Annotated in this window: 24 protein-coding genes and 6 pseudogenes; 17 read left to right on the forward strand and 13 right to left on the reverse strand. The window is 63.3% G+C overall.

The features are described 5' to 3' along the window. Positions 1-299, reverse strand: a pseudogene (locus ACVBEQ_RS24960) (hypothetical protein); the annotation flags it as partial. A 261-nt stretch (positions 300-560) separates the two neighbouring features. Here ACVBEQ_RS24960 and ACVBEQ_RS24965 point away from each other — a divergent pair. Further along, positions 561-1,328 carry a helix-turn-helix domain-containing protein gene (locus ACVBEQ_RS24965; protein WP_447156104.1) on the forward strand — a complete coding sequence of 256 codons (768 nt, stop codon included), beginning with the start codon at positions 561-563 and terminating at the stop codon, positions 1,326-1,328. Between the two features lie 164 nt (positions 1,329-1,492). Here ACVBEQ_RS24965 and ACVBEQ_RS24970 read toward each other — a convergent pair whose 3' ends face one another. After that, positions 1,493-1,828, reverse strand: coding sequence for a histone-like nucleoid-structuring protein Lsr2 (locus tag ACVBEQ_RS24970; protein ID WP_447156105.1), 336 nt, complete (start codon positions 1,826-1,828; stop codon positions 1,493-1,495). A 1,157-nt stretch (positions 1,829-2,985) separates the two neighbouring features. Here ACVBEQ_RS24970 and ACVBEQ_RS24975 point away from each other — a divergent pair. From ACVBEQ_RS24975 to ACVBEQ_RS25005, 7 genes are all read left to right on the forward strand, one after another. Further along, positions 2,986-6,204 (forward strand): LysM peptidoglycan-binding domain-containing protein, encoded by a 3,219-nt coding sequence (locus tag ACVBEQ_RS24975; protein ID WP_447156106.1) that lies wholly within the window; start codon positions 2,986-2,988, stop codon positions 6,202-6,204. A gap of 1,930 nt (positions 6,205-8,134) precedes the next feature. Next, the gene (locus ACVBEQ_RS24980; RefSeq protein WP_447156122.1) at positions 8,135-16,030 is read left to right on the forward strand and encodes a SpvB/TcaC N-terminal domain-containing protein; all 7,896 of its coding nucleotides are present in this window, start codon (positions 8,135-8,137) and stop codon (positions 16,028-16,030) included. Further along, positions 16,015-16,260, forward strand: a complete 246-nt coding sequence (locus ACVBEQ_RS24985; protein WP_447156107.1) for a hypothetical protein — start codon at positions 16,015-16,017, stop codon at positions 16,258-16,260. The genes ACVBEQ_RS24980 and ACVBEQ_RS24985 overlap by 16 nt, the downstream gene beginning before the upstream one ends. 14 nt (positions 16,261-16,274) lie before the next feature. Beyond that, positions 16,275-25,985, forward strand: coding sequence for a Tc toxin subunit A-related protein (locus ACVBEQ_RS24990; protein ID WP_447156108.1), 9,711 nt, complete (start codon positions 16,275-16,277; stop codon positions 25,983-25,985). 458 nt (positions 25,986-26,443) lie between these two features. Then, positions 26,444-27,187 carry a hypothetical protein gene (locus tag ACVBEQ_RS24995; RefSeq protein ID WP_447156109.1) on the forward strand — a complete coding sequence of 248 codons (744 nt, stop codon included), beginning with the start codon at positions 26,444-26,446 and terminating at the stop codon, positions 27,185-27,187. A 359-nt stretch (positions 27,188-27,546) separates the two neighbouring features. Continuing rightward, on the forward strand, positions 27,547-29,034 hold the full coding sequence (locus tag ACVBEQ_RS25000) for a S8 family serine peptidase (RefSeq protein WP_447156110.1): 1,488 nt from the start codon (positions 27,547-27,549) through the stop codon (positions 29,032-29,034). 170 nt (positions 29,035-29,204) lie between these two features. Then, on the forward strand, positions 29,205-29,576 hold the full coding sequence (locus tag ACVBEQ_RS25005) for a hypothetical protein (RefSeq protein ID WP_447156111.1): 372 nt from the start codon (positions 29,205-29,207) through the stop codon (positions 29,574-29,576). Positions 29,577-29,604: 28 nt separating this feature from the next. Here the strand turns inward: ACVBEQ_RS25005 and ACVBEQ_RS25010 are convergent, their stop codons facing one another. The 4 genes from ACVBEQ_RS25010 to ACVBEQ_RS25025 form a co-directional block, all read right to left on the reverse strand. Beyond that, a complete protein-coding gene (locus tag ACVBEQ_RS25010) occupies positions 29,605-30,072 on the reverse strand; it encodes a DUF6623 family protein (RefSeq protein ID WP_447156112.1) in 468 nt (155 codons plus the stop codon). Positions 30,073-30,352: 280 nt separating this feature from the next. After that, the gene (locus ACVBEQ_RS25015) at positions 30,353-30,640 is read right to left on the reverse strand and encodes a hypothetical protein (RefSeq protein WP_447156113.1); all 288 of its coding nucleotides are present in this window, start codon (positions 30,638-30,640) and stop codon (positions 30,353-30,355) included. An 8-nt stretch (positions 30,641-30,648) separates the two neighbouring features. After that, positions 30,649-30,966 (reverse strand): hypothetical protein, encoded by a 318-nt coding sequence (locus ACVBEQ_RS25020; RefSeq protein WP_447156114.1) that lies wholly within the window; start codon positions 30,964-30,966, stop codon positions 30,649-30,651. A gap of 137 nt (positions 30,967-31,103) precedes the next feature. Further along, entirely contained in the window at positions 31,104-31,508 is a 405-nt protein-coding gene (locus tag ACVBEQ_RS25025) for a transposase (RefSeq protein ID WP_447156115.1), read from the reverse strand. Positions 31,509-32,606: 1,098 nt separating this feature from the next. Here ACVBEQ_RS25025 and ACVBEQ_RS25030 point away from each other — a divergent pair. Together ACVBEQ_RS25030 and ACVBEQ_RS25035 are read left to right on the forward strand one after the other, a co-directional pair. Further along, positions 32,607-32,918 carry a transposase gene (locus ACVBEQ_RS25030; protein WP_447156116.1) on the forward strand — a complete coding sequence of 104 codons (312 nt, stop codon included), beginning with the start codon at positions 32,607-32,609 and terminating at the stop codon, positions 32,916-32,918. 50 nt (positions 32,919-32,968) lie between these two features. Continuing rightward, the gene (locus tag ACVBEQ_RS25035) at positions 32,969-33,337 is read left to right on the forward strand and encodes an IS3 family transposase (RefSeq protein ID WP_447156117.1); all 369 of its coding nucleotides are present in this window, start codon (positions 32,969-32,971) and stop codon (positions 33,335-33,337) included. Positions 33,338-33,397: 60 nt separating this feature from the next. Here the strand turns inward: ACVBEQ_RS25035 and ACVBEQ_RS25040 are convergent, their stop codons facing one another. Beyond that, positions 33,398-33,631: a hypothetical protein gene (locus ACVBEQ_RS25040; protein ID WP_447152261.1), complete on the reverse strand. Its 234-nt coding sequence runs from the start codon at positions 33,629-33,631 to the stop codon at positions 33,398-33,400. Here ACVBEQ_RS25040 and ACVBEQ_RS25045 point away from each other — a divergent pair. The 3 genes and pseudogenes from ACVBEQ_RS25045 to ACVBEQ_RS25055 form a co-directional block, all read left to right on the forward strand. Further along, positions 33,621-34,844, forward strand: coding sequence for an IS110 family RNA-guided transposase (locus ACVBEQ_RS25045; protein WP_447152262.1), 1,224 nt, complete (start codon positions 33,621-33,623; stop codon positions 34,842-34,844). The two genes, ACVBEQ_RS25040 and ACVBEQ_RS25045, sit on opposite strands and share 11 nt — an antisense overlap. Before the next feature lie 22 nt (positions 34,845-34,866). After that, positions 34,867-35,055: pseudogene (locus ACVBEQ_RS25050) on the forward strand (DDE-type integrase/transposase/recombinase); the annotation flags it as partial. A 66-nt stretch (positions 35,056-35,121) separates the two neighbouring features. Then, a pseudogene (locus ACVBEQ_RS25055) lies at positions 35,122-35,973 on the forward strand (transposase); the annotation flags it as partial. Positions 35,974-35,988: 15 nt separating this feature from the next. On the opposite strand, the gene ACVBEQ_RS25060 reads toward ACVBEQ_RS25055, so the two are convergent. Beyond that, complete coding sequence (locus ACVBEQ_RS25060; protein ID WP_447152368.1) at positions 35,989-37,188, reverse strand: IS110 family RNA-guided transposase; 1,200 nt, start codon at positions 37,186-37,188, stop codon at positions 35,989-35,991. Between the two features lie 259 nt (positions 37,189-37,447). Here ACVBEQ_RS25060 and ACVBEQ_RS25065 point away from each other — a divergent pair. Next, a pseudogene (locus ACVBEQ_RS25065) lies at positions 37,448-37,975 on the forward strand (IS30 family transposase); the annotation flags it as partial. A gap of 79 nt (positions 37,976-38,054) precedes the next feature. Next, a complete protein-coding gene (locus ACVBEQ_RS25070; protein ID WP_447156123.1) occupies positions 38,055-38,273 on the forward strand; it encodes an integrase core domain-containing protein in 219 nt (72 codons plus the stop codon). Here the strand turns inward: ACVBEQ_RS25070 and ACVBEQ_RS25075 are convergent. Continuing rightward, positions 38,218-38,586, reverse strand: a complete 369-nt coding sequence (locus ACVBEQ_RS25075) for a hypothetical protein (RefSeq protein ID WP_447156118.1) — start codon at positions 38,584-38,586, stop codon at positions 38,218-38,220. The genes ACVBEQ_RS25070 and ACVBEQ_RS25075 overlap by 56 nt on opposite strands. 467 nt (positions 38,587-39,053) lie before the next feature. Here ACVBEQ_RS25075 and ACVBEQ_RS25080 point away from each other — a divergent pair, with 467 nt between their 5' ends. Further along, entirely contained in the window at positions 39,054-39,860 is an 807-nt protein-coding gene (locus tag ACVBEQ_RS25080; RefSeq protein WP_447156119.1) for an urease subunit beta, read from the forward strand. Positions 39,861-39,938: 78 nt separating this feature from the next. Continuing rightward, a complete protein-coding gene (locus tag ACVBEQ_RS25085) occupies positions 39,939-41,441 on the forward strand; it encodes a hypothetical protein (protein WP_447156120.1) in 1,503 nt (500 codons plus the stop codon). Between the two features lie 370 nt (positions 41,442-41,811). Here ACVBEQ_RS25085 and ACVBEQ_RS25090 read toward each other — a convergent pair. From ACVBEQ_RS25090 to ACVBEQ_RS25105, 4 genes and pseudogenes are all read right to left on the reverse strand, one after another. Then, positions 41,812-42,761, reverse strand: a pseudogene (locus tag ACVBEQ_RS25090) (IS110 family RNA-guided transposase); the annotation flags it as partial. A gap of 145 nt (positions 42,762-42,906) precedes the next feature. Then, complete coding sequence (locus ACVBEQ_RS25095) at positions 42,907-43,395, reverse strand: helix-turn-helix transcriptional regulator (protein ID WP_447156121.1); 489 nt, start codon at positions 43,393-43,395, stop codon at positions 42,907-42,909. After that, a complete protein-coding gene (locus ACVBEQ_RS25100) occupies positions 43,379-44,206 on the reverse strand; it encodes a TniQ family protein (protein ID WP_473163204.1) in 828 nt (275 codons plus the stop codon). The genes ACVBEQ_RS25095 and ACVBEQ_RS25100 overlap by 17 nt, the downstream gene beginning before the upstream one ends. Before the next feature lie 34 nt (positions 44,207-44,240). Further along, positions 44,241-44,345: pseudogene (locus tag ACVBEQ_RS25105) on the reverse strand (hypothetical protein); the annotation flags it as partial. Between the last annotated feature and the right edge of the window lie 76 nt (positions 44,346-44,421).

A 44,421-nucleotide genomic window follows, 5' to 3' on the forward strand; every position in this document is an offset into this window, starting at 1 on the left:
CAGTCGGTGATTAAGCTATTAAGCGCCCGGTTCATCGAGCACGAATCGATGCCGAACTGGCCACCGTCCACGTACGGCACCACATCGACGACGCCGCAACGCGTCCCGACGCCCCCCTCGAGGGGTACCGCCCCCGCCCAAGCGGGCCGAGGCAGCTCACCGCCGACTATCTGCGCATCGCCACCACTGGCACCTACGACACCACCAAGTACCGGTCCCCCTCCGAAGCCCGGCAGGCCGTCCTCGACGCCGCCGTCTGGGCAGGCCTCACCCTGCCCGCCGTCCTCGCCCGCATCCACAACGGCACCTGGCCCGGCCTGGCCGCCTTCTACACCCGCTACCGCAACCCACGCACCCGCCGCACCGCGGTCCTGGCCGACTGGCGCAAAGCCGTCACCTGGGTCACCAAACAGGCCACCTCACCGCAAACCCGCCATGTCCATAAATCCCCCACAAGCGAGCCACCATCACACGGGGGGGCACCACCACCCACCCAGCAAGATCAACAAAGAAGAGGGACCCCCGCGGAATACCAATGGCTGCGTACCTGGTGGACCGCCATGACGTTGCTCGAGCGGACCCGCTACACGGGCCGCAGCAGCATCGGCATCCGCTGGGTCCTCCGGGCACTGGGGGAAGCCGCGATGAAAAGCGGCTCTCGCTACATCGCCTTCGGAGTCCGATCACTGTCCATCGCGACCGGCCTGGACCACACCACCGTCGCCGCCCACCTACGCCAGCTCCGCGACGAACCAGACCCGCTGATCGACCTCATCGAGAACGACCGCGGCCTGGCCGGCGACCTCTACCAACTCCGCATCCCCGACGAGATCACCACGCGGGCAACCACCATCAGCTGGCGACACGGCAAACTCCACGCGCTACGACCCGTGTTCCGCGAACTCGGCCACCCCGCCGCGATCGTCTACGAAGCACTCGAAACCCAACCAGGCCGGCCGGTGCGCAGCTTCGACCTGATCACCAGCACGGGCCTCGCCCGGTCAACGATCCACGACGCCCTGCACACCCTCGCCGCATGGAACCTGACCCGTCAACACCGCGGCCGCTGGTCACTGACCACAGCACACGGCCTCACGATGCTGGCCGAACAATTCGGATGCATCGACGACGTCCGCGCACACGTCAAACGTCACCGTGAAGAACGCGTCGCGTACCGGCGCGCACTCCGCGTCGTCGATCGACACACCGAAACCAGCATTTACGTCACCGGCACCCAGTACTGGCCCGACCCCGAACCACCACCGGAAATCGAAACACTGCTAGACCTCCTCGAACGCGAACTCGGCGCCCACCTCATCCAGGCCTGACGCATAACCGGTCGCGGCACCACCCCGTAGGCCCGCCATCACGCAACGACAACCGATGCCCTTCGGCCGCCCTGTCCGGGGTCACTAGGCACGGCGGAATTGGGTCACCGGACAGCCCACAGCATCCTGTCCAACCTGGCCTGCGGAGTGAGCGGTTGACTGGCCTACGAATTCGCCGCAGTGTACTGCTCGAGCACGGTCGCGGGGATCCGGCCGCGGGACGACAGCGCGACCCCGCTATTACCCGCCCACGCCCGGATCTGAGCAGGGGTGGCAGCGACGGCGCCGCCACGCGTTTTATTGGGTCGAGCCGTGCTGCGAGGCGGCCTCACTTTGCGAGCGTGGTCGACAAAGTCGGCGAGGGCTTTCCGCAGCGCGGTGGCATTCCGCTTATTCAAATCAATGTCGTACAGCACCCCGTCGAGCCCGAATCGCAGGGTTTCCGCTGCTTTTCCACCATCGAGGTCGTCGACCAGCGTCACCGATTGCTGCTTAGCCATCTGGACTCCTTTATCTTTTCATTCGCCGTTGGAAGGCAGCCTACGCGGTTCCACAGTCACCGGTAAACGATTCGCCGACTGTCGCTGCGTCGAGGGTCAGCACCCAGCAATCCTCCCGCACCGCCGCACCAACGTCCGTTCGTGCCATCAGCTAGCCGTCGACAGGCGGCCACGGTGCCAAATAGTTTGGCAAAAGGGCTACAAAAAACAACAGACAACGGTTTACGGGCGAGATCGCTCCGCGTGACGGAGGCGGTTGGCCGTATCTGGTTCATTTGCCGTAACCCGGCGATCACCCTCAGCGTGACCGGTTCACGGAAGCTGGCGAGCCCTTACGATGTTCGGTCGAACGACAGGCCTGCCCACAATGCAGCAGACTTCCCATCAGCCAAACTGATGCCGCCGGGGCGTTGTGGGGTCTTAACGGCGGGCAGCGGTTACGCGACTACGCTTCTGAAAATCGTTTAAAAACGATCGACCGTGAGGGCATGCGGTCGAACGATCGTGGTCAGCCGTTCGATCGCTAGGCGCGCCGAGAATGTGGCCCCGTGTGGTAGCGCGGCGGTGAGTCGTCGGATCGGTGGTAACAACCGACCGCTTGAGTGGACCAGGGTCGTGATCACAGTGAATGGTCAGCGGCCCCTGCTGGTCAGGCGGGTATGGGGGATTTGGAACTGAGGCAAGGGGCCGTACTCGCGGGGCCAGCCCCGCAACTCTCCGATCACGGGCCAGTCGCCATCCCGCGGTGCCAGGTCGCTGACTCGGCAGACGAACACGGCGTCACGCGCCGACACTGGGGGCGTATTGGCGGCCGTCGTCCGTCCCTGGACGGCAGCGCATGCATTTGGGGCAAGAAATGCGCGAGGGTCAAATTGGGCGCGCTGCCGGAGATTCGGGAGACAACGCCCGCTGCACAAGGTCGAGAGCGTCGACTCGCACCTAAAGAGGCCGCCTGCGCCGAACCCGCGTCCCGGAAACCGTCTCTGATGCTCGTAGGCGGGCGCCACGCAAACCCGTCGTTCCGTTCAGTGCACCAACAGGATGATTCGACCGGTCGCCGTTGTGGCCGGGGTTGCTCGGCGGAGGAGGACCGCGCAGCATGGAGGCGGTGGCGAGTATGCGGAAGCTAGCTTGTTTCCGCTCTAACGGGAGGCGTCATGGGCGACGAGATCGTGATCAGCCGGGACCCCGCTCTGCTGAGGGCCGTTCTGTTGGAGCACTACCCCGACGTGATCGACCGACAGGTCGCCATTAAGGAGCTCGTGTATCTGGGCAAACTGAAACAGGAGGATCTGCGGCGCTCAGGACCGCGGACTGAGCCTCGCGAAGCGGTCCGCCAGGCCAAGGAGGTCGGGCTCACCTGGCGCCGGGCCGTCGAGGAAGGGCGGACCGGTAGTTGGAGTGCGCAGAACGACCTGCCTGTTGTTCTCGGCTTTGCCGAGAAGTTGCTGGGCGGGGCGCCCTCGGCGACGGCGAAAGTGCTGAGCACAGTGGTAGGTCTAGCCCAAGACGCGATGGGTCTGACACCCGTTCAAGACTGGTTCGCCCTCGAAAGCGCGGTCGAGTCCTCACGTTGGCAACGTCAGCTGACGATCAGCGACCTCACCCTCGACGACGACATCAACTTCATTACCGACAGTTGCCTTAGCGACCGGCTGTGTGCCACGGAGTCGACTTACGTCGCGCCGAAACTAGCAGGCAAACGTACCGAGATGCCAGCGACGCCAGCTGGAATCGTCTTCGAGCACGGGGAGGTCTTCGGACCCGCGATCCGCAAAGCGGTGCGCTCCGACGGCACCCTGGTCATCGATGCGGAGGAGCTGAAGAAGGAGCTGGACGAGCGGTTCGGGGAACTGCAGATAACCATCAAAGACGGCACCGAGGGCATCCGCTCCGAGCTCGCCGCGATCCGTGCAGGTCAGGAAACGGTGCTGGGGTGGGTAGCCGAGCAGCGGGCCTCGGAGGCGGAGCGGCATGCGGCCGAGGAACGTAACGCACGCCGGACCGAAATCGTCCGGGAAGCCGAGCCGGTGCTCCTCGGAGCCCAGGGCAGCCTGCAGGTGATCACTTCACTGATGAGCCTCGTCGACCCGAAGCTTGCAGGAGAAGTCGCTCGGGTTGGCGGAGCGGCGATTCAGGTGGCCCGCGCAGGTGTTGAGCTTGTCCAGGTTGCCGCGAACATTTCAACCGCCGTCATCACTGGGGCTGTCGCAGCCGGGGCGATGGCAGCGACCGGGAACTTCATTGGCGCGGCAGTAGCCTTAATCAGTCTCTTCGCTGGCGGCGGGCCAAGTGACACTGAGCGCATCCTGAACGCCATAGAAGATCTGCGTACCGACATGCGCGACCTGCGCGAGGACATGTCGGGGCGGTTCGACCGAATTGAACGGCGTCTGGACCGTATTTACGCCGACGTGATGGCGGCCATGGACCGTATCGATCTGGGCAATCGAAGGTTGAGCCAGAAGGTCGACGTAGTCTTGGCCGGCCTGCAGCAGCAGCGCGAGGCGCTGACGAGTGTCGAGCGGAACCTGTTGGCGTACTTCAGGGAGGCTGAGCGCGAGGAGCTCAAGCTGGCGATGGACACGGCGCTGGGGCGTCCGGCACGTTCGGAAGAACCGGAGATGACGGTAGCTGAATACCAGGCCTTCGAGGGCGAGTTCTACCGGTGGGCGACCGAGCGATGTCAGGGCAACATCGAGTCGCGAGTGGTGGGTCGCGACAAGGACTTCGCGTCACTGGCCACGGAGCTGACCTCGCCGAGCGCTAGCGCCGCAGACAACCTCGCGCTGGTGATTGCGGTGGCGCGCGAGCGCGAGTGGCCCGGCGCGGTGAACCTGCCGAACCGGCTAATACCAAACCCGGACACGTGGGCCGTCGCCGCGAGCGCGTTCACGCAACTGGAAAGTGAGTGGCCTGAGCTGGCCGCGCGGACCAACAGCGCCGATCTGGATGGGCGCCGCAAGTCCGTGCGCTTGAATGGACTATTCGTCCGGGAAGTCCTTGGCGGTCTCGTGGCTGAGGTCGACGGTGAGGACCGCAATTCATTGATGCTGGCCTGCGACAGTGTCGCCAACAAAGCCATCGAGCTGGGTGAGGCGCTGGAGCGGGCGGCCGTAGATTGGGAGGACGAGCTGATGCGCGCTGAGCAGGCCGCCCACATCCCCTACGTCCCGAAGTTCACGCCCCCAGACGCAAAGGAACAATGGGACTACGCGCCGAGAATCGATGTGAGCCTTGATGTACGCGGGTTCAGTCAGCTCCCACCCGAGATGACCCGCCGAATGCCAGCCACGCTGCGCGCTGTCGCCGGTGCCGATCGCGCCGACGCGCTCGCAGTTGGTCGGTTCGTGCAAGAGCCCGGGCAAGAGGAGGGAGTCGTGCGGGCGTATGTCGATGTGTCCGTTTGGCCGTTCCAGCGGGCGGAGGGAGGAGACAACCAATACCCTCCCGACCCGGGTCCACCAGCGCTGCGGTACAGCGTCCGGGCTTCGGCAGCTGAACCCGCGGCAGAGTCTCGGAGCGAATCCCTGGACAAAATCTGGGGCGCCGACAGATGGGGGCGGGAGTGGTCTCCGGCCTTGGCCCATGCCGAGCCAGTCGAGGTCAATTGGCAACTGATAGACGGGTTGCGCCCATACGTCGCAGGCTGGCAACGCATTTGGCGCGAGGATCCGCAGACTGGCTTGTATCCGTGGCTGCACAACAAGCTGCTGTCGCAGTCCGCCCCGGAGCCGCTGGCTACGGCGAGAGAGGCGTACACCGGCTCCCGGGTGCTGTTGGACACCTTGCTGACGTTGGCGATGCCGGTTCAACGCGAGTACCACGACATAGTCCGGGCGACGCTCGATGGCTTACCCGTGATCTTCGGCGGGGTAGGAATCCCGGTGGTTCAGGAGGTCGCGCATCTAATGACGCTCCGCGAGGCGGAAGGTGGGCCACAGCCTGGCGGCGCAGGCGAGGGTCGCCTCGCCAATGCCGTCACTCGCCTGACAGCTCAGCCGCTTGCCGTGCTGCGTGCAGGCCTGAATCAGTACCGCAAGGAGGTCGCGGCGGGGACCGAAAAGGTGTCGCAGCCGTTGCTCGAGCAGAGCCTGCTGCGGTTAGGGGTTTCGGAAGGCATCGTGACGGTGAAGCTGCGTGTCGCGAAGCTAGACCATGTCACTCCACCGCGGCCGCCCACCGGGGCGGAAACGCCTGAGAATCCAAAAATCTATATCGTAAAGAGAGGAGACACCTTAGCGTCCATCGCCCGCACGCTGCGAGTCCCGGGCGGATGGAGAGCACTCTACGAGGCGAATCGTGACATCATCGGTCTGGACCCGAACATGCTCAAGGTCGGTGTGAAGCTGGATCTCTCGTCGTTCGAGGCCTGACCCCCTCGCAGGAGCGGTGGCGCGATGGGGCGTAAGCGATAACGGATTAAGTCGAGTACGGTGGCGAGCTTATGAGTGCGGCGCGGGAGGTGCTCCTGAACGAAAGATGACGCGAGACCACATGATGTCTAATGGCGTTTGGTGCAAGTCAATTGGTTAGTGCCGCGGTGAACCTAACAGCGCGCAGCCGGTCATTCGGCTGCGTCAATCGGCATCGAGAACTTTACGCTTCTGCCTCGGGCCACGGATCCACCCATTTCGCAGGACTAGCGCCTAGTACTGCAGCCGTAGATCTCCCCAGTCCCACCATGCCGCCTTCGACCAGGCAACCCAACGCTTCGGCAAATCTGTCGCGACCCAGCGGCCCCGCCACCGATCTATATGACAAATTCAGGCACGACCCCAGGGTCCCCACCAGAGACTGCCTGGTCACGTGCTCACTGCCTCGTCACGTGCTCGCTGGCCAACCTGCAGAGGCAGCGTACAACCAAGGCTGTCCGCCGAGGTCTCGGGTTGTCAAGTGATGGCGCGGTTGTCTCTGTCGATTCGGTTCTAGTGCAAACCTAGCTGCGCAATTGACTGATCGATAAGGGTCCGGCGGAGGGACGTGCGACATGGCAGTTACGCAATGTTCCAACCACACACGCCGGGGTCGCTGGCCGTGGCATACTTCACCCTCCGAGGCGCGTCGCTCCCAGGGGAAAAGGCTGTCCAGGAAGTCCAATACACTCCCGGCAAATAATGGGTAGGGCTGGCAAGAATCGATCGCACACTTGTTCCTGGAAGCGTCACAGGCCATCGCCCCGTCACCAAACCGACAGTTGCCGAGTCAACCACCATGGGCCCTCGGTACCTGCGGACCAGCAAGCCAGGCGGTGAGCTTGCTTTCCACTGCCATTTTCGTACCCGGTGACATGAGCGCCGCAGCATGCGGTGTACTCGAGGCGCCGGTAATTGGCGTGCCGGCAAACACGACCCGGCTTTCCCCGGACGCCTTGGTCATCGATCCATGAACCGCCCTCCGGCGTGCTGCTGTGGGGGGAATCAAAGTAGCTGTTCACCGAGTTCACTACAGTCCATTTCGTCAGCCGCGGTAACGACCCATCCCACCCGTTCGTCTGGACCAAACGCGCGACAGACCACTAGCCGTCGAGTAAGTCGTTTACCTTTGCTTGTTCCGCAGGACGGGCGTCGCCTCGCCTAACTCGTCGCCGAGGTTCCACCATAATTCGTCGGCGATGTTTCGGCGCAGCCAACAAGCGGGATCGAGGCGCCCAAGCCGACGACTGTCCTTATGGCGATCTGCGCGAGAGCCGGAACCACCGATGCACAAGGCCTCGGCGCTACTCCGTGGGGGTTAGAAGTACGCCAGGCCAAACATGCTTATCAAACGCAACTCGGAGCGCTACGGTGGCTGGGTGGAGCGCGCACCGCATGTTCCGGGCACATCAGTGGCTTACCTAGCGAATCAGCCTCGGCCTGCAGTTTAATCTGAACCCACTCGGTGCTTGCTCGCCGGTCCGACAAGTTCATTTTAATGCGCTTGCGCAACGCGGATTGACGGCTCCTTCCCTGTCCTGCCGTGTCAGCGTCGGTGAACTCACGATCGCGCTAGCTGATCCTGGGGGTGTGATTTCGGCACGTGGTTGCCTTGTCGCCCGGCCGATCCGGGCGCGTTCCTAGTCTCCCTAGGGCCGGCCACGCTAGTTGTTCTAGTGGGGCGACAAGCGTCTGCCCTACCCGCGCCGCCTCTTCGGCCACTACTAACGACTTGGCCGTTGGGCACCAACTTGACAGTCGCAGGGTCGGTCGGAGGCCAATTGGGTGATGAGGGGCGATCCTTAATGCCTTGGCACCTCGCCTATGCCACCATGATCTCCAATATGTCCGTCTTCGAGGGACGGAGTTGGAATTGGTGGGTCTGCGGGAGGTGACACTCTCTGAGCTCTCGATTGACCATACTGTCGAGGTTGAGGCACTCACCGGGATAGCGCGGTTGACCGTTCCGCTGTCGATGAGCCCGGGCCGGTCGATGTTCACTCCGGATCTGGCGCTTGTGCACGCTACGCCCGGCCGTAACTCCCCGTTTGGGGTCGGGTGGGGCCTCGCTGGACTTCCCGCGATCGGCCTAGACACCCGTCGAGGGCTGCCTGACTATTCACCCACGACTGATCGCTATCTTTATGCGGGTGGGGATCGCTTGGTGCCTTACCGCACGCGCCAAGGAGCGTCGTGGCCGGCCGTCATATCCCAACACGGGAACTTCACCATTGAGCGCTTCAGACCCGCCGTGGAACGTTCGTTCGAGAGATTCGAGAAGTGGACGCGAAGGACGACTGGACGAACACACTGGGTGGTACGAGCACGCAACGGCGTGATCTCGCTATTCGGACAGGCTGCCGACAACTCGACGCGGATCGCCGATCCAGCCGACCCCGATAGACGTGTCTTCCAATGGCTTCTCGAAGCGCAGTACGACCCCAAGGGAAACGCCATCGTCTATCAGTACAAGAAGGAAAATGCGGACGGCGTCGACACCACCTCGGCGTTCGAATCTCCTCGGGCTCGCACTGGGGACGCGCCGTCCCAGCGGTACATCAAGCGGATTCTGTACGGCAACAGCACCCCGATGGGTCATCGGGCGCTCGTCGACCCGGCGAACGAATGGCGATTCGAGGCGGTTTTCGACTATGGCGAGCACGCGCAGGCGGCGGTCCCGACGCCGGGCGAGGTGCTGGACGATGCTATTTGGGACGTTCGGCTCGATCCTTTCTCTACTTGCTTGCCAGGCTTCGATTTGCGCACTTATCGTCTCTGTCGCAGGGTGTTGATGTTCCACCGGTTCCCCGAGCTCGGCGCGACGCCGTGCCTGGTGAATGCCTTCGAGCTTTCCTACGACGAGCATCCGGCGGGCTCGATGCTTCGTCAGATCCGACGGCGAGGCTATCGCCGGGATCTCACCTCGGGTGTCAGCGAAGATCGGGCGGTTCCTCCGCTAACGATGGTCTACGGCACAAACGAACCGGCACGGTCGTTCGAGGTCTGCGACGGTGTCACCGACCTTCCGTCCGGACTCAGCGGTCGGGAGTACCAATGGGTCGACCTGCGCAACGAAGGAGTCCCCGGCTTTTTGCATCGCAATCAGGGCTGCTGGTACTACAAGGAGAATTTGGGCGAAGGCCGGTTCGGGCCCTTGGTCGCGGTGGACGAATTGCCCGCGGCGATCTCTGAGAGCTTCGAGTTCGACGACCTCGAAGGCGACGGCAACCTACACCTTGTGTCGATCGAGGGCCGGGAAGCTGGACACTTCCGCCGTGACAGGGCGACCCATGAGTGGGAGGGGTTCAGGTCACTGAATGGGCTCCCGCGCATCGACTTGGTCAACGCGCGAGTTCAACGGATCGACCTCAACGGCGACGGGCATGCCGACCTCCTCATCGACCACCTGGACCGCCTCGTCTGGTACCCGTCATTGGGCGCGGACGGCTTCGCCGAGCCCAGGGAGCTCACGAAGCCTGACGCTGGTGCAGGTGGCGCGCCCACATTGACGCAGGACAGCCGCATGCGGACGTTCTTCCTCGACATGACTGGTGACGGCGCGTTGGACTTCGTCCGCGTCGACAACGGCAGAGTCGAGTACTGGCCCCACCTCGGGGACGGAAAGTTCGGCGCTGGCATCGTCATGGAGGGCGCTCCTCAGATCGACGGCTTCTACGAGATGGACGGAGCTCGGATTCGCTTCGTCGACCTCGACGGCAGTGGGACGGCCGATCTCCTGTACATCGGCAACGGCGAGGTGCGCTGTTGGAGCAACCAGAGCGGCAATTCCTTCGGCCCGATGGTGCGAATTGCCGGCCTCCCCTACATCGACCGCGCAAGTGCTGTGCACATCTTGGATTTTCTCGGTGACGGCGGTCGCTGCGTGGTCTGGTCGACTCCGCTCGCGTCGCACGAGGGCCACGCGATCAGTTACCTCCGGCTCTGCAGCTCGACGCCATCGCGCGCCCTGCTGTCGGTCAGCAACGGTGTCGGCCGCGAAGCCCGGCTCGAATACCGGAGCTCCGCACGTGAGTACCTCCGCGACAAGTCGTCGATGGAGCCGTGGCAGACGCTTATGCCCTATCACCACTCCGTCGTGACTCGATTCGAGGGGTTCGACCGTGTCCTCGGTGCCTCGATGGTGACCCGCTACCAGTACCGAGATGGATACTTCGATGACCGCGAGCGCCGTTTCGGCGGGTTCGGTTTGGTCACGTCGTTCGACTCCGACGCCATCCAAGCAGCTGGCGCGGCCGCCATTGAGGAGTCCGCTCCTCCGGCCGTCGTGCGCAGCTGGCATCACACGGGCGCCCCATTGGACCCCGGGCTGAGCGGGCTCTTCTATCGGGGTGACGCCAGCGCCGCGCACGTCGGTGTGCCGAGGGTGGAGGCCACCACGGAGCTGACGACGGCGGAGCAGATGGACGCGGACCGTGCGCTCGCGGGCATGCCTATTCGGCAGGAGATCTACTCGACCCGACCGGACGGAACCCGGGAGACACATCCTCTCCGCACTGTCGAGTTTGGCTACCGGGTCCGCCACCTCCAGTCGTCCCCGGACCGTAGCCAGCCGGTGTACACGTTCGCGCAGTGCGAGCTACTGAGCTACGAGTACGAAGGAGACGCCACCGACCCGCGAGTCGCGCACGAGTTCGTGCTCCACACCGACGATTTCGGAAATGTCAACACCCGATTGTCGCTCGGCTACCCGCGACGTCCGGTTGGCCCTGCTCCGAACCCGGAACAGAGTGATCTGTTCGCCGAGCTCCACCTGCGGCAGCACGTGAACTTCGACGACGCCGACCGATTCGAGGTCGGTATCGAGCAACAGGACCGTCGTTATGAGCTGACGGGGCTGGTGCGGCCCGCGGCCGGCGTCTTCCGGTGGAGCGACGTGGCCGGACAGTGCGCCACGGCACTGGCCAACACGATCGACTTCCACGAGGTTGCCGCCGGTTCCAGCCCCCAGGCCCGGCTGCTCGCCTGGAACCGCAACGTCTACTGGGATGACCAGCTCACCGCAGCGCTGCCCGGTGGCCGAGTGGGATCGACGACGCTGCTGCACCATGTCGAGCGGGCGATGCTCCCGGAGTCGGCGGTCGCCGGCTCGTTCGGCGGGCGGATCACCGGCCAGATGCTCACGGTCGAAGGGCGCTATCTTTCGGCCGACGGGCATTGGTGGGCCGAGGCCACCACCTACCGCTACGCAGAGCGGCCGCGGTTCCATCGGCTGATCCAAGAGTCCGACCCCGGCGGCAGCAGGCAGGTCTTCGCCTTCGACGCCCACGACTTGCTGGTGGTGTCCATCGACGACGCCTTCGGCAACCGGATCGAGAGCACACCCGACTATCAGGTGCTGGCATCCAGCGCGGTCGTCGATGCCAACGGCAACGTCAACGAGGCGCTGTACGACCCCCTCGGCGTCGCCTTTGTGGTCAGCGCGCGAGGACGTCAGCTCGGGGCGGATGGGCAACCGCACCCAGTCGGCTCCGAGCCGCTCTCTAAGTACGTTCACCGCGGAGACCATGCCGTCGGGGACGTCCTTGCCGATCCTGCACGATTCGTCCAGGGTGCCAGCCGGTTCACGATGCACGACCCGGAGGCGTTCCAGCGAGGGGACGGACCACCGTGCACCCTCGTGCTGGAACGAGAGCAACTGGTCTACGACGGCGAGGGTGGCGGCCCGGTTGCCACCGGGCGGATCGCCATGGCTATTACCTACAGCGACGGGTTCTCCCGGCCGGTGCAGACAAAACGTCGGGTTGACGGCGGGCCGGCCATTCAGCGCGGGGCCAACGGAGCGGTAGTCGTCGGCGCCGGCGGCGAGCCCATGCTTTCCGTCGCAGCGGCACGCTGGCTGACCAGCGGCCACGACGTCATCAACAACAAGGGATGGATTGTCCGTAGCTACGAGCCGCTGTTCTCGACGGTCCCGGCGTTCGAGGCCGACGCGGAGCTGCGCTCCTACGGGGTGGCCACGCTAACCCGCTACGACGCGGTTGGTCGCGTGATCCGCCGCGATCTTCCCAACGGCACCGTCGTCACCAACATGTACAGCTCCTGGTGCACGCACCACTCGGACGCTGTCGACAATGTCGTCGGATCGGCCTACGAGACCGCGCGGAGCGCGTTGCCTCCCGGCGACCCTGAACGCAACGCGCTGACCATGGCGCAGGCCCTCGCCCGCACCCCGACGATCGTCGAGATAGACGTACTAGGGCGCACCACGACGCTGCGCGAAACTGGGCCGGGCGGGGTAGAGCGAGTGACCGTGACCAAGCTCGGAGCGCGGGGACTGACCGAGCAGGTGACCGATCCTCGCGGCCTTGTCATGTTTACCTATCGGCACGACATGCTGGGGCGAGTGCTGTCCGAAGACTCACCCGACAGTGGTCAGCGGTGGAACCTTTACGACGTCCACGGCCGTCTCATCCGTCGATGGGATGGACGCGGGGCCGACTTCGAGCACGCGTACGACGTGAACGGCCGGCGGACCTCAACCCGCCTGCGCAGGCCCAACGGATTCGATGCGGTCATCGAGCGGACCGTTTACGGTGACAATCCGCTGGTCGAACAGGCTGACCTCAGGAACGTCCGCGGGCGGGTAATCGAGCAGTACGACAATGCCGGTTTGCTGACGCACGAACTCTACCACCTGGACGGCCAGGTTCGGTCCAGTGGTCGACGGCTGCGCGACGCCCCCGACGCTCACCGCATCATCGCCGACTGGTCGACCCTGGGTGCGGTCTCTCTTGGAGGCACTGTCCACCGGACAGAAACTCACTACGACGCACTCGGACGGCCAGCCAGTCGTTTCCTCCCAGACGGGACCACCCGAGACTACGACTACACGGCTGCCGGCCATCTCGGCGAGGTGCGGCTAACGACGGCTGATGGGCAGCTCAACCAATCGGTCATCGCCACTGCGATCCAAGCAAACGCACGCGGCCAGCGAACGCTGGTTCACCTAGGCAACGGCATGGAAACCAGCTACGACTTCGACGCCGAAATGTTCCGCTTGACACACTTTGCAACTCAGATGAGCACCGGTACCGGAAGTCGCACGTATCTCGATGTCGATATCACCTACGACCCCGTGGGCAACGTCACCAGGTTGGTCGACCACGCGCAAGAACCCGCCGCACCCACCCCACTCATCCAGGGCCTGAGCACGAGCTCGGCATCGGAGTACACCTACGACGCCTTCTACCAGCTGGTGGAAGCGACCGGCCGAGTCCACCAGGGGCTACTGCAGCACGACTACCGGTCGGGCCTGTCTGCGCCGGATGCGATCAAGGGAACGCGTCACCTATCTCTCAACAATGGCGCCGCCGTCGAGCGCTACCGACGCACCTACGGCTACGACCTGGCCGGCAACATCACTCGCATCCAGCACCTAGGTGCGACGAACAGCTGGACGACGGACATGTCGGTTTCGCCCACTTCCAACCGATCAGTGCCGAGCCGAGGGCTCGACGGCACACCGACCGTCAACCCTGAGCTGTCGTTCGACGCCAACGGCAACACGACGGTTATGCCCCACCTGCGGTGGATGGAGTGGGACCACGACAACAACCTCACGCGGGCCGTGATCATCGACCGCACCGCGACGGGCGAACCCGACGACGCGGAGTACTACGTCTACGGAGCCGACGGCCGGCGAGTTCGCCGCATCACCGAGCGGCTCGTCACCGGGCAGGTGACGACGACCGAGATCACATATCTCGACGGGTGCGAGATCAAGCGCATCCGACGCGGGAACAACACCTCGCTGCTGCGCCAGACGTCACACGTTGCTGACGGTTCGCTACGACTCGCCACCATCTATCAGTGGACGGTCGACCAGACCGGGCTGGAGACCAGTACCGTCGGCACTCCGATAGTCCACTACGTCGTCGGCAACCACCTCGGATCAATCTCCCTCGAGCTCGACGACGCCGGCGGACTCATAACCTACGAGGAGTACTTCCCCTACGGGGGGACGAGCTTCATCGCCGGCCGGAGCGCCAGGGATTCGAGGTTGAAGGACAACCGCTACAGCGGGCAGATTTGCGACGACGCCACCGGCTTCTACTGCTACGACTTTCGCTACTACGCGCCCTTCATCGGCGGTTGGCTCAGTCCCGACCCTATTGGTCCCGCCGACGGGTTCAACCTTTACCGTTTCGTTCGCAACAACCCCATCACGTTCGTCGACTTCAACGGGCTGCAAACGGACTTCGCACACCCGGTGGTCGGCTTCAAGCGCCAGAAATCGGTCCCGACCAAGCGCCCTCTACCCCTCACACAGCGCACCGAGGCCGCCTATAAGGAGGTCAGCGAATATGTCTCGAAAGAACGCATCAAGGGCGCCGTGGTCTGGAACCCAGCAGAGGGCAACTGGTCCGTCCTCGACGGTCCACTGCCTGAGGGGGTGCTGACCGGCGCGGACCTGTTCCCCGTCGGGGGAAGCGAGGGCTCGGGAAGTAAGCCCGGAATAGGTCAGGGCCACGGCAAAGAATCCAAGGGGACGGCCAAGGACAAACCCGGCGAAGGCGACGGTGACAACACTGGCACTGCGGACGGCAGCGGGGGCGAGGGCGCGAAGCGCACCGAGGCGAAGAAGGACGAGAAGCGAGGCACGGGAGGGTCCGGCGAGAAGGGTTCGGAGGACGGCAAGTCACCGGGTGGTGGGCAGCCCGACGGGGCCCAGCCCAGCAAAGAGGGCAAATCCGACGACAAAGGACCCTCGACCAAAGCGTCCGGCTCGCACGAAGAGGAGGGCGGGGCCGACCCAGGCAACGACACCGATCCCGGCACAACGGGCGCGTTTGGTGGCGACCCCCGTGGTGAGCCAGGGGCGGAAGGTGGCAGCGGCGTCCGTCCGGACGGTGTCAGCGGCAGTACGGCCGGGGCCACAGACCCCGGAGGCTCGGGTGACGCAGGTCGCAGCCCCGAGGGACGCGAGGGGGGCGAACCCGAGGGCGAGCGCGGCGGCCTGCGCGGTGGTACTGGCTGGCTCACTCTGCCCACCTGGCTCGCGGACCCGCTCAACGACATCGCCGATGTCGCCGCCGCCGTAGTCGACCATGTCCAGGTCGGCCTCGACATCATCGGGCTGATCCCAGGTCTCGGCGAGATCGCCGATGGGCTTAACGGCCTCATTTCATTGGCCCGCGGCGACTATGCAGGTGCTGCGCTCAGCTTTGCGGCGATGATCCCCCTCGCGGGATGGGCGGCGACCGCAGGCAAATTCGGAAGGCGCGCAGTGAAGGCGGCTAGCCAGGCCGGCGACGTTGCGGCCGTCATCACTAAGTATGGCGACGAGGCGGCGAGCCTGGTTACCACAGCCACCAAACACGTTGACGAGGCTGCTCAGATCGCAACCAAGAGCGCTGACGAGCTGGCGAGTGCGGCTAACGAAGGCCGCACGCTGTACAGGGGCATGACCGAAACAGCGATGGGTACTCCTCAAGTTGGTTCTTCAGCTCGCCAGCTCGGCGTTCGATCAGGTCCAGGGCCGGGAACGGATATCCCGGTCGTCGGTGGGTCCGTCAAACCCGGCACCGGCGGAATGTCCGTGTCTCCAGACACACCCGCTAATCTTCCACCCCACCGACGACCACCAGAATTGGGCGGTACAGGCAAAGACCCTGTGTGGAAGATCGAGGAAAGTGAGCTCGGGACTGAGCTTCGGTTCAACCAGGACAGCCCAACGCACGGACTGATCGAGCCAGCGTACGAAATGACGCTAGATGCCTACAACAACGCTTTGGCTAGCCTCCAAAGCCTATGGAAGAAGCTATGAACGGGCCTGCGCTGCGTGATGCACTTCTAGCAGCCGCGAAGGTGGACCTACGACGTCTCCTTGATGTCCTAAGGGACTTCCAAGCGATCGGCGGTACGCGCGACGACGCCTACCAAGCACTGGAGTCAATACGCGAACGGGCCGACGAAGCGGTCGAGGACGTGATTCTCGAGGCCATGGACTTCGTCGTCGGCTTCTGCGCACCTGACGCGCGTATCTGGCCCGACTAATGAGGGAGAACATTATGGACAAGCAGGAGTTGCTGTATTTGGAGAAGCACTCACAACTCAGCGTCAATGAGCTACTCGCTTTGGATGCCCGTCGCGCGGAGCCAGCTATCATCCGGCTCCAGGACCGCATCACCAAATCTGCCGTCCAGCGTCTCGACGCGAACTCCGGCCAATTGCGCGAGATCATGAGCACGCGCCGTCTGAACATCGCTGGCTCGACTCCAGCGACCTCCCTTCGTGACGCCACGATCGACGCACTGCGAGTAGCCATCCAGGAAGAAGCCGAGCTTGGTCAGAATGAGGACACGCTCAACGAACTCCACCAACTCGAAGAGTCGATCGAACGACCGTCCGCGATCGGACCTAGTTCTGATGTCTCGATCGGCGACCTGCTGCGACTCGACGAGCCGATCGCCTTCCATCCGGAATTTGCCCGAGATCTGGCGGCCGCGAGGCTTTACCTGGTCAGCGATGCAATGGGCTTGCCTGACAACGTCGCCACTGTGCTGGTCGAACGGGTGGGGTCGGTGTACGAGCTGACCGACGACCGGCTCAGGGCCTTGGTCGAGGACGGCTCATTTTCGGCAGACGAGGCTCGAAAAGCAGGGTTGGGGGCAGCGATGTTCAACCTGCTAGATGACCGTCCCGAACTGGTCAGGGCCGCCAAGGCTCGTGTCGCCGATATCGAAGAACTCGCCGGAATGGGACGTGACGACTGGGTACGTCTCATCCAGGAGAGTCGAACAATTCCTCCGGGCGGCATCGACCCTGAAGAGTATGCGGTTCTTTTGGCGCACAAGGTCGAGCGCGTTTTCCCCACCGAGACGCTCCACAAGCGGCTGCGCGAGACAGACGTAGCGGCGATCGTTGCTGACAACTCCGCGTTGCACGCGATGCGCGACCAAAACCCGGGCGTGGGGATCATCGGCGTCCGCGATTTCAGCTCGCTGGACGACTCGTCCTTCAGCGAGGACGAAGTTGCGACTCTCAAGGCCCACTTCGAGAACACGGTTGGCGTCGCTAATCGATATGCCGGCATGCGCCTGGCCTCGGTCTTCGATGACCGCCGGCTCAGCGATTCCGACCGCGAGGGCGAGGTGTCACGCCGGATCGAGCTTGCCAACGGCTTTCTCGCCGACAACCCCGGTGCGCTCGGCGCCGACCTCACACACGGCAGCGACGACATTGCGCGGTTGTCATTCGGCGCGGCGGCGGACGACGACGACAGAGCAATGATGCTCGCCAATGCCCGCGTCTATCAACGAGCCTTGGCCGTGACTGACGACATCGACACGGCCGAGAAGCTGGTGGCTGGGGGATTCCGCTCCGCATTAACGTTGGCGATGACCCGTTCGGAGTTGATCGTCGCCAAGACCGGCCTGCCCGCGGCCGACGTCGCCGCCTACAAGGCGAAAGCCGAAGGGATTGCCTCCGGGTTGTCCGCCCACGTGGGATCGATCATCGACATCATCAAGGGCCAGTTTGTCGACTTCGCGGTCGGCAACATGAGCCCGAAGCTGGGTGGCTGGCTCAAGGAGATCCCGGGCTTCGAGGACTTTTTCGGCAACCAAGACTTCTGCGACTGCAAGCACTGCAACTCCATCCTGAGCCCAGCCGCCTACTTCGTCGACTTGATGACGTTCGTCGAGGACCACATCACGGAACCTGTCTTCGCGAGCAAGCCCACGCATCCGTTGACGCTGCGGAAGCGACGCCCTGATCTCTGGAAGCTCGAAGTCACCTGCCACAATTCCCACACGCCCATTCCATACCTCGTCATCGTGAACGAGATTTTGGAGAACCAGATCGCTCTCTCGACCGGCTTCGCCGGCGGGCTCGACGATCGTGTGGCCGTCCGTGCCAGCGTCTACAAGAACACGCTGCAGAACTCGGCAAAGACCTTCGGGCTACCGTTCAATCTCGCCTTCGAGCAGGTCAAGGGCTACCTGCGGCACTTCGAGCAGACCCTGGGTGACGTAGCGTCCGCCGCCAATGTCTCGGGTGACAAACTGGCGAGGGCTCGGCTGCGCCTGCCGGCCAAGGATTTCGACCTGATCGTCACTCCGAACACCAGCCTGCCCTTCCTGATCGCGATGTTTGGCATCCCGTTCACGTTGGTCGGCGGAGCAATTCAGCGCTTCGACGCGCAGCAACTTCTCCCTCCCCTCGCAGTGTCGAGGAGCGAGCTGGCCGATCTGACTGCGACCCATTACGTCACCGCAGACGGTGCCGTCACGGTCAGGGTCAGGGGCAGCAAGCGGAGCGCGCAGAGCGTCCAGAACGACATTGAGCACATCGAGGGGCTGACCCCCGCGGTTCTCGACAGGATGCATCGCTTCGTCCGGCTCTGGCGCGCCACGGGATGGCGGATCGGCGAACTCGACCTGGCGCTGCGCCACGTCCACCAGGCCGCCATGGGGGCAGACCTCGGCCCCGCAGTCGTCGCCGCGATCGCGTGGATCCAGGAGGAGATGGACCGTCGCGCGGTGAGCATTGACGAGTTTCTCGCCTTATGGTCACCGATTCCTCAACTACCCCTCGTCAGGACGGGTCCGGCCACCGACCCGACGATGGGCGTCGGTGCAACCGAGCCCGCACCCAGCAACGTCCAGCTCACGGTGAGCCTTCTCGACCGTCTGTTCAACAAGTCCCGCTTTGTCGACGCTGCGGGGCCTTACCCCCAGCCCGCAACCTCGTTCCTTCACGCCGGCTTGGCGAGCGCGCCGCCCGCGGCGGTCGACCCGAACCTCCATCGTCTTCTCGCCGGTCTCGGCGTCCAGGAGGCCGAGCTGCTGGACCTTGTCAGAGGCCTCGCCCGCCCTCTCGGCATCGACCTAGAGTCGGCAAACGACAACGACAAGCACATTGACCTGACCATCGAGAACCTGACCCTGCTATACCGTCACGCACGGTTGAGCAGGCTGCTCAGAGTTAGCCCGAAGGAACTCTTCGCGCTCGCCGCGTTGGCAACTGAGATTCCGCTGGCGCACGTGCACGGCGCCGCCGACCTCGCCGCGCTGTTCCGGGTGCACTCGTGGTGCAACGCGAGCGGATGGGATCTCGGCGAGCTGGTCGACATCGCCCGCCCAGGCTTGCCCCCGATCATCACAAGTTCCAGCCCTGTCGCCGGCACGGCGGGTGGCGAGACGGTTACCTCGATCGCCAGCAATGGCGGGACGGCACAGAACGCGGAGACAGTGACCTTCGGCGTAAATCCTCACCTGGCCGCCACCATCACCGACTGGAACTCTCAGGTGCAGAACGTCATTGCCTTCCCTTCCGACGCATTCGGCGTCGAGGACATCGGCGGACAGCACCTGTCTCTCCGCCCGGCGGCGGGCACAGGAGCCGACTCCCAGCTGGAGGTCGCCGCCGACTCCACGGCGATCTTCACGCCCGCGCCACCCGTGACAGCACGCGGAGCGACCCACCCTTCGCCGGCAGCGGCCGGGGACCTGCGGGATGCCGCGGTCGTCGCCCAGGAGTTCGTCGACAGCGTCGCCGAGTCGGGCGTAATCGTATTTGCCGACACGGTGTTCGCGGAAATAGCGCCGACCGCTCCGTCGGTCACCAGCCGTACGCCGTTCGCACCGCTCACAGGCGGCGAGTCGGTCACCTACACGCCGGTGCGCAGTGGACGAAGTGAGCCGACCGAGACAGTCACGTTCGCGGCCGCGACTACGGTCGACGCTGCGGTGCTCGACTGGAATGGCCAAGCCACCGCAACGCGAGCATTCCGTTCCGCCAGCACCGGGGTGGAAGACCCGGACGGCAACTATCTCTCCCTGGTGCTGCGGGCAGCTACTGGTAGCACCGCCAAGATCGTCATCGACATGGATTCAACGAACATTTTTGCCGCTGCAGTGCCCCAGACCACAACCGGTGCAGAGATCACCGACGCTCAGTCCCGCGCGATCGTGGCGGCCAACCCGGCCCTGGTTGTGCCCGCTGACTCCCAGTCGGGCTACCGCGTGGGGGCAGGAGTGGACCCGACGACGACGCCGCTCACCCTTCCGGCAGGGGTGCCGACGTCTCTCGCTGGAGCGATCAAGGACGTCATTCTCGGCCATCACAGCTCGGCCATCTTGGGGTCGATGCTGCCGATCGCCCTAGGTGTGGGCGTTGATCACCTCGACGCCCTCGTCCAGGTGCTTGGGGTGGACCTCGGTAACGACGTCTACTTCGTCGATCTACTCGGCGACACCACCGCACCCTCCGCGACGGCTGACCTGATCAGACGGCTCTGTCGGGTCGCGACAGTCTTCGGCGACCCCACGGTATTCACGCCGGAGCGGATCCGGTTCATCGGTGACAACCAGGCGATCTTCGGGATCGCCGACTTCGACGCGATCACGACCGCGTCCGCCCGTCAGCTCGCCGGTTTGCGGGAGATCGTCATCGACCGCGTCCTCAATGAGGACGACGCGCCGGATCTCGAAGCGGTCCTGGCAGCGTTTCACCCAGTGCACCGGTTCGCGAACGCCGACCAGACGGAGCTGGCCAAGCTCCTTCGTTGCGGCACGGCGCTATCGCAGTCCCTCCAGGTCAACACGCAACTCAGCGCTACCGCGATAGATGCGGTTCGGGAGCTGATCCGTGCCTCTTCCTTCGTCCAGATGCTGCGCATTGGCGCCGATGTGCTGACCCTTGCCCTCTCAAGCGACTACGACGAGCTCGCCAGCGCGGGCGATGCGATCCAGTCCGCAATCCGCGCGTCCTTCGAGGACGAGGACCTTTGGTCGACCACAATCGAGCCGATCGAGAACGCGTTGTTGTCACGCCGGCGCGACGGGCTGGTCAACTACCTCGTTAACGGTGGATCCAGGATCTTCAACGAGGTCGACGACCTCTACCACTACTTTCTGCTCGACGTCGAGGTCGAGGGTTGTATGCGCACCTCACGTGTCGCGGCGGCGATCGACAGCGTCCAGCTATACGTCCACCGATGCGCCCGCAACTTGGAAGGGACCTTGGCATCGGACCCCAACCCGATCCAGGTGCCACCTGAGTCGGTCATCGACGACGAGTGGGCGTGGCGAAAGAACTATCGGGTGTGGGAGGCGAACCGCAAGGTCTTCCTGTACCCCGAGAACTACATCGAGCCCGAGCTCCGGGACGACAAGACGCCGTTATTCGTCGAACTCGAGGAGGACCTACTCTCGCGGGAGGTCACCGACGAGGCGATCATCGAGGCGTACGGCAAGTACCTGCGCGGCTTTGATGAGGTCGCTCACTTGACCATCTGTGGCTCCTACCACGAGGTCGACGAAGACAGCGAGGTCGACGTCCTGCACCTCTTCGGCGTTACGCAGGACGACCCCCCGGTCTTCTACTACCGCCGAGTGGAGAACGTGCACTTCGGTATCGGCGACGCAGCGAAGGCCACTCACTGGGGAAACTGGGAGTCCCTCAACATCCAGGTCCCAGTGCGCAAGATCGCGCCCGTAGTGCACAACAGCCAGCTGTTCGTCTTCTGGATCCGGTACGTCACCAAAGCGCAGAACTCGGTGAAGGACGGGGCGAGCAAGTTCACCGGCTACCAGCACACAGCGTATGTCGATTTCAGCCGCCGGGAGGTAGACGGACGCTGGACGACGCCCCAGAAGCTGCGCCTCGACGAGAGTCCGTTCGTGGCCAACAGCTTCCCTGAGTCCTACAAAGACAACGGCGTGGTGCTCGATCCCATCGTGCCGAAGGACACCTCAAAGCAGGAGATCATCTGGTTCGAGTTCACTTTCTACTCGAACTTCGAGCCACTGTACGACGACGTGCCCCACGAGATCCCAAGAGACGACTACACTCTCGAAGGTTTCCAGTGGGACCAGCTCTACCCAGCGTCCGGCGAGCAGATGGCGATCCGTGGCGTCAACTTTCAGTTGTGGTCGCCCGTCGACCTCTACCGGTTCAAGATCGGCAAACAGTACGAGTACACCGGTTCATCAAGCGAAGAGGGTGTGCCGTGGTTGAACCCCGGGCTCTTCATCCTCATCTGGGCTCTCAGCGGCGGGAACTTCGACCTCACCTCACTGCTGCCGTCCGAGCTCGTATGGTCCCGTCTGATCAGCAACGGAACGCGCCGCGAGCTGCACTCGGCACCGTCAGGCCTGCCCTGCTTCGACACCTACACCTACGCGACGCTCCTGCTCGACGAGACACGACCTGCGTTCTACACGCAGAAGCTCGCCGCGACCGACCCGACCGGCAGTCCGGGGGCGTGGACCGGACCGCAGTGGGACGAAGTCATCACCGATTACCTCCAAGACAGGTTCAAGGTCAACCGGATTGGCGACGCACCGAGCGACGTAAGTCTCGACGTCGTGAACGGGTCCGTCGGGGACGTGATCATCCAAACCCGGCGAGACGCCTTCTACCTACAGCACGGAGCGCGCGCCGACGGCAGGTACCACCTGCGGCGTCTCAACACCAGCGTCAGCGAGAACATCGCCGACGTGCTGTTCAACCAGGGCCTGGAAGCCTTGCTGGAGACGAAGACGCAGTTCGGTTTCGCAGAAGCTCCCACCGGTCTCAACCTGGACCCCCAGAAGGTCTTCGACGCCTCCAAGACGGCAGAGCTCGACTTCGATGGGCCGACCGGGAGCTATCTCAGGGAGATATTTTTCCACATCCCGTTTCTCATTGCGGACCACTTCAACAGCCAAGGGCGCTTCGCTGAAGCCCAACGCTGGTATCACTACGTCTTCGACCCGACTGCCTCGGAGACGATCACCAAGATCCCTGCCGGCCTGACGGCCGAGGAGCGCCAGCGACGTGAGCTCGACCGCAACTGGCGGTACCGCGAGTTCCGCAACCTCTCGCTCGACACTTTGCGAGCGCAGCTGACAAACGCCGCCGCGATCGAGCAGTACAAGCGCGACCCGTTCAACCCTCACGCGATCGCCCGCCTGCGGATCAGCGCGTACCAGAAGGCGATTGTGATGAAGTACATCGACAACCTTCTGGACTGGGGCGATGAGCTGTTCATCAGGGCATTCGCCGAGCTCAACCCGGAGCTGCTGCGTGAGGCCACCTTCACATACATCTCGGCGCGCGAGCTCCTAGGCGACCGCCCAGCCCAACTTGGCGACTGCGGAGAGGGAAGGGTCATACCGAAGACCTATTCAGTGATCAAGAAGATGCTGGTCGACGATTCTGAGTTCCTGATGGAGATCGAGTCCATCATGTCCACCGGCGTCCGGACGTTCTCACCGTTGTTCGGGTCGAATCTGGTAGCCGTCGACTCGCGGCTGGCCTCGCGCACCACCAAGGCCGTTTACCGCGGTACGAAGACCTCTTCAGTCGAGGCCGCGGCGTCTGGCGCCTTCGACTCGGCCGCTGCGGCGGCCCGTCCCGGCGCCAGCCGTCGGGAACTCCTTACGTCAGCCCTCGCCAGCGCCCCCGTCCAGGTGCGCAACGTGGTCGGCCGCTTCACAGTCGCCGATAGCTTTATCATTCACCAGGCCCCAACGAAGAACCGCGTGACGGTTCCCGGGATCGTGACGAACGGCTCTTTCTACGATAAGGTCAAGTGGCTGCCCGGTTGGGGTGTGTCGCTCGGCCGCCAGATCAGTCCCGTGTTCTGCGTCCCCGCCAACAACCGGATCGGAGAGTACTGGGACCGGGTCGAGGAACGTCTGTACAAGATCCGTCACTGCCAGGACATCAACGGGGTCTTCCGACTGCTACCGCTCTTCGCGCCCGAGCTCGACCCGGGGCTACTAGTGGGCGGTGCGGCCGCAGGCGTCAGCCTCGAGGAGCTCCTGGCTTCCGCCAGCGGGGCGCTACCGCCCTATCGGTACCGCTACCTCGTGGATAAGGCGAGGGCGTACGCCTCGACCGTTCAAGGGTTTGGGGCCGCGCTCCTCTCCGCATTGGAGAAGCGAGATGCTGAAGATCTCAACAAGCTGCGCAACATCCACCAGAAGAACGTCTTGTCGCTACTGACCGAGGTGCGCAAGAACGAGGTCAAGGTCGCCGAGGAAGCGATCGAGGTCGTCGCCCGACGCGAAGCGGCTGCGCAGTACCGCAAACAGTTCTACGAAGAGCTACTCTCCACGGGACTTACCGGCGCGGAGCTCACGCAGACCGGCGCGCAACTGACGTCGATGGGCGTGAGGGCGACGCAGACCGCCCTCGCCGTCGCTGCTGGCATCACCTACCTGTTGCCGCAGGTCGGATCGCCGTTCTCCATGAAGTACGGCGGTCAGGAGGTGGGAAACAGTCTCAAGAACTGGTCCGCTGCCATGGGGATCATCGGGCAGGCGGCCGATATCACGGCAGCCATCGCCGGGCTCGCAGCCGGGTTCGAACGCCGTGCCGAAGGTTGGGAGCACCAGCGCAAGCTTGCCGAGCATGACGTGAAGGTGATCGAGAAGGACCTAGTTATCGCAAATCTTCGGCGTGACATGGCGAGCCGCGCGTTGCAGATGCACGAGCAAGCCATCGCCCAGCAGGACGAGGTGATGGACTTCTTCGCGCACAAGTTCAGCAATTTCGGCCTTTATACGTATCTATCCCGGACTCTTCAACAGCTACACCGTGCCGCGTACGAGGATGCGCTTGTGATGGCGCGGCTGGCGGAGAGGGCGTATCGCTTCGAACGCCAGGGCGACAGCTCGACGTTCGTCGGCGGCGAATGGGATGCATCACGCTCGGGGCTCTTGGCGGGCGAACGGCTGGTCGTCGGGCTGAACAACATGGACCGCCGTTACGTCGAGTCGAGCAGACGTCAGGCCGAGATCAACCAGAGCTTCTCACTGTCACAGATTGCACCATCCGCACTGATCGACCTCAAAGAGTCCGCAAGCTGCAGGTTCTCGATCCCAGAGTTCTACTTCGACCTCTACTACCCGGGTCAGTACAGACGCCAGATCCGTGGGGTTCGCTTGACAATTCCCTGCATCACCGGCCCCTACACTAACGTCAGCGCCAGGCTGACCCTCGAGCGTAGCTTCATACGCAAGGAGGCGGTGCTCGGGGCGGCCGCGCTCCACGAGGTTCCCGTGCTCGGCTCGGCGTCGGTGGCTACAAGCACGGGTCAGGGCGACGCTGGCATCTTCGAGTTCTCGTTCCGAGACGATAGGTACCTGCCTTTCGAAGGAGCCGGAGCGGTCACCGAGTGGCTGCTCGAGCTACCAGCCGGGTTCCGACCGTTCGACTACCACAGCATCAACGACATCATCGTGAACATTAGTTATGTCGCCGATGAGGATGGGGGTCTCCGACAGGATGTAGAGAGGGGAAACGCCGCGCTTGAGGGAGCCTTGCTTAACTACCTGACCGATAATACCCTCACGCGGGTGTTTAGCCTGAGGCAGGAGTACTCGACTGCATTTAACCGTCTGATCAGTACGCCGGCAGGAACAGTCGCGACGTTTGACATCGAGGACCGGCACTTTCCCTTGTTTCTACAGCGTCGAACACTGCAGGTGGCCGGCGCCGCTATGGTGATCGTCCCGACCGACCGTGCCAATGTGGGATCACTGCAGATCTCCATCAACGGCACCCCAGCCACGGGATTCTCCACCCCGAGTGATCCGGCCACCCTCGGCGACCAGTTCGGAGGGCTTCCGTCCATCGCCGTTGATGCCGGCGTGGCAGGCGGGCTGAAAGCAACTCACTCACTCGTCGTCGATGATGCGGGAACTTTGGCCGATCCCGCCGGAAGGGCAGCGTTCGCACCGGACGCGCTCCGAGACATCCTCTTAGTTATCGAGTATGGACTCTAATCGAGCCGGTCGTGCGCCATCAGTGAATTGTCGAGCTAGTCGGTTCTGGCCAAGATTCCGCGATGCTGGCTCGTGCTGTCGTGAGGCGAGCTGACGGAGCCGGCGGCACCCGTGAGTACGTGGACTTTTTGAGCCGGCGTGGGGCGCAGTACTCGGGGGCCCGGGCTGACCGAAGACGTCGCCCGGATCGTGGGCGACCTTGGCCAGTGGAACCGGCACCCAGGGACGCATGGCGAGCGAATCGCACACCGACGGAAGGAGCATCGTAAGGATCAATGAAGGCGCGCCCACTGAGGTCGCCACCGCCGCACCACGAAAGATCGACGCTGACCCTGGCAGCACACCAGTACGACATGCGACCTATTGCACATGATTGCTCTGCAACGCCACGAATCGGTTCGTGCGCGTCCTCTGCTTGTGCGGTACGGTCAACCAATCAACGCCTTGAGGAGGTATTGGTGACTGGTGCGGGCGACTTCGTGAAGGCAGTACGAGACCAGACAGGGTACTGGCTCAATTATCCACCTGCTCAGCCACTTAAGCTGGGCGACATCGTCGTGAGGGAATCGGGGGTTTGGATTCCGATTGGCAATGTCGCAGACAGGGGCGTTGTATACGATACGGAAGAAGACGCCAACGCTGCCGGAGCGCCATGGGTGAGTGCATCCGCAACCGGGGTCAACATTGAGTCGTCGATCGGTGCTGCACCAGGAGTCTTTAAATACATCACAGATGGGCAAGTCGGTGCCAAGGTTACGTTTTCCTCCGGGGATAAGTATCTACTTTCGGCTGCCGGTGTTCGGTTCAATCGGGTCAAGAGCATCGATGCGTTCTGGGACGTCGTGCGTGGTGAGTATTCGAGCTGGACTTGGGATTTGCGCCGACGAATCGTCACGTCGGTCGCGATAGCCGAATCAACCACCTTTCTAGCGAGTGGCGAGTCGGCAGCGGCATACGAGCTATCTGCCCAGGCAGGGTTGAACGTCCAGGGAGTCGACCTCGCCACCATCTCTGCCGGCTTCAAGTTGGCCTCTACGTATAACTCATCGGAGACCTTTGCCGGCCTGGCAAATGTTACTCCGCTGTTCAGGCTCCATAGGGTTACCTTCTTTACCGGCAGCCTTGACGCTGCCGCGATCCCCGACAGTGACTCGAAGGCACCGCCCACGGAAGCCACCCGGCTGGTGGAAGATGACACATAAGATCCTAACAACGGCTAAATCGGTAATTTCAAGTGGCCGGCATACCTAGCGAACGTTTCGAGCGGGCATACGCCGATACTGACGTTGCAACTGCAATTGACAGCCCTGCGTTATACGAAGTGTGGCGTGGCTACGCAATGCGCGGTCCTCGTGCGCGTCTGCCGTTGTTGCTGCAACTCGCGGTTGGCGCGAACGCCCGCGACGTTGCCGCCCAACTCCAGCACGTTGCGACCGTAACGCAAACTGCTCCGGTCTTTCAAATCGGTCTAGTTGGAGACTGGTTGCTCGCTCGATGCGATTTGCCGTTCCTGGTTCGGGTACTGCTTCCGCAGACCCGTTGGGGTCGTATGTTGACCGTGGTGGCCTCCCTCACCAACACCGAGTTGGTCGAGTTAATGACTCCCTTTGACGAATTGCTTTCAAGCGATACGCCAATGCGTCAAGCGCTACGAGATGACCGGGGTCAGCGGCCGGCCCCCAACGGACCAGACTCAGGCGAGTCTCGGGTAAGATTTGACCCTCGCGACCAACAGATTGCGAGCTGGTTGTTGCGGCTACTTGCCCGCATGTGGGGCTACGACCCAGATCTCGATTCGGAGAGGGACCTCGCCGCCGGCGACTTGAACCGCGCCTTGTTTCCGACAATGCTGAGCACCAGCCGCTTAGCTCAAGGTTCCACCATCGAGTCAATCAGCCTCGACAGGATCGTTACACCGGCATCGGTTGTATCGGTAGCCATGCCGCGCGCCGGCGGATCGTTCGCAACGGTAAAGGCAGACGCCGTAAAGAGGCTCTTCAACGTTAGTACAACTGATCAAACCTGGGCAATAATAGACGGCGGCATCAATGCCTCCCACCCCGCTTTTCGAAGCGCATCTGGTCAGGATAGTCGCATCGTCGAGACATTCGACCTCACCAAGATAACCGATGATAAACTCCAATTTCTTGCCAGCGGGAAGGGTCCGATAGATCATCTGGTTGACGTCGTTCAGAGTTGCGCGGTTCCCGCTTGGCGAAGCGATAAGGCTACTGGCTACCGGAAACCAGTGACAAGTCATGGAACCCACGTCGCAGGTATCTTGGCCGGGCGGGTTCCAGGCGAATTCGAGGGACTCTGTCCGGAAATGCAGCTTTGGGACTTCCGCGTGCTCAGCGACAACTCTGAGGGCAACGAATCCCGTGTGCTTCTGGCCTTGCGATTTATCCGCCAACTGAATACACGAAATCGTGATCTCATGATCGTGGGCACCAACATGAGTATCTCGCTCGGCTACAACCCCAAGAACCATGCGTGCGGTTGGACGCCTGTATGCGAGGAGGTACGGAATCTGGTTCGGTCAGGGGTGATTGTGGTTGCCGCCGCGGGTAACGCCGGCTATCAGACCAATGCACCGGCGGATGGTCTCGCTGATGGGTCTGGAGCGTCAACTGTGCGGAGTAAAGGCACTGGATTCGGGATGATTAGCGTGACCGATCCAGGAAACACTGAGGAAGCGATTACCGTCGGCTCGACACATCAAGTAGATCCCTACCGCTACGGTACAAGCTACTTTTCAGGCCGGGGGCCAACGGCAGACGGGCGCATCAAACCGGACCTATTGGCACCCGGGGAGCATGTCCTTGGCCCCGTCGGGAGCGTCGGTTACATGTTCCTTGACGGGACGAGTCAGGCCGCACCACACGTATCCGGCGCCGCGGCGATCCTAATCGCCCGATACCCTGAGTTGATCGGGCAGCCTGAACGCATCAAGAAAATTCTGTCCGACACGGCGACAGATCTAGGGAGAGACAGGTACTTCCAGGGTCATGGTTTGGTCGACCTGCTCCGAGCAGTTCAATCCATCTAACCGCGAGAACGTCTTCGGCTCATGACCAGAGGCCAGTCGGTGCGTAGAGGTCATCAGGAGGTAGTGCGCAGATCACACGGAGCGGCGGCGACCTGCTCATCGGCCTTGCCCGATACAGCGGACCACCGGATCCTTCATTTGACCGTGGCTGTTGGGGTACCCTGCACTCTATGGCAGCGAACGAGGTGTATCACGGCTTCGTCCAGACTTTCAGCCGGGCGTTCGGGTCCGGCACTATTACCATTGACGTCGATGGGGCGGCTGAGTCTGTCCCGTTCGTGGCTGAGGTCGTCGCCTCGGGCACCGGTACCCTGCGTTCAGGCGACGAGGTCCGGGTTACCTTCGTCGACGTTAGTAGTCGTCCTCTGACCATTGAGTCTGTCGAGCGAGTGGAACCGGCAACCGCGGAAGTTGCCGATGCGATGACTTCATCTGGCAGTGAACCAGAATTTGTTTTTGAGACCGCGCCAGAACGTCGAGACACTCTTGCGCACTTCTCGAAGGACAAATATATCCAGACGGGAGCTCGATTGACCTTCTAAACTCCTGGAATGGTCATGATCAAGCAGGTTAGGGCAGCAACTTCAGCGTGACACCTACGGATCCAATGGCGGCCGCATCTCGCGCCCTGTTCGACTGAACTAACAAGCTCACACCGATGGCAGCGGTCACTGGTTCAGGGGAGCGCAACCCGGTTCTGACGATCCGCACGCGCTCACCGCTATCACCCTCCGAACGATGCGCCCCGTGCGTCGATTGGAGGGCGGTCTCGGCACTGATGAGGCGGGACGACCCTTGCCAGACATCGACCTTGGTTATGGCTGCTTCACCCCAGGTACGGAGCTGCAATGCGACATCATCAATCGTCCAGAATCCCCCGTCTAACATCGTTGGAAGACTGTAGTGCAGCCAAGCATCGTTGTCGCCATTGCCTTTGATCCGGACGAAATATCCAAACCGCTCAATTGTGAAGCCCACGCTGGTCTCGAGCCATGCCGAGTGCCCGTGAACCCACAGCGCCCGCGTATTCGCTTCCATACGGGCAGCCTTCCACCCGTTGGGGCGTACCACTACCCCTATAGGGCCACGCCTGCTAGGTCGCGCCCTGCCGGTCCATCGCTGCGGGCGTAGGCTCTGAGTGGTCGATTCAATTGGATCTGGCACAGATTCCGTGCTCCGGGTCGGGATGGCAACAAGCTGCCCGCGGGGGCGCGCTTTTCCACCCCAGGACAGCGGCGGCCAGTAGGTTCCACCCGGCGTCGACAGCATGAAACTCAAGTCCGGAGTTCAGCCCAAGAGAATGAGCTTGCGGAGCATGTCAGGTTTCGCTCGCCCGTACATCGCGGCCTTGAGCTGCTTGATGCGGTTGACGGTGCCCTCGACCGCGCCGGAGTTGTATCGCAGGGGTGAGGCCGGCGACCACGGCGTCCAGGTCGCGTCGCAATCCGGCGGTGAACGACCGCTGCATCTGCAGGTCCGCGTCGACAGCACCCATCCACCCGGCGAGCGTTCCCCGGTCGCCGGACAGGTCTTTGATCATCCGGGCGAACCCGGCCACATGGCGAACTGCGGCGTCGAGTCCAGGGCAACGGGGTTCGGATCGCATGCAGTCGTTCATCGTCGGCCGGTCGAGACCCCGGGAGACCGGTGATCCACCCGGCGACCCGACGCACCGCCGGGCCGTCCAGGGAGGGGCGACAGCGCCTCCAGCGCGGCCGCCTCGATGTGGCGTAGCGGCAGCAGGTAGCGGCGGACAGTGTTGTAGCCGCCGGTGTATCCCTGCTCGGTGATCTCAGCGAGCAGCAGGGTGGTATTGCCGTGGCCGGCGGCCAGCCGTTGGTGCAGGTAGGGCTTGAACGGGTCCAGCACGCTGGCCCGGACGCCACCGGCCAGCAACGAATCGGGGTTGTCCGCGCGGAGGTAGCGGCGCACGGTCTGGAAGTCCGGTCCATTTTCCGGGCGATCGCTCGCATCGTCAGGCCACGTTCCCGCAGCTCATTGCAGTGGTCGTACCGCTGCCGGCTGTGCTCGACCCGCACCGCGTCGGGTTGCCACCGCGGCCACCAAGGTCAGAGTTCTCGGACGCTGGAACCGGCTCGGGTAGGCAGGCGTGATGCGCGGCGACCAGGCGCTCCGCGTGGTGGCACAGGTTGTCCCACAGGTGCCATCGGTCGGCGACCTGGATCGCGTTCGGCGCACCGTCGCGGGCAACCGTCCGTGTAGGCGCCGGCTCGGTCTCGGCCGATCACCTCGACACCGGGGTGGGCGCGCAGCCATTCGGCGAAGTCCGCGGAATCGCGGCCGGTGAGGACATCGACCGGCCGGTGGCCGTCGGCCAGGTCGACCACCACTGTGCCGTAGTGATGGCGGCGGCGTAGCGCGAACTCGTCGACACCGAGCACTCTCACCGGGCCGACCGGGGGATCTGGCAGCCCACGGATCACGCAGAGCAGCGTCGACCGGCTCACTGCCATGCCCAGTCTTCCGGCCAGCCAGGATCCGGCTCGCCCTGCCAGCGCTAACTAACCCAATAGCTGCCAACGCCCCGTTCAAGCCGATGCTGCGGCGGCCGTTTCGCTCGGTCAACCCCGGTACCTGCTCAACGAAAGTGCCTGCGCTGCAGCCGACGTGATCGCAGAAGTACCGGCGCACCCTAGGCGGAGCACCACCGGCCGCCCCGCAAACGGGAAGGTCAGTCACCCGCCGTTGATAGCGGCTGTGCACCCGGGTCGATACCCGGGAGCATCTTAGGCACCACGACCCCCGCGACCGTCCATGCGCTGCGACGACAACCGCGTTGTCGGCCAGGTCGATGCCGTCGATCACCACCGGCGACAGATGCGGAAGCAGAAGCCGACAACAATCTCGAGGAGCCACCGACCCAGAGCACCACGTACACGGGCGTCAGGCCAGCCCGGGCCACCATCCCGCAATGTGTGCCAGAACCAACTACCGCGACCAACGACACCCTCACGGGGAGGACCTCTAACGACGTTGCAGGCTTCGGTTCATGCTGCGGACCGCTCAGTTGCTCCCCCAAAAGGGCTTTTGACACCGGGCTTCGACCCGGACCGTTTCCAAACCGAGCCGCCAGTCTGGTACCGGGCCTCCTGACAGCTACCTGGACCGGACTCACACCGGCAAGCGACGGCGAGTATGAACAAACAGATCACCCCGACACGAGGTCACCCCCTGTTCCACTGGGCGCACGAAAGATCGAGGTTAATATGGGGGATCGAATTGTCTCAATACAATGTTGGCGGACGGCAACTGCGACCGACGGGAGTCTGCGGTGTACGAAATATTCTGCGAAGGCGAATGGGACTTCTTCAACGCTGATGAGTATGAAACGTTTGGCTCGACGCCTGTTCACCTCACAACGCCGCCCCACAGAAGGGCGGACGGCATGGAGGTCAAAACGGACGAGGACGGTCTAGTAATACACAATCCCGAACCAGTTGTTGTCGTCCCTCCTTCAAAGACTTAGCCGGGATCGACCGACTGGGGTTCGCCCTGTTTGACGGACACCTCGCTTGCTGGATCTGTGGGTCTGGCGGGGAAGGATGTCAGTCATGTCATCAGCAGCAGGGAAGGGCGGTCGCAGGAGTTACACGCCGGCGTACCGGCGGGACGCTGCGCACTTGGTCATCGATACCGGCCGGCCGATCGCGGTCGTCGCCCGGGAGATCGGGGTCGGTGAGCAATTGCTGGGCCGGTGGGTCGCGATCGAGCGATCGCGGTTGGACGATGCGCCACCGCCGATGGACGCCGATGAACGCGCTGAACTGGAGCGGCTGCGAATCGAGAACAAGGAATTGCGGATGGATCGGGAGTTCCTGAAAAAAGCGGCGGCCTTCTTCGTGACCGAGAACCAGAACCGGTAGCAATGTACCGGTTGATGGACGCGGAGAAGGCTTGCTTCCCGATCACTCGCATGGCTGATTTGCTGGGAGTTTCGCGGTCCGGGTTTTATGACTGGGCGCGCCGGGAGCAGGCGCCGCCGACACCGGCGCAGCAGCGGCGGGCCGTGTTGACCGAGCGGATCGTGTACTTCCATGCGCAGTCCGATCACGTGTACGGATCACCGCGGATCCTGGCTGACCTGCGTAAGGACGGTCATGTGGTGTCCGGGAAGACGGTGGCCAAGTTGATGCGGCGCAACGGCATCGTCGGCATCAGCCCACGGAAGTTTCTGCCGGTCACCACAGTGCCGGGGCCGGACCCGCAGCCGTTGCCGGACCTGGTCGGCCGGGTCTTCGACCGGGGCGAGTTGAACGCCGTGTGGACCTCGGACATCACTTAATGGGAGGGCCGGGTCCCCTGACCTGGTGCCCGTGGTGAACTGGCGGGGGCCCCTGAGATATCACCGGCCCAGGCCGGGGGGCATGGTGGTGGTGAGCCGCTGGAGGGTGTCCACTCCCTTGTCTGAACCGGCCGTCGAGGTCTGAACGTAGACGGTGGCCCCGCCAGTCGCCGGGTACGTGATCGGCTGGTGAGATGCCGCGCCGTCGAGCGCTTCCATTAGGTCGCCGCACGCACCCTCGGGCTCAACCGCGAAGGGATCGACGAGCGAACGGGAGAGCGAATTGGGAATCACCTGCGGGATCGATTGGGCGGAGAAGCACCACGACGTCGCTGTTGTCGACGAATCGGGCCGGGTAATCGGCAGACGAAGGATCACCACCGGCGTGGCCGGCTTCGGTGAGCTGATGACGTTGCTCGCCGAGCACACCGACAACCCGCCGGCCGTCCCGGTGGCCATCGAAACAGACAAGAACCTGATCGTTTCCGCGCTGCGGGCCGCCGGCTTCGTCGTCTATCCGATCAACCCGCGGGCGGTGGCGCGGTATCGGGAACGGTATGGACAGTCGGGGAAGAAGTCCGATCCGGGTGACGCGGCGATCCTGGCCGACGTCCTGCGCACCGATCGGCATCAGCATCGGCCGATGCCAGCGATCACCGACAACGCTCTGGCGGTGAAGGCGTTGGCCCGTCAGCACCAGGAGGGGATCTGGGCGCTGCATCAGACCATCAACCGCCTCCGATCGGTGCTGTTGGAGTTCTACCCTCAAGCGCTGCAGGTGTTTCCAAACCTGAAGCACCGCGCGGCGATGGCCGTTCTGACCGCTGCCCCCACTCCGGCCCAAGGACTGAAACTCACGCCCCGTCGGGTCGTTGTCCTGCTGCATCGCTGCGGGCGACGCAACGATCCCGCCCTGGTCGAGGCGATCATCTCCGGTCTGAAGACGCCGGCGTTACGGCAGCCCCCGCAGGTCGAGGCCGCGCTCGGCCGAACCGTCGCGTCGCTGATACGCATCATCACCGTGATGCTCGACGGCGTCGACGACCTGGAACAGGCGCTGTCGGCTGAGTTCGACAACCACCCGCTCGCCCCGGTGCTGAGGTCCGCTCCCGGTCTCGGGCCGCTCTTGGCCGCCCGGGTGCTGGCCGAGATCGGCGACGATCCAGCCCGATTCGCCACCGCGAACGGGCTGCGCGCCTTCGCCGGCACCGCACCGGTCACCCGCGCCTCCGGCCGCTCCCACTTCGTCAAAGCACGCAAGGTCCGCAACCGACGCCTCGGCGATGCCTGTCACTGGTGGGCGTTCGCGATGCTCACCAGGTCCGTCGGCGCCCGAGCGCACTACGACAAAAGAAGAGCCGCCGGCGACAGCCACAACGCCGCCCTGCGCAACCTGGCCAACAAGCTCCTCGGCCGACTCTGGTGGTGCCTTCAACACCAAGAGCCCTGGGACGACGCAGCCGCCTGGCCCAAGCCCAAAACCGAGGCCGCCCCGATCGCTGCTTGACACCTGACTCGCGTGGGATGTCTACCTGGGCACCGATGAGGGCTGGTTGTACCTGTGCGCGGTCCGCGACGCGTGTTCCCGGCGGGTCGTCGGGTGGGCGATCGAGGACCACCTGCGGACCGACCTGGTGGAAACCGCGTTGCGCCGGGCGGTCACATTGCGAGGTGGATTTCCAGGGAAAGTCATCTTTCACGCCGACCGCGGCTGTCAGGGCGGATTCAACTGGTCGTCGCAACACCTCGAGTCGGAGGTGGGTATGGGCAGGCCAGCGGGTTGGATGACGGCCTTGACGGGTCGATCGCCGATGAAGTCGCCGGGGGCGCCGGCGCATCGGCGGGAGGTGCAGCGGCAGTTCTGGGTAGAAATCGCCAAGGGTCTGTGGGCGGAGGACGCCGCGGAGGTGGTCGGCGTGTCGCAGGCGGTGGGCGCGCGGTGGTTCCGACACGCTGGCGGCATGTCACCGTTTGAGCACCCCGGGCTGTCTGGTCGGTATCTTTCTTTTCCGGAACGGGAAGAGATCGCGCTGCTGAAAGCGCAGAACACCGGGGTACGGGAGATCGCCAGGCGGGTAGGTCGCGATCCCTCGACGATTTCCCGTGAGTTGCGCCGGAATGCGGCCACCCGGGGCGGGAAGTTACATTACCGGGCCTCGGTCGCGCAGTGGAAAGCCGACCTGGTCGCGCAGCGGCCGAAGACAGCGAAACTGGTCGTGAATGATCAGTTGCGTGAGTACGTGCAGCAGCGCCTGTCGGGCAGGGTGCGCCAACCGGACGGAACCGTCGCCGCAGGGCCGGCGACCGAGCCGTGGAAGGGTCGGGGCAAGCCGCACCGCGGGGACCGGCGATGGGTCACCGGGTGGAGCCCGGAACAGATCGCGCACCGGCTCAAGCTGGACTTCCCCGATGATGAGTCCATGCGGATCAGTCACGAGGCGATCTACCAGGCGCTTTACATTCAGGGAAGGGGTGCTCTGAAGCGAGAACTGGTCGCGTGTCTGCGGACCGGGCGAGCGCTGCGCGCTCCACGGGCGCGGGCATCCCGCAAAGCGTGGGCTCACGTCACCCCGGAAGTGATGATCAGCGAGCGGCCCGCCGAGGTCGAAGACCGAGCCGTGCCGGGCCATTGGGAATCTCAATGCTGTTTGTCAAGCCGCTGCGGGTAGTGCAGGGACTGGCTCTTGGTAGGCGGTGCGGTCACGGATCATGGCCCAGATCGTGTTGAGCCGGCGTCGGGCGAGCGCGATGATCGCCTGCTTGTGGGACTTGCCCTCGGCGCGTTTGCGGTCGTAGTAGGCCTTCGAGGCGGGGCTGGCCTTCAGGCTGGATAACGCGGCCAGGTAGCAGGTTCGCAGTAGTCGTCGGTTGAATCGGTGCGGTCGGTGATGATTGCCGCTGATCCGGCCGGAATCTCGCGGCGACGGGGCCAGGCCGGCGACGCTGGCCAGTCGGTCGACGGTGTCGAAGGTGGTCACGTTGCCGGCGGTGTTGGCCAGGAACGTCGCGGCCAGGACGACCCCGAAGCCGGGCATGCTGAGCAGGATCTTCGCGTCACGGTGCCGGTCGAGCGTCTCTGCGATCTGCTCGTCGAGGGCGGCGATGTCGCTGTCCAACGCCATGATCTGCCCGGCCAGCTGGGTGACGATCTGCGCGGCCACCGCCTGGCTGGCCAACACCGTGCGTTGACCGGCGGCGGCCTCAACAGCCTTGGCGGCGACGGTGTCGGCGCCGCGGGCGCCGCGGCTCCTGAGCCAGGCGGCGAGCCGGGCAACGCCCATGCGGCGGATCCCGTCCGGTGTCTGATAACCGGCGACCAGGATCAGCGGTGCCTTCTTCGAGAAGTCGAAAGCTGCTTCTAGAGCGGGGAAGTACTCCAACATCGTGGCCCGCAGCCGGTTGATATGACGGACCCGGTCGAAGATCATGTCGGTCCGACGCGAGGTCAACAGCCGCAGATCAACGCTGACCTGGCCGGCGGCCCGGACCGGTTGCAGATCGCTCCGCATCCGCGCCTGATCGGCGATGATCCGCGCATCTTTGGCGTCAGTCTTGCCGTCACCGCGGTAGGTCGCCGCGGCGTGGTGAACGATCCGACCGGGTAGGTAGAGCACCCGCTGCGACCGGTCGGCCAACAACGCCAGAAGCAGCGCTGCACCACCGGCGTTGAGATCGGTGGCCCACACAGCCTCATCACCGTCGGCCAAAGACAGCACGGCACTGATCAGGCCGGTCAGCGCGGCCTCATCGTTGGCCACCCGCCGGGACAGCAGCACCCGGCCGCCGGCGTCGATGACCACGCAGTGGTGCGCCCACTTCCCCGAATCCATTCCTACCCAGACCGCCGTCATCAGCCATCCTCACGTCGCCGTCACCAAAGGGGGTTCTCCTCGAGTGGCAGCCACGCCGGCACGTCCTTACCCAACGATCGTCGCGCGAGTCTCAATGAGCGGTCGAGCTACCAACAGGACAGGCGGGCGGCCATTCCCAGTGAGCCGTCACCGACCAACGATCAGCCCGGCAGGGAGACCTGAAGCCATACCCACCTGTCCCAAGGAGAGCGACCAAGACCTTACGACCGGGCCTGATCCACCCCTCCACGAACGTAAGGAAGGCGACTTGCTGATCGGTTTGGAACGCTCCGCTATCGGCACGCTGGTCGAGCGGACAACCCGATTCACAACACTCATCCACTTACCGCGGGAAGAAGGATTCGGTGTCATTCCGCGGATCAAGAACGGACCGCCGTTGGCCGGCTACGGCGCGATCACAATGAAGAATGCGCTGACCGCCGCAATTACGACTCTTCCGGAACAACTGCGCCGGTCGGTGACCTGGGACCGCGGCAAGGAACTGTCTGCACACGCCCAATTCAGAATCGAAACCGGTGTCCCGGTCTACTTCGCCGATCCACAAAGCCCATGGCAGCGCGGTACCAACGAAAACACCAACGGTTTGCTGCGGCAATACTTTCCCAAGGGCACCGACCTGGCGCGGTGGTCCAGCGCAGACCTCCAGGCAGTCGCCCACGCACTGAACACCAGACCACGCAAGACCCTCGGCTGGCGCACCCCAGCGGAGGCATTCAACGAGCAGCTAATATCGCTGCAACAAGCCGGTGTTGCATCCACCGGTTGAATCTAGTCAGTACACCTCCCGGCAGCTCGCCGACGCCGCACAGAACTTACCGATTCTGCCATTCGTCGGGCGTACCGGTGTGCGCTGGGACAACGCGGCAGCCGAATCTTTCTTCTCGACCCTTAAAACAGAATTCTACAATCGCTACCACTGGGCCTCGAAGAGCGCCGCGAGAAGGGCAGTCGGCCGGTGGATCGAGGAACGGTACAACCGGCTCCGCCGGCACTCCTCGATCGGCATGCTCAGCCCCGTACGCTTCGAAGACCACCTCCACCACCAAGCGGCACAAGCCGCATGATCGCGTGTCCGTCACACGGGGAGAGCCCTACAACGTCGAGGTCGACGTTGAGGGGGACGGACCCGGCGAGGGCGTCGGTGTGGAAGCACCGGATGGATTCGGCAAGGCGTTGTTCGATGCTCATCCGGCGGGCGTATCGCTCGATGAGTTGTTTGACGGTGGTGGTGCGGGCGTTGGTGATGATGACGGTGGCGGCGTCCCGGCCGAGGCCGGTGACGACGAGTTGCCGGACGGTGCCGGGGTAGTTCGACAGGGTGGTGGTTTCGTCGACGACGCGGGGGCGTTGGTATTTGCCGTCGCGGTCCAGTCGCACGGTTTTCCACGCGGCGGCGGGCAGCTGGGCGATGTGCTGGTTGATGGCTCGTCAGCGGCCCAATCAGCACGTCTGATCGAACCAGCTCGACCCGCCCGATCGGCCCATACGGGTCGAGATCTACCGCCAGGCGCACCGGTCTGAACCTCGAAGAGGAGGATGGCTCGGATGGGCAACTCGCACTGCGCAACGCTTTTCCCAGCACCTGCTCTCCGTCGGCGCAGCATTGATCGAAACTGTCTATGTGGTCCATCGACTTAAGTCGCTGGATAGCGTGCGCGAGTGGTCCAATACCCACTTCCGCTGATCCTCGACCAAGTCAAGTGGTCAACACCAGGGTCGGTATCCCCAACTGGCCCAATCTCAACTCCACCTCACGACCCTCGATCGGGCTATAGTCAACCCCGGCAAATCGGACTACCTTCCTGCGTGTCGTCTTCTCACATCGACCGAATTCAGGTGTTGTGGTGTCGGTAGCTCTAGAAATTCGCGACGGTGATCCGTGGTTCTTCAGCCCAGCACTCCGACTGATCGACCCTGCCGATGCATCGACGGAGGTGATGCCCGTCGCAGGTGCGCCGTGCTATATCGAGGCTCGAGTGAGGAACACCGGCGATAGGCGCGTCGAGAATGCGACTGTGCGCTTCTACTGGGCCAACCCTGCAGCGGGGTTTAATCGGTCGACCGCCAATATGGTCGGCACCGCATTCGTTACCCTCGAACCGGGAGGAGACGAAGACGTGCTGTGCCTCAGCCCTTGGGTTCCGTCTCCCATAAATGATGGACACTCGTGCATACTGGCGGAGGCCTTCCATTCATCTTTAGACCCCCTTCCGGCTACCGTCGATTTTAGTGTCCCTACTGACCGTCACGTCGCCCAGCGAAACCTTTCAGTAATCTCCGCGACGAAAATGAATTTCGCTTTTCGGTTCGAGGTGCACAATACTGACGATCGGCAGCGGGGGTTTATTTTGACCGTGGAACAGCGCGCGCTGGACACGGCACTTGAACTGCTCGGCTTTCAAAAAGATCGTTTCAGCGCCAAGACTCAAGTCAAATCAATGGGGTTTACGGACCAGCGGTGCTACTCAGAGGTCGATGTCGGCCAACTACGACCCAAGATTCAAATGTCCTTACCAGCTCACGCACGAACTGCACTCAGTGTGGCCGGCACATTGGAATCGGACGGAGCCGCGCTGTTGGTCGTGGAGCAGCTCGCAGAAGATACTGGCACGCAAATCGGTGGGTTAGGGATTGTAATAGTTGAGGGGTAGGTCATGGCCGTATCAGTACAGAGTCGACCTTTCGCTAGCGAATTGTACTCGGGCCTAGCGCTGCCAGGCGGCTTCTTCGTGCCTATGCTCGGCACGCAAGTCATCAATGCGCAGGTATCGACCGATAGCACCGAACAATCGGTCAGCGTCTCCGTCGAGAGTGTGTCGGATCCGAATATCATCGTCACTCCGAACACACATGGATTAGGAGATATGTCCGCAGGTTCTGTTCAAACGCTACAATGGCGCGCGGACTTCAGTCAAGCCTCACCCGGAGTTCATCGGCTGAGTCTAATTGCGCAAACCGCTACCCGCCGCATCCGTATCATCAAGAAGATTTTCGTGCTCGGCGTGGTGAATGATCCAGCTACAGGGGCCTTCCGAGCGGAATTCCCGGAGGGCCGTCTCGAGGTTCGATTCACCGAGCTACTGGTCTCGGATAAATCCTGCGACGGAAAGAATCCCAACGCCGGGTCCGTCGATCTGAAGGACCAGGATGACATCTATCGCGCCATAAGCGACCGCATTATGACATCCCTAGAATTCAACAAGAAGATTGACTGTCCGATCCTAATACTACCGTCAGGAATGGAAATCGCTTTTGTTCCAAACCCTGCTTACGACAACCAATTTGGTCCGCTACCGTTTGCGGATCCAAGCGCTAAAGAAGTGTGGACCGCAATTTTCGCAGCGCTGGTATTCTTAGCACTGCTTATTGCATTCCTTGCCGGTGTTGCCGCTTCAGGCGCCACCGTAGTTTTCACGGGTGGGGCGGCCGCGCCAGCGGGAGCGGTAGGGGTGGTTGCTATCACAGCCTGCTGCAACCCAGTACAGGCCGTAGCTATCGCAGTGGCGGTTGGTGCGGGCGTGGGTGCCGCGATAGCCGGTGCTGGCGACTATCCGAACGAGCCCTTTCACCGCGGCCAACAAGCTACGACGCCGCCCGTGGGAACGGTGACGACGGCGGAGCGTCTTGATCTTGCGCTCCAGTATGTTGAGCCGATCGTTGCAGGCACACCGTATGCGGTCGAAGCAAAATGGTCATACACCAGAGAACTCTTGAATACCACCACGGGTGATCTATCCGTACTCACTCATCAGGTCAGCGAAAAACGGACTAATGAGCACCTCCTTTCGAGATATGAGGTGGAACATCCCGATATAGTGCGAATAAGGAAGGATTCAAAGGAAAAGGCGGTCTTTGTTGTCAAGGCTCGTTTTTTTGGGCCCGACGACACTCCGGTGGTTCGCGATCAGCTGTTTGTGCAGTGCTATCTGGAAGGAACTGGTCAGCAAGCAGACCGATGGTATCGGTTCCTACTCCACGACAGTGGTATCGACCCCGACTCACAACCCGACGGCACGTTTACTGGCCAGTTCTATTTCTCCGAGGCGGATCTAGGCGAATGGGATGTCACCGTCTTGGCTCAGGACGTAAACCTTGCCACCGAGGATATGACGCCCGAGGAAGCAGCCACCTACGTCGGCAGCCAAGTCCTCACCAATCAGCTTGAGATTACGACGTCAGGTGGCACGTGTCCATTCACGCCGGATGGGATGGTTCGCGTTATCTTCGAGTGAGTGGATGCAAGGCATTCGCAATCTATGTAAAAGACAGGTCCGCGGCATCATATCGCTACTGGTTGGCGCTTTTGCCAGCATTCTCGTGACTTTATGTCACCGGTCAGGTGCGCTGGGGTGGCATAGCGCGAGTTCAATGGCGGAACGGAACCGCAGACCGGACGGCATTTGACGCCCCGGAGGGAGTTTGTAGACTGGGTACCCGTGATTCTAGTGTCTTTTACACGGCGATTCCGACTTATAGTCGCTGACACGAAAATTATGGTGACCACAAGCTGGTGACCACCTTGGGTGGTGACATGTTCGTCCGCCGCGACGGGTGACGCCGCGGTGATGGACTTCGGTGTTTGTTATCCGGCCTGGGCGACCGGATGGTGACGGTGTATCCGAGGGCTTCGAATTGTTTGACGGCGCGGGCTTTGGTTCTGGCGGGGTCGCGGCGGGTGTAGTAATCAGCGCCGGGATCGCGGTAGAACTCGCGGTTCTGGAGCATGTTCCAGGCGGCGACGAGCATCGCGTGTTCCGCTGCGACGATCGCCTTCATTGGTCCGCGGGTCGGTGCCATGTGCCGGAACTTCGCCGAGAAGTAGGTTCCCTTGGACCGTGCTTGGCTCAATGCTGCGATGCCGAGAGCGCCTTTGAGGTAACGGTTCCCTGGTCTGGTCTTGGTGGACTTCACCCGGCCCGCGGACTCGTTGGACCCAGGACTGACCCCGGCCCAGGAGGCCAGGTGCGCGGCGGTGGGGAACTGCCGCATCTGGCCGCCGGTCTGGGCGATGAAGATCTCAGCGAGCACCTGGGAGAAGCCCGGGAAGCTCTCCAACAGCGCCCGGGCCGGCAGAAAAGGTGTGATCAACTCGTCGATCCGCTCCGAGAGCAGCTCGATGTCCCTGGTGTGCGCGTCGATGCGATCCAGGAACAGGCGGGTCATGAAGGCGTGATGCTCGGTGAAGTGCCCGTTCAGCGCCTCGGTCAGCACCGGGATCTTGGACCGCATCCGGCGTTGGGCCAGGTCGGCCGTCACCGCGAGGTCGGCGGTGCCCTGCTGTCGATGATGGCCTGCAGCATCAACCGGCCGGACACCCCAGTGATGTCGCTGGCCACCGAGGACAGTCTGATCCCGCTGTCTTCCAGCAACTTCCCCAGTCGCCGGATCTCCCGGGTTCGTTGCCGGGTGATATGGGTTCGGGTCCGGGTCAGGTCCCGTAACCGGCGGATCGGCTCCGGTGGCACGAATGACGCCCGGACCAGGCCGTGGGCACCGAGATCCGCTAACCACGCAGCGTCGGAAACATCGGTTTTGCGGCCGGGGAGGTTTCTAAGCCATCGAGTTGCTGGTCGAAGCGATAGCCCCGCCTGTTCCAGCCATCCCGGGGTGGGTCGACGCCGTACCAGGGCAGCATCGGGTGGAGCGGGTAGGTGCACGGTCTGCCGCGGGCGCGACCAGCAGGGCCTCAGTTCGGTGTCAGCGTGTGCCGTTGCCGCTGGGGAGCCGCTCGGAAGTCGTGGCGCGCTGTCGGTTGTCGTTTGCCGCGATGGCCGCTGCCTCGGCCCGTCCGGACACTCCGAGCTTCCGGAGAATGTTGGAGACGTGGACGCTAGCGGTCCTGCGGCTGATGTAGAGGGCCTGGCCGATCTGACCGTTGCTGTACCCGGAGGCGACAAGCCGCAGGACCTGGGCCTCGCGGTCGGTCAGTCCGATGGAGGCCCCACTGTTCTCCGCTGGTGCGGGTACTTGTTCGCGTTCGACCGCGAGATCAGGTGTGCGCGCCGGTCGAGCGCATCGATTGCCTGGATCAACATGGCCGCGTCCATGGTGGCCGCCGAATCTCGTGCCTTGGTCAGCAGCGCGCGTGCCTCGGATCGCGTTTCGACGGATCGACCGGTGGAGGCTATCCCAGCTTTCGACGAGGGCACGCCATTGTCCGGTGTCATTTTCAGAAGTGCGCTGCAAATTTGTCAGAAGTGGGTTGCAAATGGCGGCCCCGGCTGTCGGTAGTGGGTTGGAACAGGTGTGCGGCGGTGCCGTTGCCGGTGATGGTGCCGTCTTGTAGCGCGGCGATGACGGCTGCGGCGGCTTGCAGGGCTCGGTCTTGGGCGTAGCAGTTCAGGCCTTCGTAGGGTTGCCAGTAGTCCTGCTCGATACCGGCGGGGCGTACACCCGCGCCGGCCGGCTGCAGGGTTGCGCGTATATCGTCGAATTCGGCTGGCAGATCGGTGATCTCATCGATGATGGTGCGTAGCAAACGGAACCAGACCCTGGCCGGGATTGTCTCGCCCGGCAGGGTTACGCGGCCGGTGGTCAGTGCCTGCCAGGTGTAGGTGTCCATGGCGGTGACGGCTGGGTTCGGTGGGGGTTCGTAGTAGGAGGCCGTCGGGTCCGCGGCGGATACGAGCCGGCGGCGGTGGAGCGGGCAGCTGAGCATGATCGGGATCGCCCATGCCAGCAGGCATGGGTACGGCGGAGCCGTGTCCATGGGTAAGCATGCCGGGCATGACAGCGACGTCAGGACCCCGTCGGTGGGGAGCCAGGCCAGCCAGCCGTGCAGACGGCGGTATTGGCGCGTGCCGGGCGCCGGCAGGATCGAGTACTGCTGGGTGTAGGCGGCGTACTGATTGTGCGCCAGGGGTGTGCCGATCAGCCCGGACCGGTAGCCAGCCAGAGATGTGCGGCGGATCCGGCGGGTGGGCGTTCCGGTGCGGGCGGCCAGCCGACGGGCCAACCGCGCGGGCATCGCTACGGTCAGATCGTCGAGTTCGACCATGGTGTTCAAGGTGGTAGCCGAGGTCGTCGAGCAGGACTCCAGCGTCGACGTGCAGGGCGGAGGCCAGGCGTGTCAGCCACGATGACGCCGCCTCGCCTGGGATCGGAGCGGGGTGTACGGGCCAGCGCGTTGCGGTCATAGGTGCCGCTCGGACAGGTGAGAGCTTGTCAAGATTTCTGTGTAAGTGGCGGTCGGTTTCGGTTAGTTGATCTTGT

Source organism: Nakamurella sp. GG22 (assembly GCF_052976845.2).

Coding starts and splice junctions, on each gene's coding strand:
- ACVBEQ_RS25025 (WP_447156115.1), bottom strand. CDS start 31,508: ATGGCAGTGAGCCGGTCGACGCTGCTCTGCGTGATCCGTGGGCTGCCA.
- ACVBEQ_RS25005 (WP_447156111.1), top strand. CDS start 29,205: ATGGCAGCGAACGAGGTGTATCACGGCTTCGTCCAGACTTTCAGCCGG.
- ACVBEQ_RS24965 (WP_447156104.1), top strand. CDS start 561: ATGACGTTGCTCGAGCGGACCCGCTACACGGGCCGCAGCAGCATCGGC.
- ACVBEQ_RS25010 (WP_447156112.1), bottom strand. CDS start 30,072: ATGGAAGCGAATACGCGGGCGCTGTGGGTTCACGGGCACTCGGCATGG.
- ACVBEQ_RS25035 (WP_447156117.1), top strand. CDS start 32,969: ATGGCTGATTTGCTGGGAGTTTCGCGGTCCGGGTTTTATGACTGGGCG.
- ACVBEQ_RS25100 (WP_473163204.1), bottom strand. CDS start 44,206: ATGGTCGAACTCGACGATCTGACCGTAGCGATGCCCGCGCGGTTGGCC.
- ACVBEQ_RS25015 (WP_447156113.1), bottom strand. CDS start 30,640: ATGCGATCCGAACCCCGTTGCCCTGGACTCGACGCCGCAGTTCGCCAT.
- ACVBEQ_RS25060 (WP_447152368.1), bottom strand. CDS start 37,188: ATGACGGCGGTCTGGGTAGGAATGGATTCGGGGAAGTGGGCGCACCAC.
- ACVBEQ_RS25030 (WP_447156116.1), top strand. CDS start 32,607: ATGTCATCAGCAGCAGGGAAGGGCGGTCGCAGGAGTTACACGCCGGCG.
- ACVBEQ_RS24975 (WP_447156106.1), top strand. CDS start 2,986: ATGGGCGACGAGATCGTGATCAGCCGGGACCCCGCTCTGCTGAGGGCC.
- ACVBEQ_RS24990 (WP_447156108.1), top strand. CDS start 16,275: ATGGACAAGCAGGAGTTGCTGTATTTGGAGAAGCACTCACAACTCAGC.
- ACVBEQ_RS24985 (WP_447156107.1), top strand. CDS start 16,015: ATGGAAGAAGCTATGAACGGGCCTGCGCTGCGTGATGCACTTCTAGCA.
- ACVBEQ_RS24970 (WP_447156105.1), bottom strand. CDS start 1,828: ATGGCTAAGCAGCAATCGGTGACGCTGGTCGACGACCTCGATGGTGGA.